At 72.1% G+C, this 43,686-nt stretch carries 35 protein-coding genes, 2 tRNA genes and 1 pseudogene (1 of these 38 cut by a window edge); 18 read left to right on the top strand and 20 right to left on the bottom strand.

Annotation, left to right across the window (positions count from 1 at the left end; all coding sequences use genetic code 11):
• Positions 1-328 precede the first annotated feature (328 nt).
• A complete protein-coding gene (locus tag UK12_RS07175) occupies positions 329-925 on the top strand; it encodes a hypothetical protein (RefSeq protein WP_331386637.1) in 597 nt (198 codons plus the stop codon).
• A gap of 91 nt (positions 926-1,016) precedes the next feature.
• Here UK12_RS07175 and bcp read toward each other — a convergent pair whose 3' ends face one another.
• A complete protein-coding gene (gene bcp / locus UK12_RS07170) occupies positions 1,017-1,493 on the bottom strand; it encodes a thioredoxin-dependent thiol peroxidase (protein ID WP_045300836.1) in 477 nt (158 codons plus the stop codon).
• A gap of 144 nt (positions 1,494-1,637) precedes the next feature.
• Here bcp and UK12_RS07165 point away from each other — a divergent pair, with 144 nt between their 5' ends.
• A complete protein-coding gene (locus UK12_RS07165; protein ID WP_045300780.1) occupies positions 1,638-1,982 on the top strand; it encodes a DUF3618 domain-containing protein in 345 nt (114 codons plus the stop codon).
• Between the two features lie 219 nt (positions 1,983-2,201).
• The gene (locus UK12_RS07160) at positions 2,202-2,504 is read left to right on the top strand and encodes a GroES family chaperonin (RefSeq protein ID WP_156178586.1); all 303 of its coding nucleotides are present in this window, start codon (positions 2,202-2,204) and stop codon (positions 2,502-2,504) included.
• Between the two features lie 302 nt (positions 2,505-2,806).
• Here UK12_RS07160 and UK12_RS07155 read toward each other — a convergent pair whose 3' ends face one another.
• Both UK12_RS07155 and UK12_RS07150 read right to left on the bottom strand, forming a co-directional pair.
• On the bottom strand, positions 2,807-3,766 hold the full coding sequence (locus UK12_RS07155) for a DMT family transporter (protein WP_197084626.1): 960 nt from the start codon (positions 3,764-3,766) through the stop codon (positions 2,807-2,809).
• Positions 3,767-3,961: 195 nt separating this feature from the next.
• Complete coding sequence (locus UK12_RS07150; RefSeq protein ID WP_052681667.1) at positions 3,962-6,295, bottom strand: transglycosylase domain-containing protein; 2,334 nt, start codon at positions 6,293-6,295, stop codon at positions 3,962-3,964.
• Positions 6,296-6,585: 290 nt separating this feature from the next.
• Here UK12_RS07150 and UK12_RS07145 point away from each other — a divergent pair, with 290 nt between their 5' ends.
• The 7 genes from UK12_RS07145 to UK12_RS07115 all read left to right on the top strand — a co-directional run bounded on the left by UK12_RS07145 (position 6,586) and on the right by UK12_RS07115 (position 14,631).
• Entirely contained in the window at positions 6,586-7,524 is a 939-nt protein-coding gene (locus tag UK12_RS07145) for an ABC transporter permease (protein ID WP_082119391.1), read from the top strand.
• A gap of 22 nt (positions 7,525-7,546) precedes the next feature.
• Positions 7,547-8,380, top strand: coding sequence for an ABC transporter permease (locus UK12_RS39470; protein WP_045300774.1), 834 nt, complete (start codon positions 7,547-7,549; stop codon positions 8,378-8,380).
• A 24-nt stretch (positions 8,381-8,404) separates the two neighbouring features.
• Positions 8,405-9,364, top strand: a complete 960-nt coding sequence (locus UK12_RS39465; protein ID WP_045300772.1) for an ABC transporter ATP-binding protein — start codon at positions 8,405-8,407, stop codon at positions 9,362-9,364.
• 124 nt (positions 9,365-9,488) lie between these two features.
• The gene (locus tag UK12_RS07130) at positions 9,489-10,811 is read left to right on the top strand and encodes a glycosyltransferase family 2 protein (protein WP_156178583.1); all 1,323 of its coding nucleotides are present in this window, start codon (positions 9,489-9,491) and stop codon (positions 10,809-10,811) included.
• 5 nt (positions 10,812-10,816) lie between these two features.
• The gene (locus tag UK12_RS07125; RefSeq protein ID WP_045300770.1) at positions 10,817-12,106 is read left to right on the top strand and encodes a nucleotide sugar dehydrogenase; all 1,290 of its coding nucleotides are present in this window, start codon (positions 10,817-10,819) and stop codon (positions 12,104-12,106) included.
• Positions 12,107-12,339: 233 nt separating this feature from the next.
• Positions 12,340-13,551, top strand: a complete 1,212-nt coding sequence (locus tag UK12_RS07120; protein ID WP_156178585.1) for a DUF445 domain-containing protein — start codon at positions 12,340-12,342, stop codon at positions 13,549-13,551.
• Between the two features lie 36 nt (positions 13,552-13,587).
• Entirely contained in the window at positions 13,588-14,631 is a 1,044-nt protein-coding gene (locus UK12_RS07115; protein ID WP_082119389.1) for an adenosine deaminase, read from the top strand.
• Here the strand turns inward: UK12_RS07115 and UK12_RS07110 are convergent.
• The 4 genes from UK12_RS07110 to UK12_RS07095 form a co-directional block, all read right to left on the bottom strand.
• On the bottom strand, positions 14,601-15,293 hold the full coding sequence (locus UK12_RS07110) for a YidC/Oxa1 family membrane protein insertase (RefSeq protein WP_045300768.1): 693 nt from the start codon (positions 15,291-15,293) through the stop codon (positions 14,601-14,603). The two genes, UK12_RS07115 and UK12_RS07110, sit on opposite strands and share 31 nt — an antisense overlap.
• Before the next feature lie 97 nt (positions 15,294-15,390).
• Complete coding sequence (locus tag UK12_RS07105; RefSeq protein WP_197084625.1) at positions 15,391-15,684, bottom strand: DUF6412 domain-containing protein; 294 nt, start codon at positions 15,682-15,684, stop codon at positions 15,391-15,393.
• Between the two features lie 173 nt (positions 15,685-15,857).
• Positions 15,858-16,922 (bottom strand): Gfo/Idh/MocA family oxidoreductase, encoded by a 1,065-nt coding sequence (locus tag UK12_RS07100; protein ID WP_045300763.1) that lies wholly within the window; start codon positions 16,920-16,922, stop codon positions 15,858-15,860.
• 205 nt (positions 16,923-17,127) lie between these two features.
• On the bottom strand, positions 17,128-18,174 hold the full coding sequence (locus UK12_RS07095) for a lytic polysaccharide monooxygenase auxiliary activity family 9 protein (protein WP_045300761.1): 1,047 nt from the start codon (positions 18,172-18,174) through the stop codon (positions 17,128-17,130).
• A 470-nt stretch (positions 18,175-18,644) separates the two neighbouring features.
• Here UK12_RS07095 and UK12_RS07090 point away from each other — a divergent pair, with 470 nt between their 5' ends.
• From UK12_RS07090 to UK12_RS07080, 3 genes are all read left to right on the top strand, one after another.
• The gene (locus tag UK12_RS07090) at positions 18,645-19,385 is read left to right on the top strand and encodes an HAD-IIA family hydrolase (RefSeq protein WP_197084628.1); all 741 of its coding nucleotides are present in this window, start codon (positions 18,645-18,647) and stop codon (positions 19,383-19,385) included.
• 202 nt (positions 19,386-19,587) lie between these two features.
• Positions 19,588-20,301, top strand: coding sequence for a uracil-DNA glycosylase (locus UK12_RS07085; RefSeq protein ID WP_082119388.1), 714 nt, complete (start codon positions 19,588-19,590; stop codon positions 20,299-20,301).
• Between the two features lie 114 nt (positions 20,302-20,415).
• Positions 20,416-21,417, top strand: coding sequence for a glycoside hydrolase family 6 protein (locus UK12_RS07080; protein WP_269431994.1), 1,002 nt, complete (start codon positions 20,416-20,418; stop codon positions 21,415-21,417).
• Positions 21,418-21,443: 26 nt separating this feature from the next.
• On the opposite strand, the gene UK12_RS07075 is transcribed toward UK12_RS07080, so the two are convergent.
• The 4 genes from UK12_RS07075 to UK12_RS07060 all read right to left on the bottom strand — a co-directional run bounded on the left by UK12_RS07075 (position 21,444) and on the right by UK12_RS07060 (position 28,208).
• Positions 21,444-23,390, bottom strand: a complete 1,947-nt coding sequence (locus UK12_RS07075; protein WP_045300755.1) for a kelch motif-containing protein — start codon at positions 23,388-23,390, stop codon at positions 21,444-21,446.
• Between the two features lie 77 nt (positions 23,391-23,467).
• On the bottom strand, positions 23,468-25,300 hold the full coding sequence (locus tag UK12_RS07070; protein ID WP_082119387.1) for a glycosyltransferase family 2 protein: 1,833 nt from the start codon (positions 25,298-25,300) through the stop codon (positions 23,468-23,470).
• Between the two features lie 715 nt (positions 25,301-26,015).
• The gene (locus tag UK12_RS07065; RefSeq protein WP_045300753.1) at positions 26,016-27,293 is read right to left on the bottom strand and encodes a lipoprotein; all 1,278 of its coding nucleotides are present in this window, start codon (positions 27,291-27,293) and stop codon (positions 26,016-26,018) included.
• Between the two features lie 318 nt (positions 27,294-27,611).
• A complete protein-coding gene (locus UK12_RS07060) occupies positions 27,612-28,208 on the bottom strand; it encodes a DedA family protein (protein ID WP_052681665.1) in 597 nt (198 codons plus the stop codon).
• Between the two features lie 615 nt (positions 28,209-28,823).
• Here UK12_RS07060 and UK12_RS07055 point away from each other — a divergent pair.
• A complete protein-coding gene (locus UK12_RS07055; protein WP_045300751.1) occupies positions 28,824-29,918 on the top strand; it encodes an LLM class flavin-dependent oxidoreductase in 1,095 nt (364 codons plus the stop codon).
• A 24-nt stretch (positions 29,919-29,942) separates the two neighbouring features.
• Here the strand turns inward: UK12_RS07055 and UK12_RS40975 are convergent, their stop codons facing one another.
• Both UK12_RS40975 and UK12_RS07045 read right to left on the bottom strand, forming a co-directional pair.
• A complete protein-coding gene (locus UK12_RS40975) occupies positions 29,943-32,105 on the bottom strand; it encodes a putative bifunctional diguanylate cyclase/phosphodiesterase (RefSeq protein WP_197084624.1) in 2,163 nt (720 codons plus the stop codon).
• Positions 32,106-32,397: 292 nt separating this feature from the next.
• Positions 32,398-32,826: an OsmC family protein gene (locus UK12_RS07045; protein ID WP_045300749.1), complete on the bottom strand. Its 429-nt coding sequence runs from the start codon at positions 32,824-32,826 to the stop codon at positions 32,398-32,400.
• A 311-nt stretch (positions 32,827-33,137) separates the two neighbouring features.
• On the opposite strand from UK12_RS07045, the gene UK12_RS07040 reads away from it, so the two are divergent.
• The 3 genes from UK12_RS07040 (at position 33,138) to lepB (ending at position 34,694) form a co-directional block, all read left to right on the top strand.
• Positions 33,138-33,482 (top strand): chorismate mutase, encoded by a 345-nt coding sequence (locus UK12_RS07040; RefSeq protein ID WP_045300747.1) that lies wholly within the window; start codon positions 33,138-33,140, stop codon positions 33,480-33,482.
• A gap of 186 nt (positions 33,483-33,668) precedes the next feature.
• A complete protein-coding gene (locus UK12_RS07035; RefSeq protein ID WP_156178581.1) occupies positions 33,669-33,917 on the top strand; it encodes a hypothetical protein in 249 nt (82 codons plus the stop codon).
• Positions 33,918-34,085: 168 nt separating this feature from the next.
• Positions 34,086-34,694 (top strand): signal peptidase I, encoded by a 609-nt coding sequence (lepB, locus tag UK12_RS07030; protein WP_052681663.1) that lies wholly within the window; start codon positions 34,086-34,088, stop codon positions 34,692-34,694.
• Here the strand turns inward: lepB and UK12_RS07025 are convergent.
• The 3 genes from UK12_RS07025 to UK12_RS07015 all read right to left on the bottom strand — a co-directional run bounded on the left by UK12_RS07025 (position 34,661) and on the right by UK12_RS07015 (position 38,604).
• Complete coding sequence (locus UK12_RS07025; RefSeq protein WP_082119385.1) at positions 34,661-35,806, bottom strand: EamA family transporter; 1,146 nt, start codon at positions 35,804-35,806, stop codon at positions 34,661-34,663. The genes lepB and UK12_RS07025 overlap by 34 nt on opposite strands.
• 126 nt (positions 35,807-35,932) lie before the next feature.
• Complete coding sequence (locus tag UK12_RS07020) at positions 35,933-38,311, bottom strand: transglycosylase domain-containing protein (RefSeq protein ID WP_052681662.1); 2,379 nt, start codon at positions 38,309-38,311, stop codon at positions 35,933-35,935.
• A 219-nt stretch (positions 38,312-38,530) separates the two neighbouring features.
• Positions 38,531-38,604: transfer RNA gene (locus UK12_RS07015), tRNA-Lys, on the bottom strand.
• 291 nt (positions 38,605-38,895) lie between these two features.
• Between UK12_RS07015 and UK12_RS07010 the strand changes: the two genes are divergently transcribed.
• The gene (locus UK12_RS07010; protein WP_045300743.1) at positions 38,896-39,762 is read left to right on the top strand and encodes an alpha/beta fold hydrolase; all 867 of its coding nucleotides are present in this window, start codon (positions 38,896-38,898) and stop codon (positions 39,760-39,762) included.
• A 148-nt stretch (positions 39,763-39,910) separates the two neighbouring features.
• Here UK12_RS07010 and UK12_RS44970 read toward each other — a convergent pair.
• From UK12_RS44970 to UK12_RS06985, 4 genes and pseudogenes are all read right to left on the bottom strand, one after another.
• A pseudogene (locus tag UK12_RS44970) lies at positions 39,911-40,636 on the bottom strand (MetQ/NlpA family ABC transporter substrate-binding protein); the annotation flags it as partial.
• 106 nt (positions 40,637-40,742) lie between these two features.
• Positions 40,743-40,816: transfer RNA gene (locus UK12_RS06995), tRNA-Lys, on the bottom strand.
• Between the two features lie 98 nt (positions 40,817-40,914).
• The gene (locus UK12_RS06990) at positions 40,915-42,960 is read right to left on the bottom strand and encodes an ABC transporter ATP-binding protein (RefSeq protein ID WP_045300737.1); all 2,046 of its coding nucleotides are present in this window, start codon (positions 42,958-42,960) and stop codon (positions 40,915-40,917) included.
• Positions 42,957-43,686, bottom strand: the 3' portion of a protein-coding gene (locus UK12_RS06985; protein WP_197084622.1) for an ABC transporter permease. It continues 242 nt past the right edge of the window; the window shows 730 of its 972 coding nt (coding positions 243-972); its start codon lies off the right edge, out of view; the stop codon is at positions 42,957-42,959. Before UK12_RS06985 ends, UK12_RS06990 begins: the two co-directional genes overlap by 4 nt.

Here is a 43,686-nt window from a genome sequence, read left to right as displayed (position 1 = left end):
GGTGTTGCGGGTGTCGTGGGGGGGCAGCGGGAGCGCCCGGAGGGGCGGGGGGGGGGGGGGCGGGGGGGGGGGGGGGGGGGGGTGGGGGGGGGGGGGGGGGGGGTGGGGGGGGGGAGGAAGATGTGGGGGGAGTCGCCGGATGGACTTGACAGTGGATGGCTGCCAATTGGTACAGACCTATTGACCCATGTGGTTCAGACCACATGCGGTCACGCCAACCTGCAGCGTGGCAGCCGGGCGAGTTGACCGGGGGTCGGCTGTGGGGTGTGCCCGTAACCCCCACCTGCGTCCCCACAGCGCACCGACACTCACTCCTGGAGGCCGAGTGTTGATCCGGACCAGGGCGGAGCAGCATCCCACCGCTGCCGGCCGCCGGACCACCGGTCCGCGGGTGGCGTTCGCCGCCGCGGCCGCCGCCGGGTTGGCCGGTCTGCTGGTCGCCACGCTGGGTGCGGCGCCCTCGCAGGCGTCGGCCCCGGTCGACAGCCAGTCCTGTCGCCCCGACGGCGTGTACACCACTCCCGGGGTGGACGTGCCGTACTGCAACGTCTACGACGGCTCGGGCCGTGAGCAGATGGGCGCGGACCACCAGCGCCGCGTCATCGGCTACTTCACCGGCTGGCGGACCGGCAGGGACGGCACGCCCGCCTACCTGGTGAACAACATCCCCTGGGACAAGGTCACCCACCTCAACTACGCCTTCGCGCACGTCGGCGGCGACAACAGGCTCTCGGTCGGCTCGGGCGGTCCGAACAACGCCGCGACCGGGATGACCTTCCCGGGGGTCGCGGGTGCGGAGATGGACCCGTCACTCCCGTACCAGGGGCACTTCAACCTTCTGAGCAGCAACAAGTGGTGGACCACGGGTGAGGACCCCTCGACCACCGGTCCGTGGGGTGTCTGGAGCGACCTCGGTCCCTGCTGACCCGAGGTGACGGACGGCGGTGGCGGCGCACCCAGTCGGGGGGTGTGCCGCCACCGCTGCGTTCCCCGCGCCCGTGCGGGCGCGCCGAAGGTCAGGAGGTGGGGATCTTCAGGTCGCGGAGCAGCTTGGCGACGTGACCGGTGGCCTTGACGTTGTAGAGGGCGTGCTCGACCTTGCCCTGTTCGTCGACCACGATGGTGGAGCGGATCACGCCGACCACGGTCTTGCCGTACAGCTGCTTCTCGCCGTACGCGCCGTACGCCGCCAGGACGGACTTGTCCTCGTCGGAGACCAGGGTGACCTTGAGGTCCTCGGTCTCGCGGAACTTGCCGAGCTTCTCGGGCTTGTCGGGAGAGATGCCGATGACGTCGTACCCGGCGCCCGCGAAGACCTCCAGGTTGTCGGTGAAGTCGCAGGCCTGGGTGGTGCAGCCCGGGGTGAGGGCGGCGGGGTAGAAGTAGACGATCACCTTGCGGCCGAGATGGTCGGCGAGGGACACCTGCTTGCCGTCGGCGTCGGGCAGGGTGAAGGCGGGGGCGGTCTCGCCGGCCTTGAGGCGCTCGCTCACGGTGGATCTCTCCTCGTGCGTGGACTGGTGGTCGTACCACGGCAAACTTACCTCCCGATGGTGGGTGGGCCGCGCGGATGGGCGGGGCAGCTGACAGACTGGCCCTGATGGACAGGACGAGTGATCAGGTAAGGGGTGGCCCGAGTGGGCAAGGCCGGCACTGAGGGCAAGGCGGCGCGGACGACCGCCCAGATCGAGGCCGACATCGAGCGGACCCGTAAGCAGCTGGCGGTGAACCTCGACGAACTCGCCATGCGGGTCCACCCGAGCACGGTGGCCGCGCAGACCAAGGCGAAGATGGTGGCCTCGGTCGAGCAGAGGGCCGGGCGCGCGTACGTGGCGGCGAGCGGTGCCGTCGAGCAGCTGAAGGCGAAGTTCACGGATGCGGACGGCCGGCCGCGGCAGGAGCGGGTCATTCCGGCCGCGCTGGTGGGTGTCGGCGTGCTGCTGCTGTTCGCCTCCGCGCGCAGCAAGCGCAAGCGGGGCTGATCCACCCCCGGGGAGTCCGGGGGGAAGGGGCCGGGAGACCGGCCCCTTTCGCATGCCCCTTCGGCGCGCCGGTCCGGTGTGCCCGTTCCGCCTGCCGGGTCAGCGTCACGGCGGCGGCACGGGCCGGGTACCGTCGGGGACGTGAGCACGAATGCAGAGCAGAGCCAGCAGCACGAGGCGCCCCGTCACGACCGGCTGGGCGAGAAGCTGCCGATCAAGATGTTGCACGACCGGGTGCTGGTGAAGACCGAGGGCGGGGAGGGCGAACGCCGTTCGACCGGCGGGATTCTCATTCCCGCGACCGCCGAGCTCTCGAAGCGCTGCACCTGGGCGGAAGCCGTCGCCGTCGGCCAGAGCGTGCGCTCCGTGGAGCCCGGTGACCGGGTGCTGTACGACCCGGAGGACAAGCTGGAGGTCGAGGTGCGCGGCGCCACCTATGTGCTGCTGCGCGAGCGCGACCTGCACGCGGTGGCGGCGATGCGCTTCGGCGACACGGAGGGCTCGACCGGCCTCTACCTGTGATCCGGTGTGCCGCTCGGCGGCGCGGTCGGGCCCTTCCCGGTTGTCGGGGAGGGCCCGACCGCTTCCAGGGGCTTCGGGGCTCGATCAGAACGGCCAGGTGGGCCTCGTCGACCTGGCCCGGGCAACCGGGGATGATCCAGGAGAGGGTGGCCCTACGCCTTCTGACGGGATGTCGGCAGATGAAGCCGCGTGTGGCTGAACGGTGGGATTCGTGGCGGACGAGGCGGCTGGACCGGATGCGGTGCAGCGCTGTCCGTCGGAACGACACCGCCCGCCCAGGCCGTGTAGTGGTCGGGAGCGGACTACCGCGTGGCGGGGGCCGGGCGGCTGCGGACGGCGATGCGGGCCTCGGCGAGGGCGAGGCCGGTGACGGAGGCCAGCAGGACGGTGGTGCCGCCCACGGTCGCGGCGGTGAGGTGCTCGCCGAGCAGCAGGACCGCGATCACGGTGGCGCTGACCGGTTCGATCAGCGCGATCACCGAGGCGGTGGTCGCCCGTACGGTCGCGGCTCCGGCGAAGTACAGCGCGTACCCGAGGGCGGTGGGTACGGCGGCGATGTACAGCAGCAGTGCGACGGTGCGCCCGAGGCCGGCCGCGTGCGGCCACAGCCCCTCGGCGGCGGCCAGGGGGAGCAGGCAGACGGTGCAGACCGCGAAGGAGCGGACGGTGGTGCCGAAGGCGTCCGGCTGCCGTCCGGCCCGGCCCTGCCTGCGGGTGTAGACGGTGATGCAGGCGTAGCCGGCGGCCGAGAGCAGCGCCCAGGCCACCCCGGCGGGGCGGACCTCGCTGCTGCCGCCGTCCCCGAGGACCAGGACGGCGAGGCCGGTCAGCGCACCGGCTACGGCGACGGTGCCCGCGCCGCCGATCCGCTCGCCCATGGTGAGCCGGGCGCCGACGGCGATCATGACGGGTGCCGCGCCGAGGGTGACCACGGTGGCCACCGCCAGCCCGGTGCCCTGGACGGCCTCGAAGTAGGCGGCCTGGAAGAGGGTCAGGCCGAGGCCGTTGGCCAGGGTGTCGGTGACCCTGCGGCGGTGCGGCTGCGGGGTCGCGCCGAGGGGGCGGCGGCCGGTCGCCCGGGAGGCGATCAGCAGCAGGACCAGCCCACCGAGGGCGCGCCAGAAGGTGAGGGCCATCGGGCCCAGGCCGCTGCCGTCGAAGCAGAGGGCGGCGGCGGCGCCCGCGGTGCCCCAGGAGGTGGCGGCCACGGTGATGTAGAGCATGCCCCGTCCGGTGGACAGGGTGCGTACGGCAGAGGACACGGGGGTTCTCCCACGGAAGACTCGGATGTCGGTCGTGTGCTCCGGGCCGCGGGCAGCAACGACCGGCCCGGGGACCGAGGTCGCCCGGGACGGGGTCTTCAGTGGCCTGCCGCCCGCCTAGGCGGCAGGAGGTGGCAGAACTCCGCGATGCATGGCGCCCACCCTACTCCCGAGGACGTACGCCGCTCCCGGGCCTCACGGCCTGGGGAGAGCGGGGGTGCCGCCGGGGAGCCGGAACGGGCTGCCGGAGGGGAACCGGGTGGGGAGCCCCGTCGGGAGTCCGGTCGGGCTGGGGGTGGGCGACGGCGAGTGCGAAGGCGTGGGGGAGGGCTTGGGAGCGGGCGCCGGCGAGCGCGGGTGCGAGGGTGCCGGGGAGTGCGGCCTGCGCCGGGCCGGGTTGGGCGGCGGGGCCTCGGCGTACTGGGCGTTGTCGCGGTCCACCTGGAGGTCGAAGGACCGGACCGGGCCGCCGTGCAGTGCCGCGGTCATGTAGGCGGTCCAGATCGCGGTGGGGAAGGCGCCTCCGTTGATCCGGGTGAAGCCGGCCGTTCCGGTGAGCGGCAGTTTGGCGTGGGTCTTCGGGTCCTCGCGGAACAGGCCGACCGCGGTGGTGAGTTCGGGGGTGTACCCGGCGAACCAGGCGGACCGGTTGCTGTCGGTCGTGCCGGTCTTCCCGGCGGCCGGGCGGTTGAGGGAGAGCGCGAGGGCGCCGGTGCCGCTGGAGCTGACCACGTCCTGCAGGACGTCGGTGACGGCGTCGGCGGTGCCCCGGCTGACGGCGGTGCGGGCGGGGTGCCCCGGCAGCTTGGGGACTTCGCTGTCGCCGGGGCGCTCCAGCTTGAGGACCGGCCAAGGGGTGATCGCCTGGCCGTGGTTGGCGAACGTCGCGTACACCGAGGCCAGGTCGATCGCGCTGGGGGTGGCGGTGCCCAGGGTCATCGAGGTGTTGGCCGGGTCCATGCCGGGGACGGTCTCGGGCAGGCCCAGCTGTACGGCGGTCCGCCGGACGGCGGCCAGTCCCACGTCCACGCCCTCCTGGGCGAAGACCGAGTTGACCGACTTCATCATGGCGTAGCGGAGGGTGACGAGGCCGTAGTCGATGTCGTCCTCGTTGGGCGGCGCGTAGACGCTCGGGCCGCCGATGACCGGGAGGCGGCTGTCGCCCTCGTAGAGGGTCTGGGTGGTGATCCGGTAGCCGTCCTGGGTGGTGTGGTTGCCCTCCAGTCCGGCGGCGAGGTCGATCGGCTTGAAGGTGGAGCCGACCTGGTTGTCCTGCCGGGTGGCGTCGTTGAAGGGCTGGCCGGCGTAGTCGGGGCCGCCGTAGACGGCGACGATCCGGCCGGTGGCGGGGTCGATCGAGGCGCCGGCGACCCGGACGGCGGTGTCGGAGTCGGGGCGGGCCTTCGGATCGAGCTGGGTGGTGAGCTCGCTGCGGACGGCGGCCACGAAGGCGTCCTGCTTGGCCTTGTCGAAGGTGGTGGTGATCTTCCAGCCGCCGGCCTTGAGACTGGCGGTGTCCAGGACTCCGGTGGCGGCGAGGTAGTCGTCGACGATCCCGACCAGGTAGCCGGCCTGCCCGCTCAGGCCCTTGGTGGGCTGCGGGTCGATCGGCTCGGGGAAGGTCAGCGAGGCGCGTTCGGCGGGTGACAGGAAGCCCATTGAGACCATGCCGTCCAGGACGTAGTTCCAGCGGGCGATGGCCTTCTCGCGGTTGGCGGGGGTGCTGGTCCTGACGTCGTACGTGCTCGGGGCCTGCAGCAGGGTGGCGAGGTAGGCGCCCTGGGCGAGTGTCAGCCTGGCGGCGTCGATGCCGTAGTAGGCGTGGGCGGCGGTCTGGATGCCGTAGGCGTTGCGGCCGAAGTAGCTGGTGTTGAGATAGCCGGCCAGGATGTCGTCCTTGCTCTGCTGCTGGTCGACCTTGAGCGAGATGAACAGTTCCTTGACCTTGCGGGTGATGGTCTGGTCCTGCGTGAGGTAGTGGTTCTTGACGTACTGCTGGGTGATGGTGGAGCCGCCCTGGGTGCCCTTGCCGGCGGCGGTGTTCCAGGCGGCGCGGAGCATGCCCTTGAGGTCGATGCCCTTGTTCCGGTAGAACGAGCGGTCCTCGGCGGAGACCACGGCCTGCTGGGTGGCCGGCGGAATCTGGCCGATCGCCACGTCCTCGCGGTTCACCGCGCCGGTGCGGGCCAGTTCGGTGGTGCCGTCCGCGTAGTAGTAGACGGTGCTCTGCGCCACGGCGTGGGCGTTCGGGTCCGGGACGGGGACCAGCAGATAGAGCGTCACAAAGGCCGTGATGCCCAGTAGGAGCAGGCCGAGCAGGCTGCCGACCGTCATCCGCCAGGTCGGCAGCAGCCGGCGCCGGCGGGGCAGCGCCCGGCGGCGGGCCCTGCGGGCGGTCCGCTTGGCGCGGCGGCGGTCACGGCGGGAGCCCTCGGCGCGGTCCTCGCCCTCCAGCGAGTCGTGCGGGCTCGGGGTGCGCGGTGGCGTGCTTCCGGCGGTGGCGGGTTGGTCCGGTGGCTCCTGGCTCATGGGTGGATTATGGGTGATTTGACGCGTAATCAGATGTTTTTTCCGGCGAATCGGCGTACGGGTCGGCTCTTCGCGCCCCCAGGGGCTCGCGTGCCGGTAAAAGCGGCTGCGCCGGGTGACCGGCGGCGCTACGGTGAAAGGTGACAACCACATAGCGCACCTCGTCAGCCGCAGCTCCGCCCGCGCCCCGCCACCCCCGGGGTCCGCCGGTCGGAGCCGATCGCCGCTGCGCTTGTGCATGTCGGGGGGCCGCCGAGTACCGCGCCACAAAAAGTCGACAAGGAGACAATATGGATACCTCTGTGGAAGCCGCCGCGGACACCTCCGCACAGCTCAGGCCGGAGCGCGGAGAGCCGGGCCCGGACGGTCGGCCCGAGGGCGCCGGGCGGCAGGACATCGGGCGGCAGGATGCCGGACGGCGACAGGCCGGACGGCTCTACCTGGCCATCGCCCAGGGCGCGTTCCGCCGCTACTCCACCTATCGTGCCGCCACCGTCGCGGGCGCCGTCACCAACACCGTCTTCGGCTTCATCCTCGCCTACACCTTCCTCGCCCTCTGGCAGGCCAGGCCGGGACTCGGCGGCTACGACAGCGTCCAGGCCGTCACCTACATCTGGATCAGCCAGTCGCTGCTGGTCACCGTCGCGGTCTGGGGCGGCGGCTTCCAGGACGAGGTCCAGGAGCGGTTCCGCACCGGGGACATCGCCATCGACCTCTACCGCCCGGTGGACTTCCAGGGCTGGTGGCTGGCCACCGACCTCGGCCGGGCCGCCTTCCACCTGTTCGCCCGGGGTGTGCTGCCCACCCTCGCGGGCGCGCTGGCCTTCTCGCTCACCCTGCCCGCCGATCCGCTGGTCTGGGCGGTCTTCCTGCTCGCCGTCCTGCTCGCCGTGGTGGTCAGCTTCGGACTGCGCTTCCTGGTCTCGCTCACCGGCTTCTGGCTGCACGACTCCGAGGGCATCCGGGCGGTGATGCTGGTGGTCGCGATGTTCTTCTCCGGAATGCTGCTGCCGATCGGACTCTTCCCCGGCTGGCTCGGCGAACTCGCCCATGTGCTGCCCTGGGCGGCGCTGATCCAGATCCCCACCGACATCCTGCTGGAGCGCCGCTCCGGCTTCGCCGTGCTCACCGGGCTCGGCTTCCAGCTCCTCTGGGCGGTCCTGCTGCTCGCCGCAGGACGCGCCGCCCAGCTGCTCGCAACCCGCAAGGTGGTGGTCCAGGGTGGCTGAACTCCTCGCAACAGAAGGGCGGATGATCGCCGATGAGACACGGTCGGCCAAGGCGCGCTGGGCGCTGCGCTCCTGGTGGCTGGTCGCCGCCATGTGGACCCGCGCCACCATGGCCTACCGGGCCTCCTTCTTCCTGATGCTCGCCGCCAGCCTCGCCGCGACCTCGCTGGACTTCGTCGTGCTGCTGCTGATGTTCCAGCACACCGACCGCCTCGGCGGCTGGTCGCTGGCCGAACTCGGCTTCCTGTACGGGACGTCGGGGCTCTGCCTGGGGCTGGCCAACCTGTTCGTCGGCAGCGTGGACGCTCTCGGGGACCGGATCCGCACCGGGACCCTCGACACCATGCTGATCCGGCCCGCCCCCGCACTCGCCCAACTCTGCGCCGAGCGCTTCTCGTTGCGCCGCCTCGGCCGCCCGCTCCAGGCCGTCGCCGTCCTCGTCTGGTCGCTCACCGTGCTGCCGGTGCACTGGACCGCCGACCGGCTGCTGCTCGTACCGCTGCTGCTGGTCTGCGGCACCGTGATCTTCAGCGCCATCTACATCGGCGGCGCCACCCTGCAGTTCTGGTGGGGCGAGGCCAGGGAGCTCCAGAACTCCCTCACCTACGGCGGCGCCACGCTGATCCACTACCCGCCCACCATCTTCGCCAAGGAACTGGTGGCCGGGGTCGTCTTCGGCGTGCCGCTGGCCTTCGTCAACTGGCTGCCCGCACTGCGCATCCTCGACCGGCCCGACCCGCTCGGCCTGCCCACCGCCTTCCAGTACGCCTCCCCGATCGCCGCCGCCCTCTGCGTCCTCGCCGCCGCCGCGGCCTGGCGGGCCGGGCTGCGCGCGTACCGGGGCACCGGCAACTGACCCACCTCTGACAGGAGAGCGACCATGACTCTGATCGAACTGCAGGACGTCCGGCGCAGCTTCACCATCCGCACCAAGGCCGGGCGGCTGCGCCGGGAGAAGCGCGAGGTGCACGCCGTGGACGGGCTCACCTTCGGTATCGATGCCGGCGAGTGCGTCGGATACATCGGCCCGAACGGCGCCGGCAAGTCGACCACCATCAAGATGCTCACCGGCATCCTGGTCCCCAGCAGCGGACGCCTGCGGGTCGCCGGAGTCGACCCCGCCCGCGAACGGGCCAGGCTGGCCCGCCGGATCGGCGTGGTCTTCGGTCAACGCACCACCCTCTGGTGGGACCTGCCCCTGCGCGACTCGTACGAACTGGCGCGGCGGATCTACCGCATCCCCGACGCCCGCTACCGGGCCAACCTCGACCGCTGCGTCGAACTGCTCGACCTGGGCGGGCTGTTGGACACCCCGGTACGCCAGCTCTCGCTCGGCCAGCGGATGCGCGGCGATCTCGCGGCCGCGCTGCTGCACGACCCCCAGGTGCTCTACCTGGACGAGCCGACCATCGGGCTCGACGTGGTCAGCAAGGCCCGGGTCCGGGAGTTCCTGCGCGAGGTCAACACCGACCAGGGCACCACCGTGCTGCTCACCACCCACGACCTGGTCGACATCGAGCAGCTGTGCGGCCGGGTGATGGTGATCGACCACGGCCGGGTGGTCTACGACGGCAGCCTGGACGGCCTCCACGCCGCCGGGCAGAGCGAGCGCACCCTGGTGGTCGACCTCGCCGAGGCCGGGCCCGCGATCGAGGTCGCCGGGGCCCGGGTGGTCAGGGTCGAAGGCCCGCGCCAGTGGCTGGCCTTCCCCGCCGAGGAGAGCGCCGCCCCGATCGTCGCCGCCGTCGCCGACCGCTACCCGCTCGTCGACCTCTCGGTCCGCGAACCCGCCATCGAGGACGTCATCGCCCGGATGTACGCGGAGGTGGCCATCGGCTGAACCTCCCCGGTGGACCGCCCTCGGAGGCGTCGGCAAAACGATCCGCCCTGGGCCATCGGGGTGACGGGGCAGTGACCCCGGGGCGGGCAACGGCGTTGACCCCCTTGTGACTTCACGAGAGGCAGTGACCTCCCGAGGGACTGCGCAGCCGCCGCAACCGCCCGACGTCAGCGTGGTGATCGCGGTCTACAACACCATGCCGTACCTCACCGCCTGCCTGGACTCGCTGGTCGGCCAGAGCATCGGCCACCGGCGGATGGAGATCGTCGCCGTCGACGACGGCTCCACCGACGGCAGCGGCGCGGAACTCGACCGCTACGCGACCCGGCACCCCGGCCTCTTCAAGGTCAGGCACCAGGCCAACTCCGGTGGCCCGGCCCACCCCACCAACCGGGGGACGGCCGAGGCCACCGGACGCTACGTGCTCTACCTCGGCGCCGACGACTGGCTCGGGGCCGAGGCGCTGGAACGCATGGTCGCGGCCGCCGACCGCTGGGAGTCCGAGGTCCTGGTGCCCAAACAGGTCGGCGAGAACGGCCGGCTGGTCCCGCAGGGCGTCTTCGACCGCACCGCCCGCGAGGTCAGCTTCACCGACTCCGCGCTCGCCTGGGCGCTCGCCGACACCAAGCTGTTCCGTCGCGACCTGCTGCAACGCCACGGCCTGAGCAGGCTGGAGGACCTCCTCGTCCACAGCGACCAGCCGTTCACGCTGGAAGCCCTGCTGCGCGCCGAGCGGGTCTCCGTCCTCGCCGACTACGACTACTACCACCTGGTCCTGCGCCAGGACCGCAGCAACGTCACCCACCGCGCCGGTCCGCTGGACCGGCTGCGCGGCGTCCGGGCGATCCAGGAGGTGGTCGAACGCCTCACCGACCCCGGGCCCGCGCGGGACGCCATTCGCAGCCGCCATTTCGGCTGGGAGGTACCGCAGTTGCTCCAGGCGGACTTCCTGCACCTGGACCACGGACTTCAGCGGCAGGTCTGCGCGGGCATCGCCGGGCTGCTGGACGACTTCTGCACACCCGAGCTGCTCGCCCGACTGCCGGTCGGCGACCGGCTGCGACTGGCCCTCGCCCGGCGCGGTGAACTCGCCGCCCTGCGCGGCGTGATCGACTACGAGCTCGCCAACGGCACCCCGCCGCCGGTCCGCCGGCGCGGTCGTGAGTACGCCGGGTACCCCCTCTTCCGCAGTCGTCGACTGGGCCTTCCGGACCAGCTGTTCGCCCTGGGCCAGGCCGGTCCCGACGGCGGGTGGCTGGTCGGACTGCGGCGGCAGGTCATGCGGCGGCTGCCGCCGAGGGCGCGGAAGGCACTGCGGCGCCGACTGGGCCGGCTGGTTCGGCGAAGGCCGCCGGCGCGAGCGGGCGTGCGAACGGATGCGGGCGCGGGCGCGGCGGCCGGTGGGTGGGTCGGTGCGCCGGCGGGCGCGCGAGCGGACGAGGGGTGAGCGGTATGGACATCTGCGTGGTCGGGTTGGGCAAGATCGGCCTGCCGCTGGCAGTGCAGTACGCGGGGAAGGGCCACCGGGTCATCGGCGCGGACATCTCCCCCGAGGTGGTGCGAACGGTCAACGACGGCCGGCCGCCGTTCCCCCGGGAGGCCGAACTCGCCGATCGCCTCAAGCACTCGGTGGCCGACGGGCGGCTGACCGCCACCACCGACACGGCGGCGGCCGTCGCCACGGCCCAGGCCGTGGTGATCGTGGTCCCTCTCGTCACCGCCGCCGACGGCACCCCGGACTTCTCGCTGCTGGACGCCGCCACCGACGCAGTCGCGGCCGGGCTGCGCCGGGGCACCCTGGTCAGCTACGAGACCACCCTGCCGGTCGGCAGCACCCGGGGCCGCTGGGCGCCGCGCCTGGCGGCCGGTTCGCAACTGGCGGCCGGGCGCGACTTCGGCCTGGTGTTCAGTCCCGAACGGGTGCGCACCGGACGGGTCTTCGCCGACCTGCGCCGCTACCCCAAGCTGGTCGGCGGCCTGGACGCCCGCTCCACCCGGCAGGGCGTCGAGTTCTACCAGGCGGTGCTCGACTTCGATCCGCGCCCCGACCTGGCACGCGGCAACGGCGTCTGGGCGCTCGACTCGGTGGAGGCGGCCGAGTTCTCCAAGCTCGCCGAGACCACCTACCGGGACGTCAACATCGCCCTGGTGAACCAGTTCGCGCGCTTCGCCGACCGCTGCGGGGTCGACCTCGCGGAAGTGATCGAGGCGTGCAACTCGCAGCCGTACAGCCACCTGCACCGCCCCGGCATCGCGGTCGGCGGCCACTGCATCCCGGTCTATCCGAGGCTCTACCTGTGGAACGACCCGCACGCGAGCGTCGTCCGGGTCGCCCGGGAGGCCAACGAGACCGTGCCCGGGTACGCGGTCGGGCTGCTGGAGGGCGCGCTCGGGCCGCTGGCCGGGGTCGGGGTGCGGGTGCTCGGTGCGGCGTACCGGGGCGGGGTGAAGGAGACCGCGTACTCCGGGGTCTTCCCGCTGGTCGAGGCCCTGCGGGCGGCCGGGGCCGTGCCGTACGTCAGCGACCCGCTCTACACGGCGGCGGAGCTGACCGCGCTCGGACTGCCGCTGTACCGGGACGAGCCGGTGGCCGCCGTGGTGGTGCAGGCGGACCACCCCGAGTACCGCGAGCTGTCCGCCGCGGACCTCCCGGGCATCCGGGTCCTGCTGGACGGCCGCCGGGTGACCGACCCGTCCCGGTGGGACGGTGTCCGCCGCATCGTCCTCGGCGGCGGAGGCTGACCGAGGGTCCTGCGGGCAGCATGGGTACGCGTCCGTCGCGAGCCGCGGCGCCACCCCTGGGGCGCTGCCCGTACGGGGTCACCCCGGGTTGACCCGGACTCGGCGGGGTGGAGGGCCCGGCGCGGGGGCGTGCGGGGCAGACTGTCCGGGTGAGCGTCGAAGAGAGGGTCAGGACGGCCTCCGGGGTCAGCTTCACCGCGGCCGACGAGGAGAAACGCCGGGGAGTCCGGCGGATGAAGACGATCGCGACCGGCCTGCTGGCCTTCGCGACGGTGGTGTTCGGCCTGGCGACCTGGGCCGGGGCGGCGGGGGCCGGTGCGTGGGCCGGGTACGTCGCGGCGGCTGCCGAGGCCGGCATGGTCGGCGCCCTGGCGGACTGGTTCGCCGTCACCGCGCTGTTCCGCCGCCCGTTCGGACTGCCGATCCCGCACACCGCGATCATCCCGACCAAGAAGGACGCCTTCGGCAAGTCGCTGGGCGACTTCGTCGGCGACAACTTCCTGTCCGGACCGGTGGTCCGCGAGCGGCTGGCCGCGATCGGGATCGCCCGGCGGCTCGGCGAGTGGCTGGCCGCCCCGGGCAGTGCCGAGCGGGTCACCCGGGAGACGGCGGCCGCCCTGCGCGGCGTCCTCGCCGTGCTGCGCGACGACGACGTCCAGGCGGTCGTCGCCGAGGCCGTGACCAGGCGCGCCGCCGCCAGCTCGGTCGCGGAACCGGCCGGACGCCTGCTCGGCAGGGTGGTCGCGGACGGCGGCCACCGGGGCGTGGTGGATCTGGTCGCGGTCCGCGCACACGACTGGCTGACCGAGCATCACGAAGAGGTCGTGCAGCGGGTCACCCAGCGCACGCCGGGCTGGACGCCCAGGTTCATCGACCAGCAGGTCGGCGAGCGGGTCTACAAGGAGCTGATGCGCTTCGTCACCGACATCCGGGACGACCGGCAGCACCCCGCCCGGGGCGCGATCGACAACTTCCTCGCCGACTTCGCCACCGAGCTCCAGCACGACCCCGCGACCATCGCCCGGGTCGAGCGGGCCAAGGCCGACCTGCTGGCCCGCCCCGAGGTGCAGGACCTGATCGCCTCCTCCTGGTCGGCCGTCCGCACGCTGGTGCTGACCGCCGCCGAGGACGAGCAGAGCGAGCTGCGCCGCCGGATAGCGGCCGGGCTGCGCTCGTTCGGCCGGCGCCTCGCCACCGACCGGCGGCTCCAGGCCAAGACCGACGGCTGGCTCCAGGACGCCGCCCAGTACGTGGTGCAGACCTACCGGACCGAGATCACCTCGCTGATCTCGGAGACCGTCGCCGGCTGGGACGCGGACGACGCCTCGCGCAAGATCGAGGCCAACGTCGGACGGGACCTCCAGTTCATCAGGATCAACGGCACCGTGGTCGGTGCGCTGGCCGGACTGCTGATCCACACCGTGGCGGTGGCGCTCGGCGGTTAGCATGCAGGATCGAATCAATCCGAAGGGAAGTGTCCGGTGAGCGAGGGCAAGAGCGGTATCGAGGCGTTCATCGCGGGGATGCCGAAGGCGGAACTGCACGTGCACCACGTCGGTTCGGCCTCGCCCCGGGTGGTCGCGGAGCTGGCCGCCCGGCACGCGGGGAAGAGCCGGGTGCCGACCGACCCGGCGGCCCTCGCCGAGTACTTCACCTTCACCGACTTCGCGCACTTCGTCGAGGTCTACCTGAGCGTGGTCGACCTGATCAAGGACGCCGAGGACGTCCGCGCGCTGACGTACGGCGTCGCCGAGGACATGGCCCGCCAGCAGATCCGCTACGCCGAGCTGACCGTCACCCCGTACTCCTCGACCAACCGGGGCATCCCGGACGTCGCCTTCATGGAGGCGATCGAGGACGCCAGGATCTCGGCCGAGCGCGACCTGGGCATCGTGCTGCGCTGGTGCTTCGACATCCCCGGCGAGGCCGGTCTGCCGAGCGCCGAGGAGACCGCCCGGATGGCCGTCGACCTGGCCCCCGCGGGCCTGGTCAGCTTCGGCCTCGGCGGTCCGGAGATCGGTGTGCCGCGCCCGCAGTTCAAGCCGTACTTCGACCGGGCCCGGGCGGCCGGTCTGCACAGCGTCCCGCACGCCGGTGAGACCACCGGGCCCGAGACGGTCTGGGACGCGATCCGGGTCCTCGGCGCCGAGCGGATCGGCCACGGCACCCAGGCGGTCAAGGACCCGGCCCTGCTGGACTACCTCGGCGAGCACCGCATCCCGCTGGAGGTCTGCCCGACCTCCAACATCGCCACCCGGGCCGTCGAGCGGATCGAGGAGCACCCGATCAGGCAGATGGTCGACGCCGGCCTGGTCGTCACGGTCAACAGTGACGACCCGCCGATGTTCGGCACCGACCTCAACACCGAGTACGCCGTCGCCGCCCGCCTGCTCGACCTCGACGAGACCGGGGTCGCCGCCCTCGCCAGGAACGCCGTCGAGGCGTCCTTCCTGGACGAGAGCGGCAAGGCCAGGCTGACCGGCGAGATCGACAGCTACCTCGCGGGCTGGACCGCCAGGGGCTGAACCGGACGGCTGTCCCGGTGCAGCCAGGCGCGCTCGGCGACGCTCCACGCGGTGGTGGTGAGCAGGTAGATCCCCGCCGCGAGCGGTACCAGCGCGGCGAACAGCACGGTGCCGAACGAGAGATACGGCATCAGCGCCGCACCGGGCGCCGTCGGGTCCGCCACCGCCCGGCGGGCATTGCGGAACGACAGGAAGCCGACGGCGGCCAGGGCCAGGTACAGCAGGCCGAAGACCAGCAACTGGCCCTGGCCGTGCGCGGCGTTCACGTGCAGCCCGAGCGGAACACCGGACACGGTGTGCTGCAGCAGGTCGTTGGGCTTGGTGAACAACCGGTACATCACCGAGAAGAACGGGGCCTGCGCCAGTACCGGCAGGCAGCCCGCGAACGGCGACGCCTTCTCCTCGCGGTACAGCTCGGTCAGCGCGGCCTGCAGCTTCTCCGGCTGCTTGGCGTGCCTGCGCCGCAGCTCGGCGACCTTCGGGGCGAGCCGCGCCTGGGCCTTCTGGCCGCGCGCTGCGGCGCGGGCGAGCGGGTGCAGCGCCAGCCGCACACAGACGGTGAAGAGGACGATCGCGAGCGCGGTCGGCAGCACGGCGGCGAGCGCCGAGACGGCATCGTGGGCCAGCCGTACGGCAGGGTCGAGCAAGGCGAAAACGGACATGGGGGAGCGAGCCCTCCGGGGTCTCGTGGGATGAGAGGTCGGCGGAGGGCGGCCGCGCAGGGCCTTGGCGGGTCAACGCTCCAGGAGGGAGCGGGAGTTACGCGGCCGCCAGGGCCGCGCCCGGCGCCCTGGGGCGGCGTCGGCCCCGGGCGTCCGGATCACGCTGCGGAAGGAAGGCGGTCCGGAACGCGCGCCTGCGCAGCGCCCCGGACCGGACGATCGCCGGGGCGCGCGCCCCGAGCCGGCGCCCGGTGGCCAGCACACCTGCGGCGACACCGGCCAACAGCACCAGGGTCGCGGCGGCGGCCACGGCCGTCAGACCGGTAGACCCGGCCAGCAGCTCACCGGTCAACACCCGGAGCAGGCCGAGCAGTACGGCGACGAACGGCACTGCGGACCTCCTCGGACGGTGAACGGACACTCAGCGGCGATCGTACGCGACGCGATCCCGCAGGAGCGAGGGACTGCGCGAGCGGTTCCCCTGCTCCTGGGCGGAGCCCCCCGACCGGATTCGCCGGAGGGCTGTTCTCGGAAGGCCGTTCGCGGACGGCTGTTCGCAGACGGCTACGGGAGCCGGACCACCGAGCCGGTGGCGGCGGAGGCCCGGGCGGCCTCCAGGACGGCGAGGGTGGCGACGGCGTCCCGGGGGTCGACCGGTGGCGGGGTGCCGTCGGCCAGGGAGGCGGCGACACCGGCGTAGTAGGCGGGGTAGTCGCCCGGGTCGGTGGGGATCCGCGAGGGGGACTCGTCGGTGCCGAGGGTGCCGTACGCGGCCGGGTTGTCCGCGCCCCAGGCTCCGCCGTCGTCCGGGCGGCGGCCCGCGCGCAGGTCGCCCTCCTGCGGGTCCATGCCGGACTTCACGTACCCGGCCGAGTCGCCGAGCACCCGCAGGCGCGGGCCGGCCAGCGGCGCCAGCGCGCTGGTCCACAGGTGCGAGCGGACGCCGCCGGCGTGGGTCAGGGCGAGGAAGGCGTCGTCGTCCACCACCGCGCCGTCCCGTCGGACGTCGACCTCGGCGTACACGGTCTCCACCGGGCCGAACAGCGTGAGCGCCTGGTCCACCAGGTGGCTGCCCAGGTCGTACAGCGTGCCGCCGACCTCGGCCGGGTCGGCCAGTTCGCGCCAGCCCGCCTTGGGCTTCGGGCGGAACCGCTCGAAGCGGGACTCGAAGCGGTGCACCCGGCCCAGCGCACCCGACTCCACCAGCCGGCGCGCGGTCAGGAAGTCGCCGTCCCAGCGGCGGTTCTGGAACACCGAGAGCAGCACCCCGGTCCTGGCCGACAGCTCGCAGAGCTCGCTCGCCTCGGCGGCGGTGGCCGCCAGCGGCTTGTCCACCACGGTCGGCAGACCGGCGTCCAGGGCGGCCCGGGCGAGCGGGACATGGGTGCGGTTGGGGGAGGCGATCACCACCAGGTCGAGCGCCTCGGCGAGCAGCTGCTCGGGCGTGTCCAGCGGGCGGGCGCCGGGGTGTTCGCGGTGCAGCTGCGCCCGGCGCTCGGGGTTGGCGGTGACCACCGCGTCCAGCCGGAGGCCGGGGGTCGCGGCGATCAGCGGGGCGTGGAAGGCGGAGCCGGCCAGGCCGTAGCCGACCAGACCGACGCGGAACGGGGGGCGGGACGTGCTGCTCATGCCCCTACTCAATCACGCGGCCGCCGGTCCACGGACACGGCCGCGCCCGGGGCGGGGCACAGCCTGTGGACCGGCGGAGCGGGTGGGCCCGGGTACCGGGTGCGCCGGGGAGGGGGGATCGCGGGCGCGGCCGGTACCCGGGGGCCGAGGGTGAACCACCGCTTCAGTCCGGGTGGTTCAGTCCGGGCGGTTCGGCGCGGGTGGTTCAGCGGACGTGCGCTCCGGTGGCGCGGCGGCGGCGGTTGAGGTGGACGACCGTGCCACCGGCGAGCAGGAAGGAGGCCCCGACGGCGACCATCATGCCGGTCGCGCGGCCGGTACCGGTCTGGGCGAGCTGTGCGGCGGCAGGCTGGACTGCGGCCTGGGCCGGGGCCGGTGCGGCGGCCTGTACGGGGGCGGCGGCCGGAACAGCGGCCGGAGCGGCGACTGCTGCGGCGGCCGGGGCGGCGTTGCCCGCACCCGCCTTGACCGCGCCTGCGCTGACCGAGTCGGCCTTGACCGAGCCGGCCCGGGGAGCCGCCGGCGCCTGCTGTGCCGGGCCCGCGGCGTCGTGCACATGCTTCACGCCGCTGTCGGAGGCCGGTACGGCCGCCGTGCCCGCCGTGTGGCCGGTGCCGTCGAAGACCACGTCCGAGCAGGAGTAGAACGCCTCCGGGCTGTCCGAGCGCTGCCAGATCGCGTAGATCAGCTGACGGCCGGTCTTCCCCGCCGGGATCTTGCCGGGCAGCACGTACTGGCCGTCCACCAGCTGCGGGTCGGTGATCGTCAGGAACGGCGTGGACTCCAGGTTGGACCAGCTCAGCGGCTGGGCCGGGTTGTAGGTGCCGTTGGTGATGAACAGCTGGAAGGTGCCCCGGTGCGGCGCCGTGGCGCGGAACCGGAAGGTGAAGTCGGCGCCCGAGGTGAGGTTGGTGGCGGGCCAGTCGGTGCGCGGCAGGTCGAGGCCCGCGAACTCGGTGTTGTTGGCGCTGCACAGGCGGCCGTCCGGGATCAGCTGCCGGTGCTGCCCGGCGGCGTTGCCGATCCGGATGCCGTTCCAGTCGTACATGGCCTGGGTCCCGCCGAGGGCGATGGCGGCCTTGCAGGCATCCGACTTCGGCGCCTCGGGACCTTCCAGGTAGCAGCCTTCGACCCGGCTGAGCGGGTTCTGCATCGAGCCGTGCGCGTACGCGGTGCCGGAGCCGAGGGCGCCGGCCAGGGCGCAGCCGGCCAGCGCCAGGGCGCCGACGGTGGTGGTGCGGCGGGCAGACATGGTGGGGGAACGCTCCTTCGGGTGGGACGGGACTACGTGCTCGGTGCGCTCGGTCGGGAGACACCTCGGGTGGTGTTCGAGCGGTGGGGGATCGCTCTTCCGGCACGCTATCCGTGCCGGGTGGGGCAGTTGACGCCAACTCGGCTTGCTTAGGGGCGGCTTAAGCCTCCGTTGAGGCAGCGGCTGTGGCAGCGGCTGAGGCAGTGGCGTCCCGGGCGGCGTGGATGAAGGCTTCGGGTACGGCCGGTGCACAGCGGGAGTCCGGTGGCCGGGACGTGCTGTCTTCGGGCATGCGTGCGGATTAGGCTGGAGTCGTTGGGGCAGCCAGTAGCACCCCCGACCGCCCGGTTGTGCCCGGCGGCGGGGTCCGCAGTTCCGTCCGGGCCGGATGCCGCCCGGACGACCACCGCACGATCTCTGGAGACACGCACGTGGCAGACCGCAAGCCCATCGAGTCCTGGCTGACCGACATGGACGGCGTCCTCATCCACGAGGGCACGCCGATCCCGGGCGCGGAGGAGTTCCTCCGCCGCCTGCGGGAGTCGGGCAAGCCGTTCCTGGTGCTGACCAACAACTCGATCTACACCCCGCGGGACCTCAGCGCCCGCCTGGCCGGGATGGGCCTGGAGGTGCCGGAGGAGTGCATCTGGACCTCCGCGCTGGCGACCGCGAAGTTCCTCAAGGGCCAGCGCCCCGGCGGCACGGCGTACGTCATCGGTGAGGCCGGTCTCACCACCGCGCTCTACCAGGCCGGCTACGTGCTGACCGACAACAACCCGGACTACGTGGTGCTCGGCGAGACCCGCACCTACAGCTTCGAGGCGCTGACCAAGGCGATCCGGCTGATCAACGCGGGCGCCAGGTTCATCTGCACCAACCCGGACGAGACCGGGCCCTCCACCGAGGGCGTCCTCCCGGCCACCGGCTCGGTCGCGGCGCTGATAACCAAGGCGACCGGTGTCGAGCCGTACTTCGTCGGCAAGCCCAACCCGCTGATGATGCGCGAGGCGCTGAACACCGCCGGTGCGCACTCCGAGTCCGCCGTGATGATCGGCGACCGGATGGACACCGACATCGTGGCGGGCATGGAGGCCGGTATGGAGACCATCCTGGTGCTCACCGGACTCACCGACGCGGCGGACGTCGAGCGCTACCCGTACCGGCCGGGCCGGGTGGTCAAGTCGATCGCGGACCTGATCGAGCTGGTCTAGCTCCCGGGGAAGCGGAAGCCGACAGCGGCGGGGATGGGGCAGGGGCAGCAGCGGGGTTCGGGGCGGGGGCAGTGCGGCCCCTTCCCCGGACGGCCTGGCGCCGTCGGCTGTCGGTGGGGCTGTGTAGCGTTCTCGGTGGAAGTGGACGTCCGGTCAGGGCGCGCAGCCGAGTGCTGCCCTTGGCCCGGTGGGAGGTTGAGTCGTGACGGAGCTGGCTGAGGTGGCCGTGGGCACGGAGTTCGAGGTGCCGGAGTCCTGGCGCGAAGCGCTGGCGGGGGAGTTGGAGAAGCCGTACTTCGCCGAGCTGTCCGCCTTTGTGGCGGCGCAGCGGGCCGAGCACCAGGTCTTCCCGCCGAGCGGGCAGGAGTTCTCGGCGCTGGCGGCCACGCCGTACCGGAACGTCCGGGTGCTGGTGCTCGGTCAGGACCCGTACCACGACGACGGCCAGGCGCACGGCATGAGCTTCTCGGTGCTGCCCGGCACCAAGACCCCGCCCTCGCTGCGGAACATCTTCAAGGAGCTGAACGCCGACCTCGGCGTCCCGGCGCCGGACAACGGCTATCTGATGCACTGGGCCGAGCAGGGCGTGCTGCTGCTCAACGCGGTGCTGACGGTCCGCGCCCACGAGGCCAACTCGCACAAGGGCAAGGGCTGGGAGAAGTTCACCGACGCGGTGATCAAGGCGGTCAGCGACCGTGCGGAGCCCTGCGTCTTCGTGCTCTGGGGCAACTACGCCAAGAAGAAGCTGCCGCTGATCGACACCTCGCGCCACGTGGTGGTGCAGGGGGCGCACCCGTCGCCGCTGTCGGCCAAGCTGTTCTTCGGCAGCCGTCCGTTCTCGCAGATCAACGAGGCGCTGGCGGGCTTCGGTTCGGAGCCGATCGACTGGCGGGTGCCGGACCTCGCGTCCGTCTGACGCTGCCGCCTTACACCCCAACGCCCCACTGCCGCGGACTTGTTGGCGTTGCCGCTCCGGTCGGCGCCGGCTGTGCGAAGCTGGTGCCGACCGTGAGGGTGGGGAGGGTCAGTCGTGGGGCGCCTGGGGTGGCGAGTGATGACGGCGGCCGCGCTGGCCGCACTGTCGGTGGGTGCGGTGGCCGGGTGCGGCGGTGCGGCATCGGGGGGCTCGAAACCGCCATCGGCCCAAGGGCGGGCCGGGTTGCCCGCGCAGCAGCCGGGGCAGTCCTTCTACGTCTCCGACCAGACCTCCGCCGCCCGGGAGCTGGCGAGGACGACGGGGTCGGAGGCCAGGACCCTGACCCGGATCGCCGACCAGCCGTCCGCGCTCTGGCTGGGCGGCCAGGACGCCCGCGCCAAGGCCGAGGACCTCACCGTCCGGGCCGCCGCGGCGGGCCGGACCGCGCTGATCGTCGCCTATGACATACCGCACCGCGACTGCGGCCGGTTCTCGGCCGGCGGCGCTGCCGACGCGACCGCGTACCGGGCCTGGATCGACCAGCTCGCCGCCGGGCTGGCCGACCGCGCCGCCTGGGTGATCCTGGAACCGGACGCCGTCGCGCACACCCTGGACAGCTGCGGGGTCACCGCGGCGGCCGCCGCCGAACGCTACGGACTGCTGATGTACGCGGTGCGGGAGTTGAAGAAGCAGCCCAAGGTGCGGGTCTACCTCGACGCGGGCAACGCGGGCTGGCTCAAGGACCTGGACCGGCTGGCCGGCGCGCTGCGCGCCGCCGGGATCGCGGAGGCCGACGGATTCTCCGTCAACGTCTCCAACTTCTACACCACCGACCAGAGTTCGGCGTACGGCGACCGGCTGTCCGGACTGCTCGACGGCAAGCACTATGTGATCGACACCAGCCGCAACGGCAACGGCCCGCTCGGGGACCGCGACTGGTGCAACCCGTCCGGCCGGGCCCTAGGGGAGACCCCGACCACCGCGACCGGACGGCCGGGGGCGGACGCCTACCTCTGGATCAAGAACCCCGGGGAGTCCGACGGCGACTGCGGCCGGGGCGAGCCCAAGGCGGGGGATTTCTGGCTCCCGTACGCCCTGGGCCTGGCCCGCGGCTGACCGCCGACCCCCGCCCGCCCCCGGGCTCAGCCGGTGATCTGGATCCAGCGGGCCACCGAGGGCGTCCCGTTCCGGTCGGTGGCGAAGAGCATGTACCAGCCCGGCGGCAGCAGGTTGGCGTTGCGCGGCAGTGCGAAGGTCATGCCGGTACCGCTGCGCGCGGTGATGTCCAGCGCGACCGAGCGCTGCTCGACATCGGTGGCGTGGGTGACCGAACTCGGCCGGATCAGCTTGGCGGTGGCGATCCGGTCCGGGGACGGGGTGGCCACGGTGATGGCGCTGCCGAGGCTCGCCCGGCCGGGGGCGGCGGTGATCTCGGGGCGGTCGCCGTGGAAGAGGTACGAGGGGGAGTAGATCTCGATCCGCTGCTCGAAGTCGGCCGACTGGGTGTCGGCCTTGTCGGCGAAGAGCGGGTTGGAGCCGAGCACGACCACCCGGCCGTCGGGCAGCAGCAGTGCCTCGGAGTGGTAGTCCCGGCCGACGGTCGGCTCGGCGGCGGTGCTGAAGCTGTTGCTGTCGGGGTGGTACGTCTGGGCCTTCAGCAGGTCGCTGCGGTGTTTGCCCCGGTAGTCACTGGAGCCACCGGTGGTGAAGACGGTGTCGTCCGGCAGGATCACGCTGTTGAGGTACCGGGTGCCACCGGCCGGCAGGTCGGGGCCGGGGGTGAAGCGGGGCTGGGGCACCGTCAGGTCGGTGATACCGGTCCTGGCGGTGGAGGCCGGGGACTCGCCGACCCCGCCGCCGCCCAGCACCATCACCTTCTGCGCCTGCGCGGGCGGCAGCAGTACGGAGGACGAGGTCTCCAGCCGGTCCGGGTCGCGCAGGCCGTCGACGGTCTGGAAGCTGTTGTTCGCGAGGTCCCACAGGCCGGGGGTGCGCCCCTTGTCGGCCGGGCCGTAGCCCGCGTTGGAGCCGGAGTAGAAGAGCTTGCCGGACGCGGTCAGGAAGAGCGACGGATAGGTCGGGAAGTACCGGTCCGGGGCCTTGGACCAGGTGCGGGTCGCCGGGTCGTACAGCTCGTTGTCGTTGCCGCTGAGGATCTGGCCGGTGTCGTCGAGACCGGACACCGTGACCACCCTGCCGTCGCCCAGCCCGGTGAGGGTCGGGTACCAGCGCGCGTACGCCATGTCCGGGACCTGCTCGTAGAGCTCGGTGTCCGGGTTGAACTCGTAGGCGTTCCTGATGCCTTGGAAGTCCTGCTTGTCCAGGGTCATCTTGCTGCCCATGCCGTAGAGGTTGTGAGCGTCGACGCCGGTGAGGCCCTTGATCCGGTACTGGGCCGGGTTCTGGTCGACGTACGAGCCGCCCTCGGCGACCGCCTCGACGAAGACCTGCCGCTCACCGGCGGTGACGGTCACCCTGTCCCGGCCGTCGGCCCGGTCGGTCGTCTTGGTGGCGGCGGGGACGGTCACCTCGGCGGTGGAGGCGTACTCGCGGCCGTCCGGACCGGTGAAGACGGTCCCCTTGGGGAAGGTGCGCGGGGCGTCCGGGTTCTCGTTGCGCACCCGCATGGTGCCTGCGGCCTTCTTGACCGCGCCGTCCAGCTGTTCGTAGCGCAGCGTGCCGCCGGCCACCAGGACCCGGCCGTCGGGCAGCGAGGTGTGCCCGCCGCAGAACATGTCGACCGGGGTGGGTATCAGCTTGTAGGTGTTCTTCACCGGGTCCCAGAGCAGGGTCTTGAAGGTGTCGGCGTCGAAGGCCTTCTGGTCGTTGCCGGAGCCCGCGACGATCAGGATCTTCCCGGTGCGCAGCAGGGTCGCGTGGATCGCGTTGACCCGGAACCTGGTCGGCAGGTCGAGGGTCTGCCAGTGGCCGTACTCGGCCTTGTAGCCGGGCTGGTTGATGACGTAGTGGTGGTACTGGTCCCCGGCGAAGCCGAGGACGGCCGGTGCGTTCATGCTCGCGACGACGAGCGCGACGGTGCTGCCCAGCGCGTAGCGCTTGGTCCGGCCGCCGGTGTGGCGGATCTTCATGACTGGTCCCCCCCAGTGCTGCTGGACTGGACTGCTGGTGTGGGTGGTGCAGTGGTGCGGCTGCTGCGGGCCGTGCCTCAGGAGCTGCTGCGGGCGCCGCTGCGCCGGCGCAGTACGTCGTACGCCCGGATGAGCATCGGCAGCAGGCTGAAGAGCAGTGCGATGCAGGCCCAGGTCCGCATGGCGACGTGGTCGTGGCCGGTGACGAAGGAGGCGGCGATGGAGCCGCCGAAGAGCAGCACCCAGAACAGGTGGATGCGGAAGGTGGCGGGCCGGTCGGGACTGGCCGAGTCGCCCTTCGGGGTCACCACGAACCGGCTCCTGCGGCGCACGAGGGCCTGGAGCAGCGAGGCCGCGTAGATCGGCCCGCAGAGCGCGGACATCACCATCCCGGCGACCCCGGAGGACCCGGCCGGTTCGTGCGGGCTGACGTTGTGCTTGCGGTTCCAGGTGTAGAGCAGGACCTGGAGGGCGGCGGCGTCGCTGTAGAGCATCATCCAGATCTGGGAGGAGACGTGCACGCCGGACGCCCCGAAGCCGAGGTAGAGCACGCTGGAGATCCCGCCGAGCAGCCAGGTGAGCGCCGCCATCGGGTAGAAGCACACCATCAGCGTGTAGTTGAGCAGCCGGCCGGGTGACAGCCGCCAGGCGGCCCGCCAGTACTGGGTGAGGATCGTCTCGTAGGTGCCCCGGCTCCAGCGCAGCTGCTGGGAGAAGAAGTCCGTCCAGGAGGACGGTCCTTCGCCGACCGCCAGCACGTCCGGGGTGTAGACCGACCTCCACGTCGCGCCGGTGGCGGGGTTGCGGCGGCGGTGGAACTCCAGGCCGGTCGCCATGTCCTCGGTGATCGAGTCGTAGAGCCCGCCGATGGACTGCAGCGCCTTGATCCGCACGGCGTTGTTGGTACCGACGAACATCGGGGCGCCGTACCGGTTGCCCGCCCGCTGGATCAGGGCGTGGAAGAGGAACTGCTGGCTCTCGGAGAACCTGGTGACGGCCGACGGCGAACTGCCGTAGTTCCCGTACACCTGCGGGCCGACCACGAACGCGACGTCCGGGTCGCGGAAGTAGCCGAGCATCCGCTCGCAGAATTCGGGCAGCGGGACGTGGTCGGTGTCCACCGAGACCCAGTAGTCGTAGTCCTCACCGTGGGCCTGCAGCCAGCTGTTGTAGTTGCCGTGCTTGGTGCGCTCGCGGTAGCTGCCCCTGGGCTGGTTCCACCGGCCGACACCGTGGCGGGTGAAGTGGTGCACGCCCAACTCCGCGCAGAGCTGCCGCATTTCGGGAGTGTCGCCTTCGTCCAGCAGCCAGACGTCGTACGGGCCGTCGTGCCGGACGGCGAGCGCGGCCGTCAGCGTCGCCCGGACCATCTCCGGCGGCTCCTTGCCGGGAACGCAGGTGGTGATGAACGCAACTCTGGTGCCGGTCTGCGGAGTTACCGGGATCGGATCGCGGGCGACCAGCGTGGCGTGCGCATTCGAGATCACGTTCAGCAGCCGGAAGACCTCGATCACGGCGACGATCCCGATCATCACCTTGTCGGCGACCAGCAGCCACAGGTGGGTCTCGCCCGGCCGTACCGGCCAGTGCCCCGGCAGCAGCAGCCAGATCAGCAGGGTCGCCTCGACCACGGGTGCCGCGATCAGCAGCAGCGCGGCGCGGATCCGGTGCGGCTCCTCGTGCAGCAGGCTGCGGTACCGGACCCGGTACGGCGTCTCGGCGGCCGGGTCGGTCAGCGGACCGGCGAGCCGGCTGAAGTGCTCGTAGTCGTACGGCGCTTCGATGCGGCCGGGCGTGCCCGAGGAGCGGCGCTCCGGGTACTCCTGGTGGTCCTGCCGGGGCTGGTGGTGCGGCTGTGCGTGGGCCTGCGCCGGTATCCGCGGTTGCGGGTACGCCTCGGTCTTCGGCATGACGGTAACTCCCCCCGAGAGCCACGGTTCTGCGGCTCTGTTGCTGCCCCTGAACTCGGTGCGGCAAGTCCCCCCGGACTCGCCTCCTGGATCTGCGGTCTCCAGGACGAAGCACGGTCTGATGAACCGTCGGAGTCATGACAGTTTCCGGACCATGACTGCTTCAGCCGAGCATGCCGTCCCCGCCGGAAGCCCGGCTTCCGGATGCCTTGGCCCGGTTCACGGGTTCCGGCGGATCGGTTCATCGCCGGAGTCTGGATGTGAAGGTGACGGCAGGCTCGTGACTGCCTGCCAACTCTCCTCAGCGCCAAGGGTGATCGCAACCGATCTCAGGGTGACCGATCCCAGGGGGTGAAGATCTGGCGGAATCGGTGCGTTCGACGGCCGGTCGATGCTATTGGCTCGTGCACGTGAGTTCGATTGCGAGGCACAGGAACGACGGCCGGGGCGACGGCGGCGGATTGGCCAGGGTCGAACTGCTCCGGGCCGAGCGGGGGTTGCAGGACGTACCTCGGAGCCGATCCGACCCGGGTCGGATCGAGGACGTGGCACTCGACCCGACCCGGGTGTCGGTCTCACCGGTACCCGGCACCCGGCACCGGCCACTACTCGATCCTGACCGGTGCGGACGGCGCGGCAGCTGTGGCGGGCCGACTGCCGGCCGAGCGCGCAGTGCGCGAGTGGGGTGAGGCGTGGCGCCGCGGGCCCGACGAGGTCAGCCTGCGGTGCTCGACCCGGCTGCGCCCAGGAAGCTCTCCCAGCCGCCCGAGGGCTCCTTGCCGACGCCCAGAGTCCGCAACTTCCGCAGGGTGGACTCGTCCTGGACCTCCAGCCACTCCACCAGCTGGCGGAAGGAGACCAGCCTGACCTCCGGCTTGCCCGCGATCTCCTTGAGGGTCTCCTCGACGGCGTCCATGTAGATGCCGCCGTTCCACTGCTCGAAGTGGTTGCCGACGAAGAAGGGCGCCCGGTTGGTGGTGTACGCGCGGTTGAAGCCGGCCACGTACGCGTCCTTGGCCTGGCTGCGCCACTCGTCGTACTTGCCCGGGTCGCCCTTGGTGCTGCCGCCGGACTGGTTGGCCAGGATGTTGTAGTCCATCGACAGCACCTGGAAGTTGTGCCCGGGGAAGGGTATGCCCTGGAGCGGGAAGTCCCATATCTTCCCGTCCTGGACCTTCTGCGGCCAGATCTGCAGGCCGCCGGGCGAACTGGCGTCGTACTTCCAGCCCAGCTTGGCGGCGGTCGGCAGCAGCGCCTTCTGGCCCTCCAGGCAGGGGGTGCGGCCGCCGATCAGCTCCTTCTTGTAGTCGAAGGGCAGCGGATCGACGTCGGTGAAGCCGGTGTTGGTGCGCCACTGGGTCACGAAGGAGACGGCCTGGTCGATCTCGCTCTGCCAGTCCTCGGAGGTCCACTTGTTGACCCCGTTGCCGTCCGACCGGGTCGAGCAGAAGTGCCCGTTGAAGTGCGTACCGATCTCGTGCCCGGCCAGCCACGCCTGGCTGACCAGCTTCAAGGTGCTCTTCACCGCCCCGTCCGACAGGTACGGGATGTCGGAGGCCCCGACCGAGTGCTTCGGCGGGTGGTAGAGGCTCGACTTGCTCTTCGGCAGTGCGTAGATGCCGGAGAGGAAGAAGGTCATGGTGGCCTTGTACTGCTCGGCCAGCTTGAGGAACCGGGGGAACTGGCCGTCGTCGGTGCCGCCGGCGCCGTCCCATGAGAAGACCACGAACTGCGGCGGGCGCTCACCCGGCTTGAGCTTCTCCGGCTTCGGCTGGTTGGGCTGGGCCCCGGTGTCGGAGGTCGACCCGTCCCCGATCGGCGTGCCCTTGACCGCAGGAGTGCCCGGCTTGCTGCTGCCGCCGGTGGCAGCACCGTCGCCCGAGCCCTTCGCTCCGGAAGTGGAGCTCCCGCCACTCGAACAGGCCGTCACGGCTCCCAGGGCCGCGGTGGCGGCGGTGGCGCTCAGCATGGTCCTGCGCGAGATGCTACTCATGGTCTCCCCTGCCGGTTGGCGTCCGACGCCCAGAAAACGTCCGGAGGCCGCAGGGGCATCCGGACGTCCAGGAGAAAACGGACATTGCTGACTATTGCCTCTTCAGGATGTCATGGGTGCAGACCGCCATCCAAGGGCCCCACCCACTACTGGCCATCACGCAGAGGCTGCCCGGATGGATGCAGCGGTCCGGCCAATGTTGCCGTCCTGAGACACTTCGTCCCCGGCTACTGGGCTGTATCGGCGCAGGTGGAAGCCGATGGGACGGGTGCGAAGTGCTGTGGCGCCGAGCGAGAGCGGCCGATGGGGCGGACCGGTTCAGGCGGCCGACTGCCGACGGTGGCGGCGGATCACCTGGGCGACGGCGGTGCTGATCGTGGTCGCCGCGCAGCAGGAGACGGCAAGGCTGAGCCAGGCGGTGTTGAACCAGTGGCTGTTGAGCCAGCCCAGCGTGACGATGTACCCGGCCCAGAGCACTGCGGCCAGCGCCGACCAGCGAAGAAAGCTGCGGGACTGCTCGGGGGAGTGCCCCACGGCGAGATCGAGGACGGTGCGCCCACCGGGAACGAAGCGGGCGATGATCACCATGGCGGCGCCGGTACGCGCTCCCCGGTCCGACAGGCTCCGCTGGACGCGCTCGACGCTCGCCGCGAGCTGTGGCTTGCCCGCCAGCCGTCGGTCCACCAGCGGCGCACCCCGGCGGGCCAGCGCCAGCAGCAGGAGATCACCGAGGAACGATGCGACCGCCACCCCGAGCGCGAGGAGTATCGGGGCTCCGGCGACCTGCGAGGTCCTGAGCACGGCCAGGATGACCAGCGTGCCGCTCGGCAGGAAGGGGAGGAAGGCGTCGCCGAGGACGGCACAGAGCGCCAGGACACAGATCCAGGCCGGGCCGATCAGCGCTATGACACCCAAGGTCGTTCTCCCTCCAGACCGCCCGGAGGAGCAGGTGGCTGCAGGGGCCAACGCTAGCCGTTCGACATTTCATGCCATGAAGCACCCCCGGAGTGGGCGGGATCACAGGCGCGGACCAGGGCTTTGGTCACCCGCGCCACCCGCACGCCGGCACTCGGTCCCCGCCGCAGCGGGCCGAGGAAATCGGGGCGGACATTGGGAGAGCCCCCGGAGCGGGGTACCGCTCCGGGGGCTCGTCGGGGTCAGGCGGAACTGGTCCAGCCCGCCTGCCTTGCCGATGCGTGAGGTCTTGGTGCGCGACCTTCACTGGTCAGTAAGGCTGCCCGAAGCCGGGCTGCCCGCGCGACCCATTCGGCTGGCGACTTCTGGCGTTGGCGTGAAGCCGCCAGCCGCACGGCCGTGCTGTCGATCGGTCAGCCACGGACTGCACCGTCCGCGCCATTCGCACCACCCGCACTGGCTGCACCGGGGGCACCGTCCGCACCGGCGCCGCGACGGACAGCGACGCAACGGAGGCGCCCCTGTACCCGGGAACACGCCGACCCGTCCCCGGGTTGACCTCCCAGGCGGGAGCGGAGTTCCGCTCTGACCAGGTCGAGCAGGAGGAACCGAGGCATGACCACCGAGGACGAGCAGGCTCCCGACGCGGTGCGGCCCGCCGAACAGGCACTCCGCGATCCGATCCGCGGTGTGGCCCGGGGCACCGCACCCGCACCGCTCTCCATCCTCGACCTGGCCACGGTCGGAGAGGGCTACTCGCCCAGCGAAGCGCTGGTGGCGACCACCGAGCTCGCCCGCAGCGCCGAGAGCTGGGGCTACCACCGCTTCTGGGTGGCCGAGCACCACGGCATGCCGGGGGTCGCCAGCTCGACACCGGCGGTCCTGCTGTCGCACCTGGGGGCCCACACCCGTACGCTGCGGCTCGGTTCGGGCGGCGTCATGCTCCCCAACCACGCACCGCTCGCCATCGCGGAGCAGTTCGGCCTGCTGGAGGCCCTGCATCCGGGCCGGATCGACCTCGGCCTCGGCCGGGCCCCCGGTACCGACCAGGCCACGGCCCGGGCACTGCGCCGGGGAGTCGCCGACGACGCCGACGACTTCCCCCGCCAACTGTCCGAGCTGACGCACTTCCTGGACGGCGACTTCCCGGACGGGCACCCCTACGCGCGGCTGACCGCGGTGCCCAGGAGCGAGAAGCGCCCGCCGATCTGGCTGCTGGGCTCGTCCGGCTTCAGCGCCCAGCTGGCGGGCCGGCTCGGCCTGCCCTTCGCCTTCGCCCACCACTTCAGCGCCGCCAGCACGGTCCCCGCGCTGGACCTCTACCGGGCCGGCTTCCAGCCGTCCGCCGTGCTGGACGAGCCCTACGCGCTGATCGGCGTCGGTGCGGTGGCCGCTGACAGCGCGGCCGAGGCCCGCCGCCTGGCGATGTCGGGGGCGCTGGCCATGCTGCGCCTGCGGCGTGGCGCGCCGGGGCCGATCCCGACTCCCGAACAGGCGGCGTCGTACCCCTACAGCCAGGCCGAGGCGGACTTCCTGGACACCTGGATCGCCAATGTCGTCCTGGGCTCCTCCGACGAGGTGGCCGACGGCCTGGAGGCCCTGCGTAAGCGGACCGGCGCGGACGAACTCATGGTCACCTCGCACATCCACGGCCACGAGGCCCGCCACCGCTCGTACGGCCTGATCGCCGAGGCGTACGGTCTGAGCTGACCGCCGCCTGCTCGCCGCAGAGGCTCAGCGTGCCTGCCTCGCGCGCAGCATGGCGGCGACCCGCTCCGCCTCCCCGGGCTTGGCGAAGTACCAGCCCTGGGCCGTGTCGCACCCGGTGAGGCGGAGCCGTTCGGCCTGCGAGGCGTTCTCGATGCCCTCGGCCGTCACGGTCAGTCCGAGGGCGTGGGCGAGCTGGACCATCGCGCCGACGATCTGCTCGTCCGCGTCGGCCCGCCGGAACCGGTTGTCCGGGCGGCCGCCCGGGGCCGGGTCGCGGAAGCCCTCGATGAAGCTGCCGTCCAGCTTCAGCACATGGACCGGAAGCCGGGAGAGGTAGGCGAGGTTCGAGTAGCCGGTGCCGAAGTCGTCGATGGCGATCCGGACGCCCATGTCGGCCAGCGCCTGAAGGGCCTGCACCGGACGGCCGCCGGGCCCGAGCACGGCGCTCTCGGTGATCTCCAGCTGCAGCAGCCGGGGCGGCAGCCCGGTGCGCTCCAGCACCTGCGCGACGTCGGCGACCACGTCGGAGTCCCAGATCTGGCGGGCAGCCAGATTGACGCTCACGAAGGTCTCGGTGTCCGGAAACTCCGTCAGCCACTGCCGGGCCTGGCGACAGGACTCCTCCAGTACCCACTTGCCCAGCGGCACGATCGCGCCGGACTCCTCGGCCAGCGGGATGAACCGGTCCGGCGAGAGCGTCCCGTACCGGGGGTGGCACCAGCGGACGAGGGCCTCGGCGCCGTGCACCGCGCCGTCCGCCAGCCCGACCAGCGGCTGGTACTCGACGGTGAACTCGCCGCGCTCCAGAGCCGGGCGCAGCGCGGTCGCCAGGCGCTGACGGGTGAGCTGGTGTGCGCCGCGGTCGGGGTCGTAGAGCGTCCAGCGGGCCCGACCGTCCGCCTTGGACCAGTACAGGGTGGCGTCGGCGTCCTTGAGCAGGTCCGTCGGGGTGGTCTCCTGGACGGGGCGCTCCACCACGCCCACGCTGGCGGTGACCACCAGCTGCTGTCCGGCGATGTCGAACGGCTGCTCAAGGGCGGCGATCAGATCGGAGGCGAGCCTGGTCAGTTGCTCGCTGCTGGCGCTGTCGGCGACCAGTACGGCGAACTCGTCACCGCCCAGCCGGGCCACCAGGCTCTCCTGGTCGCGCGAGAAGCCGCGCTCCAGCCGGGCCGCCACCGCGACCAGCAGTTGGTCGCCGACGTGGTGTCCCAGGGTCTCGTTGATGGCGGCGAAGCCGTCCAGGTCGACGTAGCAGAGACCGACCCGACGAGTCGGGCGGCTGCTGCCCGGCCCGGCCGTGGGACCGGGACCGGGGGCGGCCGTTGCCATCGTGGCGGGTACGGTCGTCGCAGCCGTTCCCAGCAGCCCGGTTCGGGAGTCTCCGGGGACGGATGCCTCGGGGGCGGAAGGTGTCGCCCCGATCGCTGACGCGGGCTCAGCCGGCTCCTCGGAGCCGGGCTTCGCCGCCGCGGCACCCTGCGGGTTCGGCGGTGCGTCGCCGTTGCCGGGCATGAAGGCGGCGTTGAGGCGCTCGAAGAACAGGGTCCGGTTGGGGAGCCTGGTGAGCGGGTCGTGCAGCGCCTGGTACGCCAGCCGGTCTCCGAGCAGCCGCTGCTCGGTGACGTCCTCGACCATGGCCATCGTGTAGAGCGGATAGCCCGAGCCGTCGCGGATGAGCGAGATCGTCACATTGCTCCACACGGCCCGGCCGTCGCGGTGCTTGAGCCGCTTCTCCACCCGGAGCCGGTCGCGTTCGCCGCGGACCAGCTCCAGGTAGTGCTGGCGGTGGTTCTCCTCCGGCTCGATGATGTCGTGGATGTGGGTGCGGACCAGGTCGGCCAGATCGTGGCCGATCATGGCCGCGAATGCCGGGTTCGCCTCGATGATCCGGTCGTCGGAGTCGATCAGCGCCATCCCGATACCGGCGTCGGCGAAGGCGGCCCGGAACCGGGACTCGCTGGCCCGGAGGGCGGCGAGCAGCTCCCTGGTACTGCCGCCCAGCGGGGCCGAGCAGGTGGGGCAGAAGGTGGACGACTGCTCGTCGGACAGGGCGGGGAGGCGGTGCGCCTCGTGCCGTTGGTGTTTGGCCTCGGCGCCGTCGGTGGTGCTCTGGGCGGGGCGGCACAGTTCACCGTGCCGCACGCGCTGGCGGTGTGCGTCGGCCCCCTCGTTCCGGCCCGGCACGGCATGCTCCCGTCCGCTGCTGACGCTGATCCGGCCGACGTTCCGCACCGCGGTGGCCGGCTACCCGCACTGTCGACGCCCCTGGAACGCGGTGCAAGAACGCTTGCTGCAGGCGCTCGGCGAAGAACAGGGCACTGCCGCTGATCATAGGCTGCGCGCAGATCCGGCGGCGACCGCCGCCAGGGTGATTCGTCGGGTTCCGCGCAGAACAGTCCGGTACGTGCTGCGCCCCCGGCGCACATCGTGAGACGCACACCAGGGGCGCATGACGCGGAGTCGCACTCCGCGGCCGTCAGCCCGCCAGCTTGGCGGTCAGGGTGATGGTGGTGCCGGCCAGGGCCTGGCTGACCGGGCAGTTGGCCTTGGCGTCCTCGGCGGCCTTGACGAAACCCTCCTCGTCGAGGCCGGGCACCGCACCGGTCACGGTGAGGTGGATGCCGGTGATGCCGGTTCCGGGCTGGAAGGTCACGTCCGCCTGGGTGTCGAGCTTGGTGGGCGGGGTGCCGGCACCGGCCAGGCCGTGCGAGAGCGCCATCGAGAAGCAGGCGGAGTGCGCGGCGGCGATGAGCTCCTCGGGGCTGGTCTTGCCGTTCGCCTGCTCGGCGCGAGACGCCCAGGAGACCGGGTACTCGCCGATGCCGGAGGAGGCGAAGGTCACCTGCCCCTTGCCTTCCAGCAGGTTGCCTTCCCACGCGGTGCGTGCGGTGCGAGTGGTTGCCACGATCAGATACCTCCTGTGATGGGGGAACTGCTGGGTCGTCACGTCCGGCCGTGCCGTGCGATGCATGCCGTGCGGTGCATGCGGGCGCGGTGCGTGCCAAGCCTACGGGGCCACCCGGCGGCGGCGTGGGCGGCACAGGCGAAGGAGCCGGACGGCGTCCCCGGTGCGGCGGTCCACATAGCGGACGGATGGCCCAAATGCCACGGCTGGGCCAGTGCTCTCCTGTTAGATTTGCCGAGGCCCGGGGAGGTCCAGCAGGAAAATGGGTCACCCGGGTGCCGTTCATGCAGCCAGCCTCCGGAGCCGCCCCGATGACTGATCAGCCCACCCAGCCCGCGAACTCTGCCGCCGCGTCCCTCGAAGTGATCGACGAGGCGGTGCGGGCGGAACTGACCAGTCTGCGCGAGAGCATCGACAACATCGATGCGGCCGTGGTCCACATGCTGGCCGAGCGGTTCAAGGCGACGCAGCGGGTCGGGCGGCTCAAGGCCGAGCACAAGCTCCCGCCGGCCGACCCGGAGCGCGAGCGTGCCCAGATCACGCGGTTGCGCGAGCTGGCGGCCGGTGCCCACCTGGACCCGGTGTTCGCCGAGAAGTTCCTGAACTTCATCATCGCCGAGGTGATCCGCCACCACGAGGCGATCGCCCGCGCCTGAGCGGGCCGGACGGGTCTGAGCGGGTCTGAGCGGGTCTGAGCGGACCTGGCGAGCGGTCGCCGGGCGCCGCTCGCGCAGGCGTCCGCCGCCGGTCCGCGTCAGAGGCGGCTAAAGGCCTGATTTCGCACCGCTCCCCGGGCGGCGTTAGCGTGCTGTCCTCCCCACTCCCCTGGAGGTGGTCCGGTGGTGGCACGCACACGGCAGCAGAGCAAGGCCCGGAGCAACGGGCAGCCGCGCGGGCAGCAGTACGGGCGGCGCCTCGTGCGCGACGACGGACCGCGTCGTCGGCACGGCCGTGCCGACTGCCGTGCCGATTGCCGTGTCGGTGGTGAACTGCCGGGTGTCGCTGCCCTGGCCACCGGTCCGGGTGAGGACGTCCTGATCAAGCATGCGCGTGCCGCTGTGGCGCCCGCAGCCGACGTACTGGCGGTCTGACTCGTGAACACTGGATCGCAGTCGGCTCCGGCCGCTCCACAGGACGACCAGCCGGCCCCGGCTCACCCGGCTCACCCTGCCCACCCGACCGGGGGCGCCCGACCCGCCGGGCTGCGCCGCGCGCGCACGCCCCGGCGGCGCTGGCCGTGGTGGGCGGAGCTGCCCGCGATGGTGGTGGTGGGCCTGCTGGTGGCACTGATCGTCAAGACCTGCCTGTTCCAGGTGTTCACCATCCCCTCGGGATCGATGGAGAACACCCTGCGGGTCGGCGACCGAGTGGCCGTCAACAAGGCGGTGTCCCTCTTCGGGTGGAAACCGAAGGCCGGCGAACCCGTGGTCTTCAAGGACCCGGGCGGCTGGCTGCCGCCGCAGGCCCCCGCTACCGGCCTGACCTCCGGCGTGGTCGGGGACGCGCTCAGCTTCGTCGGGCTGCTGCCGCCCAAGGGCGACAACTACCTGGTCAAGCGTGTGATCGCGACCGGCGGGCAGAGCGTCCAGTGCAGCGGCGCGACCCTGCGGGTGGACGGCAAGCCGGTCACCGAGCCGTACCTCCACCCCGGGGACGACTCGTGCGCCGGTCTGGACTTCGGCCCGGTGACGGTGCCCAGCGGTTACGTCTGGGTTGAGGGCGACCACCGAAGCGACTCCGCCGACTCCCGGTACCACCGGGAGGGGCCGGGCGGCGGCGCCGTGCCGGTGGCGAACGTGGTCGGTCCCGCCTCAGCGGTGGTCTGGCCGCTCAATCACGTCGACTGGTTCGGCTGGACGGGCATCTGACGGTCGTCGGCGCCGTCCGGGGAGCCGCCGACGGCCGCCCGGACGCCCGCGTTCCGCGATCCGCCCGCGCTGTCCTCGGCCCGGTCCCGCGCCGACTCGCCGAGTCCGGTGGCCTCGGTGGGCTTGCCGGTCTCGGTGAAGTCGGTGAAGTCGGTGACGCCGGTGATGTCGGTGACCTCGGCGGCCTTGGCCGGCCTGCTGGTCTGTGCGGCGAAGGCCCCGATCAGGACCAGTAGACCGCCCACCAGCTGCGGGGTGCCGAGCCGCTCGCCGAGCAGGAACCAGGCCGTGACCGTCGCCACCACGGCCTCCAGGTTGGCCACCACCGCGGCCACCGGCGGGGACAGGTGCTGTACGGAGATGACGCCGGTCAGATAGGCCAGCACGGTCGCGATCAGGACCATCCAGGCGGCCGGCAGCAGAGCGGGCAGGCTGTGCCCGTTCATGATCACCTGGCCGCCGAGGATGCCCCAGTCGGCCTCCCAGGGCTGGGTGAACGCGGTCAGCGCGATGGCGCCGATCAGCAGTCCGTACGCGCTCACGGCCATCGGGTCGACCGGTCGGTCGCCCTGGCGTCCGGCGTCGGCGAGGACGAAGTAGCCGACCTGGCAGCAGGCCGCGCCGAGGCCGAACAGTACGCCGAGTGCGTCGAAGGCCAGGCCGTTCCAGACCTGCACCACACAGGCCAGGCCGGTCACCGCGACACCCGCGCCGATCATGGCGGCCCGCGAGACGGGGCGGCGCTGGACGAACTTGACGTACCCGAGGAGCAGCAGCGGGCCCAGGTACTCGATCAGCAGCGCCACTCCGACCGGGATCCGGGATATCGCGGCGAAGTAGCAGGCCTGCACGCCGCCCACGGCGAGCAGGCCGAAGCCCAGGAGCACGCCGGGGCGCTGCCGGAGGGCCTGCCGGTGCTTGTAGGCGAGCGGGAGCAGGACCAGCGCGGCGCCGGTGACCCGGAGCCAGACCACGTGCAGCGGTGAGAGACCCGCCTCGATCAGCGGCTTCGCTGCCGTACCGGAGCCGCCGAAGGCGAGGGCGGAGACCAGTGCGAGGGGGAGCCCGAGCCTTCTGGCCGTGGCGCCGGTGGCGGACGTAGAGCTGTGCATCGGGGCATTCTGTCAGCTCGAAGCGATCTCTGTAAGGCGCTATCTTGCCTTTTGGTCCTGATCGTCAGCTGTTCCTGGCCGGGGCGTCGCTTGCCGCCCCGGCCGGGGTCGCGTGCCGGGTCCGGACTACCCCGCGGCCTGCGGCTGGCCGTTCGGCTGACCGCTCGGGCCGGGGCCCGGCTGGGTCGGCGCAGTGGTCGGCTGGGTCGTCGGATCGGGCTTGGGCGGCGTCGTGCGGGACGGCGAAGGCCGGGTGGTGGGCCGGGTGGTCGGCGAGGAGCCGCCACCGCCCGTGCTCCCGGAGGCGCCGCCGGAACCGCCCTGAGTGGTCGAGGCCGCCCCGGCGGAGGCACCCGAGGCGGCGCCGGTCTGCGGCGCGGACGCCGAGGGCGAGGCCGTCCCGGCGGCAGGGCCCGACGATCCGTTCGGTGTGGCGGTCGAGGAGCCCGGGTCACTGCCCGAGGGGCCCGACAGCAGCGGGTTGTCCGAGGACGAGCCGTCGAAGTCGCTGACCGGCTGCCCGGCCAGGGCGGCCTTCATGTAGGCGGTCCAGACCTGGGTCGGGAACTTGCCGCCGGCCGCGGCCGAGACGCCGCCGACGCCGTCCAGGGTGACCTGGCTGCCGTTGCCCGGGTCCTGGCCGAACAGGGCCACCGAGGTGACCAGTTCGGGTGTGTAGCCGACGAACCAGACCGACTTGGAGTCGTCGGTGGTGCCGGTCTTGCCCGCCACCGGCCGGCCGAGTGCCTGCGCGCGGTAGCCGGTGCCGCCCGGGTCGCTCACGACTCCCTGCAGCATCGTGGTGACGGCCTGCGCGCTCTGCTTGCTGATCGCCTGGGTCGTCCTGGGCGCGGGCAGCTTGACCTGCTCGCCCTCGTGCTGGAGCGACTTCACGATCCAGGGGGTGATCTGCTGCCCGTCGTTGTCCAGGGTGGCGTACACCCCGGCCATGTCGAGGACGCTGGGCGTGGCGGTGCCGAGCGGGATCGACGGGTGGGCGTCGAGCCCGGGGGTGTCGGCGGACAGGCCCATGGCGACGGCCGTCCTGCGGACCTTCTCCAGGCCGGTGTCCTGGGCGAGCTGGGCGAAGACCGAGTTCACCGACCAGTCGGTGGCCTGCTGGAGGGTCACCCGGCCGTAGTTCACGCCGCCCTCGTTCGGCGGGGCGTACGGCGTGCCGGTGCCGCCCGCCACCGGGCGGCCGCTGGTGCCGTCGTAGACCGTGTCCGGGCTGATCCGGACCCCGCTCTGGGTGCGGGCGCCGCTGTCCAGGGCGGCGGCCAGCGCGATCGCCTTGAAGGTCGAACCGGCCTGGTAGTCCTGCCGGGTGGCGTTGTCCACCCAGTGCTTCGTGGCGTCGGTGCCGCCGTACAGCGCCACCACCGCGCCCGTCTTCGGGTCCACCGAGGCCGCGCCGGCCTGGGCGTCGGCGTCCTTCTTCCGCTGGTCGGGGGAGAGGCTGTCGGTGAGCTGCCGGCGGACGGCGTCCTGCAGGTCCTGCTCGCGCTCGGCGTCGACGGTGAGCGTGACGGTGTAGCCGCCCTGGGCGAGTTCCGCGTCGCTGATGATCCCGTGCGAGGTCAGGTAGTCCGTCGCCTGGCCGACCAGGTACCCGGCCTGGCCGGAGAGGCCGGGGGCGCTCTTCGGCTCCTGCACCTTGGGGAAGGTGACGGCGGCGCGCTGGTCGGAGGTGAGCCAGTTCTGCTGGACCATGCCGTCCAGCACGTAGTTCCAGCGGTTGACCGCGTTCTGCTTGCCCTGGGCCGTCGCGGTCGAGACGTCGTACGCGCTCGGGGCGTTGAGCAGCGTGGCCAGGTAGGCGCCCTGGCCGGGGTCGAGCTGACCGGCGTCCACGCCGAAGTACGCCTGCGCCGCGGCCTGGATGCCGTACGCGCCCCGGCCGTAGTACGAGGTGTTGAGGTACCCGGAGAGGATCTCGTCCTTGCTCTGGGTGGCGTCCACCTTGAGCGCGATGAACAGTTCCTTCACCTTGCGGGTGACGGTCTGCTTCTGGTTCAGGTAGGTGTTCTTGACGTACTGCTGGGTGATCGTCGAACCGCCCTGGGTGGTCGTGCCGGTGGCGGTGTTCAGCGCGGCCCTGGTCAGGCCCTTCAGGTTGACCGCGCCCTCGTGGTAGAAGTTCCGGTCCTCGGCGGCGAGGGCGGCGTGCTGGGCGGCGGGGGAGACCTTGTCGAGGCCGACGTTCTGCCGGTTGGTCTGCCCGGTGCGGGCGATCAGGGTGCCGTCCTGGTAGAGCCAGGTGTTGCTCTGCGCGGTCGCGGCGGCGTGGGCGTCCGGGACCTTGATCACGGTCATGCCGAGGACGAACAGGCCGACCCCGAGCAGTACCGAGGTCACCAGGCCGAGCAGGGTCAGCCGCCAGGTGGGTATCAGCCTGCGCCAACCGGTCCTGCGGGGGCGTCGGGGTCGTCGGGGGAGGAGCCCGCGTCCGGTCCGGCGGCCGATCGGCAGCGGGCGGAGGCCGGTGGGCGATATGCGCGGCAACGTGGCGCCTTTCCAGCGAGCCCTGTGACAGTTGCTCACGCGATCTAGGTCGGACGGCAGACCGATTCAGCCTGCCTGAGGTTTTTGTGAGCCGTTAGGGACCTTTGTCCCTTTTTGTTTCACGATCCGGTAACTGGAGCGGGTTCCGGACGGTCGGCGGGGAGCGCGAAAAGCCTCAGGGCCTCCTCACCGTCGTGAGGAGGCCCTGAGGCTTGTCTGTGCGCCGCCAGGGACTCGAACCCCGGACCCGCTGATTAAGAGTCAGCTGCTCTAACCAACTGAGCTAGCGGCGCCTGCTGACCTGGAAAACAATACACGGTCCGAGCGGGTGCTCCGAACCGGGCTGCTCCGGCGGCCGGGCCGGTACACGCCGGAGGATGTCCGGCTTGTGGTGGTTAGGGTGGTTGAGTGCCCGGTCGCCCTGAGCCCGTCCGTCCTGCGCCTGCCCGTCCGCGTGCGGCCCGGTTCACCGCCGTGCTGCTGCTGGTGGGGATCCGGCTGGCGGTGCCGGCCAAGGGGGTCCGGGCCACCGCGACGTGCGCGCCGGAGGGGAAAGGCGCACCGGAGGAGAGGGGCGGGGCGGCATGACCCCCGAGCCGGGGGCGGGCGTGGCGCGGATCGTGCTGATCGACGGCACCCCGCTGCACGTACGGTCCGAGGGCCGGGGCCCGGCCTGTGTGCTCAGCGGCGGCCTGGGGTGCAGCTGGTTCGACTGGGACGCCGTGGTCGCCCTGCTCGCGCCGCACCGCACGGTGGTCCGCTTCGACCGCCCCGGCTACGGGCTCAGCGCCCCGGCGCGACTCGTCCCGACGGCGGCACGGGAGGCGGAGCGGATCCGCCGGGTCCTGGACTCCCTCGGCCTGACCGGCCGCTGTACGGTGGCGGGCCACTCGCTCGCCGGGTTCCACGCCGAGGCCTTCGCCCGCCTCCACCCCGAGCGCACGGCCGCTCTGGTCCTGCTGGACGGCAGCGTCGAGCCCGAGGCCCGGCCGCGCCCGGTGCCCGGACTGCGCGATCTGACGGCGCGTACGCTCGCAGCCTCGGCGACCGCGCTGGCGGTCCCGTACCTGTTCGGACCGGCCGGGCGCAGGCTCGTCGCGCGGGCGAGCACCGTACGGCGTGAGGATCCGGTGCCCGTCGAGCTGGTGCGCCGGTGCTACCGACCGGGCCGGGCGCTGCGGGCGGCCCTGCGGGAGAACAGCAGCTACCGGGACGTCGCCGCGCAGCTCGCCGAGCTGCGGCGCGCTGCGCCGCTGCCGCAGGTGCCGGTCACCGTGCTGGCGGCCGACGACGGGCGGGACTCGCGGCGCACCCGGCGGTGGCTGGAGGCGCAGCGGGGGCTCGCCGAGCTGCTCGGGGCCGAGTACCGCACGGTGGCTCCGGCGGGTCACCTGCTGATGTTCGACCGGCCGGACGCGGTCGCCGAGGCGATCCTCGGCGCGGCCGGATAGGGGCGCGGGCTGCTCGCGCAGGTCCCCGCGCCCCCGGGGCCGCCCGGGCGGGGTTGGGTCGTGGGTGCCTCGGGGTCGTCCTGGAAGATCGCCTGCTGGGCTCGTAGCCGGCCTGGCCGGCGACGCCCGAGTTGATCACGGCGCCGTCCACATCCTGGAGGCTGCGCGGGGTCTGCTGGGCGTCCACCGACACGATCCTGAGGTGCCTGGGGTCGTCCGTGATGTCGTCCGGGGTGCCGTAGAGCCCGGTGGTGTCCTTGAGCTTCAGCAGCTCGGCCTGCTCCAGTACCCGCAGCGCGCGGCCCTGGTTGGACGGGTCGTTGGGGATCGCGATCTTCCCGTCGTCGGGGATCCGGTCCACGCTCTTGTGCTTCAGCGAGAACAGTCCGAGCGGGGCGACCGAAGTGGCGCCGATCGGCACGGTGTCGGTGCCGTTGCCGGCGTTGAACTGGCTGAGGAGCGCCAGGTGCTGGAAGGCGTTGAGCTCGATGTCCCCGGCGGCCAGGGCCTTGTTGGGCAGTGCGTAGTCGTCGAAGGCGACCAGTTCGACGTCGATGCCCTCGGCCTTGGCCTTCTCCTTGAGGACGTCCCAGTCGGAGCCGGCGCCGGAGATGCCGATCCGGACCTTTCCCGGGGCGCTGCCGTCGGAGGTGCTGTCGCAGGCCGCCAGCAGAGTGGCGGCGAGAACGGAGGCGGCGGCGGTGGCTGCGACCCGGCGGGGTACGGAGGAGAGCGTGGCGAACCGATCCAGGGCTGGCGGGGCGGTGGAGTGAGCGCGAGGAGGGCCCGCTAGGGCGTCGGCGCGTGCCTTGAATTCTAGATTTGGAGAGGCCTCTATGCCTTCGAATTCAAGGCAGAATTCGTGCCGGTTCAAGAGATTGCAACACCGCGGTTGCGTGTGGCGAGGTCGCAGGCAGAGCGGAACCCGGAAGCGCCTGAGGGCCTCCTCACCGTCGTGAGAAGGCCCTCAGGCTTGTCTGTGCGCCGCCAGGGACTCGAACCCCGGACCCGCTGATTAAGAGTCAGCTGCTCTAACCAACTGAGCTAGCGGCGCCTGCTGACGTCGAAGACTCTACGCGACCTCGCCCGAATCTCCGAATCGTGATCGGGTGGTCGCGTTCCGTGCGGGCGCCTCGGCTCCGGTGTGGCGGCTCAGGCGTCCGGGTAGTGGCAGGCGGCGTGGTGGTCCCGGCCGGGGGCGGCTTCGGCGAGGGCGGGGGGTTCCTGTTCGCAGCGGGTGCGGAGGTCGGACGGCAGGGCGGTGTGGACGGGGCAGCGGGCGCGGAACGGGCAGCCGGTGGGTCGTTCGGTGGGCGAGGGCGGATCACCGGCCAGCAGGATGCGCTTCCGGCTGCGTTCGGCGGCGGGGTCGGGCAGCGGGACGGCCGAGAGCAGTGCCCGGGTGTACGGGTGCCGGGGCCGCTCGAAGACCTCGTTGACCGCGCCGGACTCGACGGTCCGCCCGAGGTACATCACGCTGACCCGGTCGGAGAGGTGCCGGATCACCGACAGGTCGTGCGAGACGAAGAGGTAGGCGAGCCCCAGCTCCGCCTTGAGCTGCTGGAGCAGGTTGAGCACGCCCGCCTGTACGGACACGTCCAGGGCCGACACCGGCTCGTCCAGCACCAGCAGTTGCGGCTGCACCGCGAGTGCCCGGGCGATCGAGATCCGCTGCCGCTGCCCGCCGGAGAACTGGTGCGGGTAGCGGGTGGCGTGTGCCGCGTCCAGCCCGACCTGGCGCAGGAGTTCGGGCACCCGCCGTCCGATCAGCTCGCGCGCCGCGCCCTGCGCCAGCAGCGGTTCGGCGACGATGTCCGAGATCGGCATCCGCGGGTCCAGGCTGGCCATCGGATCCTGGAAGACGATCTGGATGTCGGACCGCAGCCGGTGCACGGCCGACCGGTCCAAGTGGGCGGTGTCCTGGCCGAGGAGTTCGATCCGCCCGGCCTCGGGCTCGGCCAGGCGCAGCAGTTCGAAGAGCGTGGTGGACTTGCCCGATCCCGACTCGCCGACCAGGCCGAGGGTTTCGCCGCGCCGGATGTCCAGCTCGACGCCGTCCACCGCATACACCTCGCCGACCTTCCGCTTGAAGACGCTGCCCTTGAGCACCGGGAAGGTCTTGGCCAGCCCGGTGACCCGCAGCACGCTCTCGCGCTCGTCCCGGGGCCGGGCGACGGCGGCCGGCGGCACCGTGGGTACCGGGTAGACCTCGCTCGGTGCGGGGCCGTGCTCGGCCAGTTCCTCGGCTCGTACGCAGGCCGCCAGGTGGCCGTCCGCGCCGGTCAGCCGGGGTTCCTCGGTACGGCAGCGGTCCTCGGCGAGCGGGCAGCGGGCGGCGAAGGGGCAGCCGGGCGGCAGGGTGGCGAGGGCGGGCGGCCCGCCGGGGATCGGGACCAGCGGTCCGCCCCCGGTGTCGAGGCGGGGCACCGCGCCGATCAGGCCGAGGGTGTACGGATGCCGGGGGCGCGCGAACAGCTCGTCCACGCCTGCTGTTTCGACCACGCGCCCGGCGTACATCACCGCGACCCGGTCGGCCATTCCGGCGATCACGCCGAGGTCGTGGCTGACCAGGACCAGTGCCGCGCCGGTCTCGCGCTGTGCGGTGCGCAGGACGTCGAGCACCTGGGCCTGGATGGTGACGTCGAGGGCGGTGGTGGGCTCGTCCGCGAGCAGGATGCCGGGGTCGTTGGCGATCGCCATCGCGATCATCGCGCGCTGGCGCATACCGCCGGAGAACTCGTGCGGGAAGCCGGCCAGCGCGCGTTCGGGGGAGGGGATGCCGACCAGGTCGAGCAGTTCGGCGGCCCGCTTGCGCGCCGCCGGCCTGTCCAGGTCCTGGTGGATGCGCAGGGCCTCGACGATCTGGTCGCCGATCCGGTAGACGGGCGTGAAGGCGGAGAGCGGGTCCTGGAAGACCATCGCCACCTTGCGGCCCCGGATGGCGGCCAGCTCGCGGTTGGGCAGGCCGACCAGTTCGCGCCCGTCCAGCCTGACCGAGCCGCTCACCGTCGCGGTGGTCGGCAGCAGGCCCAGAATCGCCAGCGAGGTGACGGACTTGCCCGATCCGGACTCGCCGACGATGCCGAGGGTCTCGCCGCGCCGCAGCCGCAGGTCCACCCCGCGCACGGCCGGGACGCCGTTGAAGTCGACGCTCAGGTCGCTGACGGTCAGCAGGTCGGTCTCGACGGTGGTGGTCACTTGCCGCTCCGAGGGGTGCGGGACTTCCGTGCGGGCCGGGTCCCTTCCGAGGTCGGGTCGAGCGCGTCGCGCAGCCCGTCGCCGATCAGGTTGATCGCCAGGACGAAGAGCACCAGCAGTCCGGCGGCGAAGTAGAACAGCCAGGGGAAGACCGGTGCCTGGTCGGTTCCGGCGGCCAGCAGGGTGCCGAGCGAGACGTCGGGGGCGCGGACACCGAAGCCGAAGTAGGAGAGCGCGGTCTCGCTCATCACGGCGGCCCCGACCGCGATGGTGGCATCGGTGATCAGGAAGGAGGCCACGTTCGGCAGGATGTGCCGCAGGATGATCCGCAGCGGCCTGACCCCCATGAACTGGGCCGCCCGGACGAACTCGCGCTCCTTGAGCGAGCGGGTCATCGAGCGGACCACCCGGGCGGTGATCATCCAGTTGAAGGCGGCCAGCAGGGCCACGAAGGCGATCCAGCCGGTCCCGCGCAGCTTGGGCGAGATGATGGTGATGATCAGGAAGCTGGGGAAGACCAGCATCAGGTCCACCAGGAAGGTGAGCGCCCGGTCCGTCCAGCCGCCGAAGTACCCGGCGCAGGCGCCGACCAGGGAGGCCGCCACCGTGGAGAAGAAGGCCACCAGCAGGCCGATCACCAGCGACTTCTGCAGGCCGCGCACGGTCTGGGCGAAGACGTCCTGCCCGAGGCCGTTGGTGCCGAACCAGTGCTGGCCCGAGGGAGAC

Source organism: Saccharothrix sp. ST-888 (genome assembly GCF_000955975.1).
In the GTDB taxonomy this organism is placed as follows: domain Bacteria; phylum Actinomycetota; class Actinomycetes; order Streptomycetales; family Streptomycetaceae; genus Kitasatospora.
The sequence above is the reverse complement of the archived record's forward strand: the minus strand, read 5'-3'. Positions and strand labels throughout refer to the sequence as shown.

What these genes read in the sequence shown, in the direction of transcription:
- UK12_RS07110 (WP_045300768.1), bottom strand. Translation starts at nt 15,293, where the DNA reads ATGTCCGTTTTCGCCTTGCTCGACCCTGCCGTACGGCTGGCCCACGAT.
- lepB (WP_052681663.1), top strand. Translation starts at nt 34,086, where the DNA reads ATGGTGGTGGTGGGCCTGCTGGTGGCACTGATCGTCAAGACCTGCCTG.
- UK12_RS07065 (WP_045300753.1), bottom strand. Translation starts at nt 27,293, where the DNA reads ATGAGTAGCATCTCGCGCAGGACCATGCTGAGCGCCACCGCCGCCACC.
- UK12_RS07100 (WP_045300763.1), bottom strand. Translation starts at nt 16,922, where the DNA reads ATGAGCAGCACGTCCCGCCCCCCGTTCCGCGTCGGTCTGGTCGGCTAC.
- UK12_RS07025 (WP_082119385.1), bottom strand. Translation starts at nt 35,806, where the DNA reads ATGCACAGCTCTACGTCCGCCACCGGCGCCACGGCCAGAAGGCTCGGG.
- UK12_RS07040 (WP_045300747.1), top strand. Translation starts at nt 33,138, where the DNA reads ATGACTGATCAGCCCACCCAGCCCGCGAACTCTGCCGCCGCGTCCCTC.
- UK12_RS07120 (WP_156178585.1), top strand. Translation starts at nt 12,340, where the DNA reads ATGAAGACGATCGCGACCGGCCTGCTGGCCTTCGCGACGGTGGTGTTC.
- UK12_RS07090 (WP_197084628.1), top strand. Translation starts at nt 18,645, where the DNA reads ATGGACGGCGTCCTCATCCACGAGGGCACGCCGATCCCGGGCGCGGAG.
- UK12_RS39470 (WP_045300774.1), top strand. Translation starts at nt 7,547, where the DNA reads ATGATCGCCGATGAGACACGGTCGGCCAAGGCGCGCTGGGCGCTGCGC.
- UK12_RS07160 (WP_156178586.1), top strand. Translation starts at nt 2,202, where the DNA reads ATGTTGCACGACCGGGTGCTGGTGAAGACCGAGGGCGGGGAGGGCGAA.
- UK12_RS07055 (WP_045300751.1), top strand. Translation starts at nt 28,824, where the DNA reads ATGACCACCGAGGACGAGCAGGCTCCCGACGCGGTGCGGCCCGCCGAA.
- UK12_RS07125 (WP_045300770.1), top strand. Translation starts at nt 10,817, where the DNA reads ATGGACATCTGCGTGGTCGGGTTGGGCAAGATCGGCCTGCCGCTGGCA.
- UK12_RS39465 (WP_045300772.1), top strand. Translation starts at nt 8,405, where the DNA reads ATGACTCTGATCGAACTGCAGGACGTCCGGCGCAGCTTCACCATCCGC.
- UK12_RS07070 (WP_082119387.1), bottom strand. Translation starts at nt 25,300, where the DNA reads ATGCCGAAGACCGAGGCGTACCCGCAACCGCGGATACCGGCGCAGGCC.
- UK12_RS07010 (WP_045300743.1), top strand. Translation starts at nt 38,896, where the DNA reads ATGACCCCCGAGCCGGGGGCGGGCGTGGCGCGGATCGTGCTGATCGAC.
- UK12_RS07075 (WP_045300755.1), bottom strand. Translation starts at nt 23,390, where the DNA reads ATGAAGATCCGCCACACCGGCGGCCGGACCAAGCGCTACGCGCTGGGC.
- UK12_RS07150 (WP_052681667.1), bottom strand. Translation starts at nt 6,295, where the DNA reads ATGAGCCAGGAGCCACCGGACCAACCCGCCACCGCCGGAAGCACGCCA.
- UK12_RS07095 (WP_045300761.1), bottom strand. Translation starts at nt 18,174, where the DNA reads ATGTCTGCCCGCCGCACCACCACCGTCGGCGCCCTGGCGCTGGCCGGC.
- UK12_RS07145 (WP_082119391.1), top strand. Translation starts at nt 6,586, where the DNA reads ATGGATACCTCTGTGGAAGCCGCCGCGGACACCTCCGCACAGCTCAGG.